Here is a 55196-nt window from a genome sequence, read left to right as displayed (position 1 = left end):
GCTGGCCGAGGCGGCAGCCTTTGACGCCGATCTGGCGAAGCGGACGGCGCGCGCGGCGGCGGAAGAGGCCACGGCCGTGGGTCTGGCGTGGAATTTCGCGCCCATGGTCGACATCTCGCGCGATGCCCGCTGGGGCCGGGGGGTCGAGGGCGCGGGCGAAGATGTGCTGCTGGGGTGCACCCTGGCGGTCGCCCGGGTCGAAGGGTTCCAGGGCGAAGCGGGTCTGTCCGACGCCGGGGCCATGCTGGCCACGCCCAAGCATCTGGCGGGCTACGGCGCCGGGGCCGGGGGGCTGGACTACAACAGCGTGGACGTGTCCGAGCGGACCCTGCGCGAAATCCACTTCCCGGCGTTCCAGGCCGCGTTTGACGCGGGCGCCCTGTCGACCATGGCGGCTTTCAATGATGTCGCGGGCGTTCCGGCCCATGCCAATCCCTGGCTGATGAAGGATGTGCTGCGCGGCGAGTGGGGGTTCGAGGGGTTTGTCGTCTCGGACTACACCGGGGACTTTGAGCTGATCGCCCACGGCCTGGCCGAGGATGAGCGGGACGCGGCGCGGCTGGCCTTTCTGGGCGGGGTCGACATGAGCATGAGCAGCAATCTTTATGCGCTGCATCTGCCCGATCTGGTGCGGTCGGGCGCGATCGCCGAGGCCGATGTTGATGTGTCGGTGCGGCGGGTGCTGGAGCTGAAGGCGGCGCTGGGCCTGTTCGAGGACCCTTATGGCCGGCTGGCCCCGGAGCGGGTCGAGGCGAATGATCAGCCCCGCCACCGGGAGCTGGCGCGTGAGGCCGGCCGGAAGTCGATTGTGCTGCTGAAGAATGAGGGTGGGGTGCTGCCGCTCAGGCGGTCGGACCGGATCGCCCTGATCGGGCCGTTCGCCGAGGGGCGCGAGCATCTGAACGGGCCGTGGGTGCTGTTCGGCGATCCGGCCTATGCCGTGCCGGTCGACGAGGGCTTCCGCGCGGCGATGGACGATCCGGCGCGGCTGACGGTGGTGCGGGGCTGCGAGGCCGAAGGTCCGTTGCAGGGCGGGATCGAGGCGGCGGTCAAGGCGGCCCACGCGGCCGACGTCGTGGTCATGGTGGTCGGCGAGGGCGAGCGCATGTCGGGCGAGGCCCAGTCGCGCGTCGATGTCTGTATCCCGGAGCCGCAGCGGGACCTGATCGCGGCCGTGATGGCGGTCGGCAAGCCGGTGGTGCTGGTGCTGAAGTGCGGCCGGGCGCTGGTTCTGGACGAGACCGCGAAGGCGGCGCGGGGTCTGGTCGTGGGCTGGTTCCTGGGGGTCGAGACCGGCCATGCCCTGGCCGATGTGCTGTTCGGCGATCATGAGCCGACCGGACGCCTGCCGATCAGCTTTCCCCACCACACGGGCCAATCGCCGTTCCACTATGACCGCAAGGTCACGGGGCGCCCGCCGCTGTCGCTGGAGCCCAGAGAGGAGTTCAAGGCCCGCTATCGGGAGACGCTGAACACGGCCGCCTGGCCGTTCGGGCACGGCCTGACCTATGGCGATCCGGTCTATGAAGGGCTGGACGTGGGCGAAGGCCAGCTAGCCTGGCAGGGCGAGCTGGAGGTGTCGGCCACGATCACCAACCGGGGCGACCGCGTCGCCGAGGAACTGGCCCAGCTGTACATCCACGACCGCGCAGCCAGCGTGACCCGGCCGATCCGCCAGCTGAAGGGATTCCAGCGCGTGCGGCTGAAGCCCGGCCAGAGTGCCCGCGTGCGGTTCACCCTGACGCGGCGCGATCTGATGTTTGTGGGACGTGACCATCTGTGGACGGTCGAGCCGGGACGGTTCACGGTCTGGATCGGCCCGAATGCCGAGAGCGGACTGGAAGGCACGTTCGAGCTGCTGGCGCCCGCGTCAGCCTGATCCAAGCGGACCGGCGACGGCGTCATAGAGGGGCGTCGCCATGCCCGAGGCGTCGAACAGCAGCGGGCTGTCCCGGCCATCGTCGCGATCATCCCGCCTGAGCCAGCTGTCGGTGTCGCGCGCGCCCCAGACGGTGAAGGCATATTGCTGGGCCGGGGGCAGGGCTGTGAAGGCCTCGGCCAGTTCGGTAACGCGGGCGGTCTGCTGGGCCTGACGGTCGGCGGGGCTGCGAAGGTCCACGCGGCGGTCGGAACGAAGCGAGGCATCCAGCTCCGACACATGGATCGGCAGGCCAAACTCGGCCGCGTCGCGCATGAAGGTGGTGATCTGGCCCTCGGCGATTTCGATATCGAGGTGCGACTGGCTGCCGATGCCGCCCAGCGGGGTGCCGGCCTTCAGCAGTTTCTCGACCAGGTTCAGGAAGGTCGCGCCCTTTCGCGGCAGGTTTTCCAGATTGTAGTCGTTGAGGAACAGCAGGGCTTCGGGATCCGCCTCGTGGGCGACGTCAAAGGCGCGGCGGATGTGGTCGATCTCGCCCAGTCTCTCTGACCAGTGGTGGGAGCGCAGACCATTGCCGTCCTCGGCCACGGCCTCATTGACCACATCCCAGCCGACGGCGCGGCCCCGGTAGCGCGCGGTGACCTCGCGGATGTAGCGGTCATAGTCTGCGGCGAAGGTCTTGCGATCCAGCCCGGCGAAGGGCTCAGCGCCTTGCGAATACCAGACGAGGGCATGGCCGTGCAGGCGCAGGCCGTTGTCCGTGGCAAAGTCCGCACACCGGTCGGCGAGGGTGAAGTCGAGGCTGCGGTCGGGCCGCAGGATCGCCTCCATCTTCATTTCCCACTCGGGCGTGAACTGGGAGAAGTGGGTCAGGACCACCCGGCGCCAGCCCGCGTCGTCGAACTGGCCCGACATGCCGCACACCCCGACGGGGACGGTCGTCAGATCCTTGAGCGGGCGCACCGGGCCAAGGGGTGGAGTCGAGGGGGCGCTGCCACAGGCGGAAAGCGCCAGCGGCGAGGCCAGCAGATGCCGGCGGGTCAGTCGAAAATCAGGCACGCCGCCTGAGGCCAAGCGCGTCAAAGGCTGCGGATTCGCGGCGTTCGGCGGCGGCGAGGCGTTCCAGCCGGGACAGCTCGGCCACGTGTTCGAACTTCTTGAGTTCCTCGAAGGCGCCGGTCAGGGCGTCGCGGGCGCCCTCTTCCTCGGCCTCGAGTTCGCCGAGATCGGCCTCGACGGTCGATTTGCGGTGCTTCCAGCCGTTCAGATAGGCCTGAAGCAGCATGCCAGCTTCGGCGTCGGCCCGGGCGCGTTCGCGCTCGATCTCGACCTCGGCGTCCAGAACCGCCAGTCGCATCTCGGCCGAGGCCCGGCGCGAGCCGATTTCGGCCAGACGTTTCTGCAGGGTCTCGACCTCATAGGTCGAAATGCGGATCAGGGACCGGGCCCAGGTGGTCATGGCTTCACTCCACTCGCTCTGCGAGACCTTGGTTCAGAATGCTTTCCAGATGACTAAAGGCGGTCGCCATGTCGCAGACGTCTTCGGGGGTTTGCGACAGGAAGCCTTCCAGTGCCGGGTTCAGGGCGATGGCGCGGTCGGTGATCGGATCGGCGCCGGCGCGATAGGCGCCGATCTTGATCAGTTCTTCCATATTGGCATAGGCGCTGAGGCACTGGCGGGCGCGCTTGTTCAGCTCCCGCTCGGGCAGAGTCTGGCAGCCCGGCAGGGTCCGGCTGACGGATTTCAGCACATCGATGGCGGGGAAGCGGCCGCGCTCGGCGATCTTGCGGTCCATGACGATGTGGCCGTCGAGGATCCCGCGTACGGCATCGGCGATCGGCTCATCATGATCACCGCCATCGACCAACACGGTGAACAGGGCGGTGATGGCCCCGGTCGGACGCCCGTCGGATCGCATCGGGCCCGGTCCGGCACGTTCCAGCAGCTTGGGCAGTTCGGAAAAGACGGTGGGCGTATAGCCCTTGGTGGTCGGAGGCTCCCCGGCGGCGAGGCCGATCTCGCGCTGGGCCATGGCAAAGCGGGTCACCGAGTCCATCAGGCACAGGACCTGCTGGCCCTGATCGCGGAGGTATTCGGCGCAGGCCAGGGTCATATAGGCGGCCTGACGGCGGGTCAGGGCGGGTTCGTCCGAGGTGGCGACCACGACGATGGCGCGGGCCAGACCCTCGGGCCCCAGGGTTTCCTCGATGAACTCGCGGACCTCGCGGCCCCGTTCGCCGATCAGGCCGACGACGACCGCGTCGCACTCGGCGCGGCGGGCCAGCATCGACAGAAGCACCGACTTGCCGACGCCGGAGCCGGCGAAAATGCCCATCCGCTGGCCGCGACAGGTGGTGGCAAAGACGTCGAGCGCCCGTACGCCGGTGTCGAGGCGCTCTCCCACCCGGCCGCGGGTGTGGGCCGGCGGCGGGGCGGCGCGCAGGGGATAGGCCCGGGGGCCCGAGGGCAGGGGGCCCTTGCCGTCGATGGGTTCTCCGAAGGCATTGACGATGCGGCCCAGCCAGGCGGCGGTGGGGCGCACCACGCTGGCCGACTCGACGATGCGGATATCGGCGCCGGGGGCCACGCCCTCGACCGGGCCGAAGGGCATCAGCAGGGCCTTGGCCTCTCGAAATCCGACCACTTCGGCGGGCAGGGGCGGGCGACCGTGGCGGTCGATCTCGGCCCGGGCCCCGACGGCCAGACGCGACAGTCCGCCACGTGACTCGATCAGCAGGCCACTCACCCCCGCGACCTTCCCGGTAACGACAAGGGGATCGACGGCTTGAACGGCGGCGACGAGAGAATGCAAGGAAAGCCCCGGAAACTGCCTCTCAGGGATCGGTTAACGTGGTTAACAGCCGCTTAAACGACGCGCGAATGGTTCGTCGAACACTGTGCCATGAGTCGCGGAAATGCCGAGCGAACGCCTTTCTGCAGGCCTGACCCTTGCGCGGGCGCGGATCGACCTGATGTTCAGAGGCTGACAGCCACCCGGAGACCTCCCCCATGACCGGTACCACGCCTGCCTCGCCCGACCTGTCCCGCCATGCCCGCGCGGGCCGGGGCAAGATCTATGGTTCGATCCTCGAGACCATCGGCAACACGCCGCTGGTGGAGTTGCCGCGCCTGTCGGCCGAGCTGAAGCCCAAGGCCCGGGTGCTGGCCAAGCTGGAGTTCTTCAACCCGCTGAGTTCGGTCAAGGACCGGATCGGTCTGGCGATGATTGAGGGCCTGGAGCAGGCCGGCAAGTTGACGCCCGGCGCAGTGTTGATCGAGCCGACCAGCGGCAATACCGGCATTGCCCTGGCGTTTGTGGCGGCGGCCAAGGGTTATCGGCTGATGTTGGTCATGCCCGAGAGCATGTCGATGGAGCGGCGCAAGATGCTGGCCCTGCTGGGGGCCGAGCTGGTGCTGACCCCCGCCGACAAGGGTATGAAGGGCGCGATCGCCAAGGCGCAGGAGCTGCTGGAGAGCACACCGGGGGCGGTGTCCCCGGGGCAGTTCGACAATCCGGCCAATCCCGAAATCCACCGCGTCTCGACCGCCGAGGAGATCTGGGCCGACACGGCGGGCGCGGTCGATATGGTCATTGCCGGCGTCGGCACGGGAGGCACCATCACCGGCGTCGGCCAGGTTCTGAAGGCGAAGAAGCCCTCGGTGCGAATGGTGGCCGTCGAGCCCACCGACTCGCCGGTCCTGTCGGGCGGCGAACCGGGACCGCACAAGATCCAGGGGATCGGGGCGGGATTCATCCCCTCGATCGTCGACCGCGATGTGATCGATGCGGTCGAGCGGGTGTCAAACGACGAGGCGTTCGAGATGGCGCGCCGAGCGGCCCGGCTGGAGGGGCTGACCGGGGGTATCAGCTCGGGCGCCGCCCTGATCGCCGCCTTCCGTCAGGCGGCGCTGGACGAGAATGCGGGCAAGACCATCGTCACAATCATCCCCAGCTTTGCCGAACGCTATCTGTCGACGGCCCTGTTTGAGGGGCTGTAGGAAGACAGTGTCGTAGGTCTTCCTCGAATGTGCTATCTTCCCAGGTGACCTGAGGAAGATGACATGGCGCTGAATATCAAGAATCCGGACGTTGATCGGCTGGCGCGCCGGGCCGCAGAACTGCGCGAAACCGGCGTCACCGAGGCCGTGCGTGCGGCTCTCGAACGCGATGTGAGCGAGCTGGAGAAGGCCCGGGAAGCCCGGGAGGCTGAACTCCGGAGCGAAGTGGCACGGATCCAGCAGCGGTTCGCTGCTCTGCCGATGAAAGATACGCGCTCGACAAAGGAAATTCGGGACGCACTGTGGCATGACGTCCTTGATAGTCATTGACACTTCCGTCGTCGTGGCGGTGATCAAGGCCGAGCCGGAGGCCCAGCGCCTTGTCGAGATAATGGCGGCTAACCCTTGCCGAATGTCGGCCTTTTCGGTGTTTGAGGCCGAGTCCGTGATCGGGAAGCTTGGAGGTCCGTTGGCCGTGCCCGATGTTCGCAAGCTTCTCGGGGCGTTCAGAGTTGAAATCGTCCCGTTCGATGATCGACTGGCCGTGCTGGCGACCGAGGCCCGCCTCCGCTTCGGTAAGGGAGTACACCCCGCCCGGTTGAACCTTGGTGATTGCGCGGCCTATGCATTGGCCGCGTCCCTGGAGGTGCCTTTGCTCTACAAGGGTGACGACTTTGCCCTGACGGATATTGTCTCGGCCAATTGAGCGATTGCTCAGAGCGTTGATTGGGGAGGACGAGCCATGGCGGATGTGGATGCGGCGACGGCGACGATGATCGCCAATCTGGAGGCCAATACGGGCAAGTCGCTGGACCAGTGGATTGCGCTGGCACGGGCCAGTGGTCAGGCCAAACATGGTCAGCTGGTTGCGTGGCTGAAGGCCGAGCAGGGCCTGACGCACGGCTATGCCAATCTGGTGGCACACAAGACCTTTGCCTCGGACGCCGGGTCGAGCGGTGACGACGATCTGATGGCGACCATGTTCGCCGGGCCAAAGGCGGCGATGAAGCCGGCCTATGACAAGGCGGCGACCTTTGTTCAGGGGCTGGACAGCGTCGAGTTTGCGCCGAAGAAGGGCTATGTCAGCCTGAGGCGGTCGAAACAGTTTGCCCTGCTGCAGCCCTCGACCAAGGATCGGCTGGATGTCGGGCTGGTGCTGAAGGGGGTTGAACCGGCCGGTCGGCTGGAAGCCGCCGGATCGTGGAATGCGATGGTGACGCATCGGGTGCGCGTGTCTTCGGTCGATGAGGTTGATGCCGAGCTGGAGGGCTGGCTGCGTCAGGCCTGGGCTGCGGCATAGGGCGAGATCGCTCTTGACCGGCGGTTAACCGAACGGGGCGAGGATCGCCGCGACATGTCCCAGCCTCTTTCCAGTCCGCCAGACGATGCGCCCGAGGCCGGTCCGGCGTCGACGTGGAAGGCGCGGCATGCGTTGCTGCGGCGGCTGGCCGATGTGGTGTCGCTGCCGACCAGTCGCATCAATGCCTTTGAGCGGTCGGTCGTCGGTGACCTGCTGGTCGAGATGGCGCGGCTGGCCACGCCCGAGGACCGGCTGAAGATGGCCCACCGGCTGGCGCCCCTGGCGGAGCTGCCCAATGGTCTGATGCGGCTGATGCTGCGGGATGATCCGGCCATTGCCGGCGTGCTGATCGAGGGGTGTGCGGGTCTGACGGATGCCGACCTGCTGTCGTGCGTCCGGGACACGGGTCATGATCATCACCGCTGTATTGCCGCCCGGCGGGGCGTGTCGGAAGTGGTGTCGGAGGCCCTGATCGAGGCCGGGCACCCCGACGTGGTCGACACCCTTTTGCGCAACACCACGGCCCGGCTGTCGCAGACCGGGATCGAGACGGCGGTGGCGCTGAGCCGGGCGCAGCCGCGCCTGTGCGAGCATCTGTTGCGGCGCCCGGAGCTTAGGCCGTCGGGGGCCTATGTGATGTTCTGGTGGTCGAACGAGCAGGACCGCCGGACCATTCTGCAAAGGTTCGCCGTGTCACGCGAAGTCATGCAGGAGGTGTCGGAAGACATCTTTGCCATGGCCGCCGACGAGGGCTGGCAGGACCCGGTGTCACGAAAGGCGCTGCAGTTCATCGAGCGGCGCCAGCGCAATCGCGGGGCGATCGACAAGAGCCCCTATGACAGTCTGGAACACGCCATCACCGAGATCGAGCGGCAGGGCATGGGCCGCGACTCCGTGGCCGAGATTGCCTATCTGTCGGGGATCAAGCCGCTGACCGGGGCCAAGATCCTGGGCGATCCGGGCGGAGAGCCGGTGGCCATTCTGTGCAAGGCGACCGGGCTGGACCGCGAGTATCTGACGGCGCTGTGGCGGTCGATGAAGCGGCCGGAGACCCTGCCCGATGGTAGCGTCCATCCGACCTGGGAGCGGGTGCAGGTGACGTTCGAGATGCTGGCCGTCGACCGGGCCCAGACGGTGCTGCGCTACTGGAACTGGTCGCTGACCTCGGCCATGACGCCGGCGCTGCTGAAGGCGATCCGCGAGGGTGACACAGACGAGCTGGATGAATACTCCATCCCCGAGCGGGCGGCGATGATGGCGTTGGCACAAGATTTCGGGCGTTAAAGTCGCCGCGATTGCATCAAGTCGGCTCTATACTTGCGTGGCCAATGCAGAAAATCCGCGTCCTGAATTGCGTCAAGGGGGCGTTTGTTCTATCAGCCCGGCATCAGGGGCGATTCCTCCAAGATGTTTCGCCTCGCCCTGGAAACGTCTGGACGACCTATGGAAGAAAAAGCCGAGCTGCTTGAAATGACGGCGGACATCATCTCCGCCTATGTCAGCAACAACATCCTGCCGCCCGAGGCCGTTCCTGCGCTGATCGGTTCGATCCACTCGACCCTGTCGCAACTGTCGGGTGACGGCATCGAGCCGGAGCCGGAAGTCAAGGATCCGGCGGTGCCGATCCGCAAGTCGATCACGCCGGACTATCTGATCTGTCTGGAAGACGGTCGCAAGTTCAAGTCGCTGAAGCGTCACCTGCGCACCAAATACGACATGAGCCCCGAGGAATACCGGGCCAAATGGGGTCTGGCCAAGGACTATCCGATGGTCGCCCCGAACTATGCCAAGGCCCGTTCGGAACTGGCCAAGCAGATGGGCCTGGGCCAGGGCGGCCGCAAGCCGGCCCGCACGACGGCCCGCGCCAAGAAGTAAGACGGCGAAGGCCTGAAAGAACAGACCCGCTGGAGCGATCCGGCGGGTCTTTTTTGTGACCTCAGGCGGCCTTGGCTTCGCGGCGCATGCGCCAGAAACGCAGGGTGCGCTGGGCCGCGTCGGGGGTCAGTTCCTGATACATGCGGCCATAGGTATGGGCCTTGGCCATGGCGTCGCCGTCGTCGTTCAGGAGCACCACGGCGTAGGTCAGGAACAGGGCGCGATCCAGACCGGCGGAACGGCAGACCACGGCCAGGGCATCCAGGTCCTTGCGCTCGATGATCTGGCGGGCGGTGTGAAAGTCGATGTCGGCCAGTCGGGCCAGAGCGATGAGGAAGCAGGTACGACCGTCCGAGCGCAGGAAGCGCGCCAGCATCTGGGGAGTCAGCTGGCCAGCCGCATGCAGTTCCTCGACATAGGCGAGGCTCTCGGAATAGTCGGCGGGCAGGGCGCCGTCCTGGGTCGCAAGCCGGGTGCGGCCGGCCTCAAGCGCGCTTTCCAGAAGGGCCGGGTCCATCTGGGCGTTGCGCTCAAGGATGGTGTGGCGCAGCCGGGCCTCGACGATGAAATACATCTCGTTGAGCAGATCGGGCGGCAGGCTCTTGCGCTCGACGGTCGCGGCATGGAGGGCGGGATTGGTGCGGGCGCGCTCTACGGCCTTTTCGCTGGCCTGACGCGACAGGCGGGCGCCTTCGTTGGACAACAGGCTGTGCAGGGTTTCGTCGTCGCCGTGATCGACGATGGCGTCGGAAACGGCCTCGGACACATCCTCGCGGCTTGAGACAGCGCGCAGGTGGTCCTGACCCTGGGTGCGGGCGACCTCGATCAGGTCAGCATCGGTCAGCACCGGCGAGGCCGACAGGACGGGCGTGGCCACCTCGGCCTCGTCATTCGCCAGGCGGCGGATCAGGGTGCGGGGGGCGGCAGGACTGTCGGCGAACCGCCGGGCCAGTTCGGCGCGGACCGCCGTTTCCATCTCGGCGGACAGTTCGGCCAGGACGGCGCCGTACAGGTCGGTCTCTTTGTCGCTGTGGGTCTCGGTGCCGAAGAAGACTTCGGTCAGTTCACGCAGCAGGGCCCGGCGCTTCTCGCTGGACGGTTCCTGCGCCATGGCGATCAGGTCAGGCAGACGCGATTCCACGACAGCGTCAGGGGCTGGCTGGGTCATTGGCGGGAGGCCGCGCTGCTGGTCGACTCGCCGGTCGTGCGGCGCACGGTGCCGTCCGGATTGCGGACCAGCTGGGGCGGTCCGGGCGGTTCGGCCATATTGGGCGAGGTCGGCGTCTGGTCCATCTGGACCGGCAGGGCGTCCAGATAGACCTGTTCCGGCAGGACGGCGCGGTCGGGCTGACGGCCGTTCTGGCGGTGGACGGAGTAGTAGCGGGCGCCCTGGGGGGAGGGTTCGGTGCGGGCCTGAGCCGGGGCCGGGGCGCGGGTCTGGGCCTGGGTGGGGGCAGGTTGGGGCTGGGTCGGCTGAGGCTGCGTCGCCTGCGGCTGCCTTGACGGGGGCTGCGGCTGGCCGACGGACCAGATCAGGGCATCGGAGCGCGGGGCATTGGGATCATCCGCCCATTCTGCCGGACGGGCGGGTGCGGGCGCAGGCGCGGAATAGGCCACCGGCGCTGGTGCCGGTGCAGGCTGGGGTGCAGGCTGGGCGCGGGCGGGCGGAGGCTCGGGCATCTGCCGGACGGGCGTCGGTGCCTCGACGGGCGCGGCGACGGTCCGAGCAGGGGCAGGCGCAGGCTGGGAACGGGACTGGACCGGCGGGGGCGCGAAGAAGGCATCGGCCGGGGTCAGGCCGGGGCGACCGTCGGCGTCCACGCTGCGGCCGGGCAGAAGCGGCGTGGCCGGACGCAGTTGCGGGACGGCAGCCATCGACTGGCTGCCCGCATGGGGGATGACGGGGGCGGCGGGACGGAGAGCCGGGACGTCGCCACGGGCGCTGGGGGTGGCGCGGGCCATGGCCACCGGCTCGGGGCGACCGTTCCAGTCCAGATAGCGAAGGGCAGGCGCGTCCTGGGCCACGGCGGGCATGGCCACCACAGTCAGGCCCAGGGCCGCAGCTGCGCCGAGCAGCCGGCCGGGTCGGGACAGCGATGTGGACGGGTCGGGTCGCATTCCACCTCCGGCAAATGGGGGATCGGACCAAAGGTTAAGGCGTCCAGACTTAACCCGTCGCTAACAGCCGGGCGCAAACAGCCTTAATCGGCGGGTCTGTTCAGGAAGCGGGGGCCGGAGTGACGGCGGGCGACAGATAGTCGGTGGTGAAGGCCTGCTGCCAGTCGAGACCCGCTGGGAAGACACCCGCCTCTGACGCGCTTTCGTAGAAGGTGCGCCAGCGGTCGGCCGACATGCTGCCGATGGATACCGACGGGGCGTCGCCGGTGACGAGGGCCGCATCGAGCAAGGCGTCGCGGGCCTGTTCCAGCTGCTCGGTCGTCATGGCGCGGTTGGCGCGCCGGATCAGGGTGTGAGCGGGGTCTGGGTCACCCTCGATATAGGCCGCCCAGCCCTCAACCGAGGCGGCGATGAAGGCTCGCAGCGCCTCATCGTTGTCGCGGGCAAAGGCCGTGGGGGCCAGCACGAGGGCGCCGTAGGAGGCAAAGCCATCCTCGAACAGCAGCCGGCTGGTCGGGACTGCGCCGCCCGCTTCGGGGATCAGGACAGGCTCGCGCGTCACATGGCCGAGCATGAGGGCGTTCGGGTCGCGGATGAAGGCTTCGAGGTCATGGTCGGCCAGTTGGTCGTCGGTGAATCCGCTCAGGGTCCGGAACCACGGCCAGAGGGTGTCGCGATCGGCTTCGGCGACCTGAACCGGCGCCGGTGCGGGCGGCACAGGCGGGGCAGCAGCGGGGCCGGCCTCCGCATGGCGGATCAGGGCGCGCGGGGACTTCTGGAAGAAGACGGCGACGGCCTTGACCGGGGCCTCCTCCTCGACCAGTCGCAGGGCCGTGAAGCTGTCGGCGACGAGGCCCAGCTCGGCCTTGCCCGAGGCCAGGGCACGCGGCACATCCTGACCGAAACCGGGCCGCACCAGTTGCACATTCAGGCCGCGCGCTTCGTAGAGGCCGGTGGCCAGGGCCTGATAGAAGCCGCCCAGTTCGGCACCGGCGGGGTCGCCGACCGCGAGGCGCAGACGGACGCGGCCGTTCTCGTCAATGGCCGGTTCGGACGAGCCGCAGGCGGCGACCGTCGCCGACAGACCCAGCGCCGCAGCACCGGTCAGCAGGATTCGACGATCCAGAGTGGCGAAGCGGACGGGCGGGCGGCGCATGGCCAAGGTTTAGGGCCTGACTTCCGCGAAGGAAAGGGCGGTTTCGGGCGGGAATGGCGGCGCTGCCCCCTCCACCGCTACGCGGTCCCCCTCCCCCGATGGGGGAGGAATATGGAGCCGGAATTGAGCGAGGGCGCGGAACGCCCGGTCGAACCGTTGCGTTTCGCGCCCTCGCCAAGTCCGGGTTGGACTTGGCCATTGAGTTCTGGACCCTGGCCTGGGCGTCAGCGGAGCGAACCCCGGTGACGGTCGGCTGTATCCCTCGACTCTGGTCCGGTCGCGTCCCGCAGGTCTGGCCTGCGCCGTCTTCCGATCCCGATCCGGTTCCCCGAGGTATGAGCCGAAACCCTGCCTCGAAGCCTTGATCCGGTCCGGGGTCCGTTACGATCCGGAGATCGCCCGTTACCCTGGATCCGAGAGCCGGACCGGTTCGCCTTGAGCCCCGGGTCTCCCCGGTTTTCCGCGCTGCCGTGTCCCTCGGCCCGTTGACGTTCCGACGAAATCCGCTATTCGGCAAGCGCCGGAAATGCCCACCCTGTGGGGATTTGAGCCCCGTCCGGTGGACAAGTTTGGGACAGTCTGTGGGTGGTTTCAAATACCCTCGGAAAATCCGTGAATTGATCTGTCCACAGATTCTGGATCAGCCTTCGAGTGCGGCCTTCTTTTCTTCCAGCTCCAGCCATTCCGCTTCGATGGCCTCGAGTTGGGCGCGGGCGCGGGCGGCGTTGGTCATGGCGCGGTCGAAGGCCTTGGGGTCGCGGGTGTAGAGGTCGGGATCGGACAGGGTGGCGTCGTGGCGGGCGATGTCGGCGGGCAGGGTTTCCATCAGGCCCTCGATCTCCTTGAGCCGGTGGGCGTCCTTGAACGATAGCTTGACCGCCTTTTTTGGAGCGGCGGCGGCGGTGACGCTGGCAGGAGCCGGGGCCGCAGAGCGGCGTTCCGCCTCGGCGTCCTGGGGCCGCTGGTGGGTGCCGGGCTTGAGGAAGCCGGGGTTCTGGCGGATGAAATCGGTCCAGCCACCGGGGGTCTCGACGATGTCGCCGCGACCGTTCATGGCGATGGTCGAGGTGGCGAGGCGATCGACGAAATCGCGGTCGTGGCTGACGAGGATCAGCGTTCCGTCATAGGTCTCGAGCAGCTCTTCCAGCTTGTCGAGGGTGTCCATGTCGAGGTCGTTGGTTGGCTCGTCGAGAACCAGCATGTTGGCAGGCTTGGCAAGCGCGCGGGCCAGCAGCAGGCGGTTGCGCTCGCCTCCCGACAGGGTCGAGATCGGCTGGCGCAGCTGGCCCTCCTGGAACAGGAAGTCCTTGGCATAGGCGGCGACGTGTTTGGACACGCCGCGCACCAAAATGGAATCGCCGCCGCCGGGGGTCAGGGCGTCCCACAGGGTCATGTCGGACTTGAGCCCTTCACGCGACTGGTCGAGGTAGACGGGGTCCAGATTGGCACCGAGGCGGACGGTGCCGGTGTCGGGGGCCAGTTCGCCCAGCATGATCTTGACCAGGGTGGTCTTGCCCGCGCCATTGGGGCCGACGATGGCCAGCCGGTCGCCGCGGACGATGCGGGTGGTGAAGGGCTTGATGACGGTACGCTCGCCGAAGCCCTTGGAGATGCCCTTGAGGTCGGCGACCAGCTTGCCGGACATGGCGCCCGAGTCGACGCCGAGGTGCAGGTCGCGCGGCACGTCCTTGAGCCGTTCGGCGCGTTCGGCGCGCAGGGCCTCGAGGGATCGGGCGCGGCCCTCGTTGCGGGTGCGGCGGGCGGTGATGGAGCTGTAGAAGGTGGCGGTCTCGCGCTCGATGGTCTTTGACAGGCGGCGCAGGGACTCGGCCTCTTCCTCGGTGACCTTGGTGGCCCATTCGTCGAAGGCGTTGAAGCTCTTGTTCAGGCTGCGGACGCGTCGTCCTTCCAGCCAGTGACAGGTCTGGGTGACGCGATTGAGGAAGGCGCGGTCGTGGCTGACGACCAGTATGGCGCAGCGGGCCGAGATCAGCTCTTCTTCCAGCAGCTCGATGGCGAGGATGTCGAGGTGGTTGGTCGGCTCGTCGAGGAGCATCAGGTCGGGCTCTTCGGCGAAGGCCTTGGCGAGCGCGGCACGGCGGATTTCGCCACCGGAAAGGTTCACGGCGGGCTTTGACGGATCAAGGCCGAAGGTGGCGAGCCAGGACTCGGCGGTCCACGGCTCGGCCTCACCCGAGGTGGCATAGTCCAGCAGGGTGTCGCCGGTGATGACCGGTTCCTGGGGCACATTGGCAAAGCGGATGCCGGACTGGATGGCGCGCTCGCCCGAGTCCGGTTCGACCTGGCCCATGATGATTTTCATCAGGGTGGATTTGCCGGCACCGTTCCGCCCCACGAGGCAGGCGCGGGTGCGCGGCTCGATCGCGATGTCGACACCCTCGAACAGGGGACGGGGGCCGTCCTGAAGGCGGACATCCTTGAGGGCAACAAGAGGAGGGCGCGCGGCCATGGTGCGTTCAGCGATCAACAGAGGTAAGGGGAGGGGTGCATGTAAAGCCTGACCCCTCCCCGTCCAAGCCCTTCTGGGAAACGAAGACCCTGGAACAGATGTCGCCCGAGGAGTGGGAGGCGCTGTGCGACGGGTGCGGGCTGTGCTGTCTGGTGCGGTTCGAGGATGAGGATACGGGCGAGGTTGTGCCGACCAAGGTGCACTGCAAGCTGTTCGATCCGACGACCTGTGCCTGTTCCAACTATTTGGAGCGCGAGCGGCATGTGCCGGACTGTATCAAGCTGACGCCGGGAAACGTGTCGCAGCTGGGCTGGATGCCCGGGTCGTGCGCCTATCGCCGGCTGGCGGAGGGGCGGGGGCTGGCGGAGTGGCATCCGCTGGTCTCGGGGGACCCCGAAACGGTCCATACGGCCGGGGTTTCGATCCGCGGCCAGACGATTTCGGAACTGGCACTGCACGAGCCGGAAGATGCCCTGGCCTATGAGGCGCCGGAATGGATGGTCGAGCGCGGGACCGGGACTCGGAGACGGCGCTAACCAAAATTTCGCTATTCTGTCCGACCCTTGCGGCATGGGAGAGAAACGCCGCAAGAGCGCCTCGATGATGACGGACGGTTCGGGGCTGGAGGGCCCGCTGGACCGCCTGACCGCACTGGCGTGCACCCTGTTCGACATGCCGCATGCGATGATTTCCGTCATCCACGGCGATCAGACCCTGTTCCGTGCCAATGTGGGCCTGAACCAGAACGCCATGGCGCGCGACCAGAGTGCTTCGGCCATACTGGTCGGGATGGGGCCGGGCGCGGTGCTGGTGGTGCGCGATTCCCACCTGCATCCGACGCTGAAGAACCACCCGATGGTGACGGGCCAGCCGGGCATCCGCTTCTTTGCCGGGACGACCATCAGCGACAGCCGGGGCAAGGCCATCGGCGCGGTGGGGGTGATGGATGTGAAGCCGCATCCGGACTTCGACGAAAGTCGGGTCGAGGGCCTGGCCCAGATTGGGCGGCTGGCCGCAGAATTCCTCGAACAGGCCGACCTGACCCGAAGGCAGACCGAGCGGCTGGAGCTGCTGAGGCTGGCTGAGGAAATGGCCGGGGTGGGACAATGGCGGCTGGATGCCGAGACGATGGCCGTGACCTGGTCGGACGAGGTCTATCGCATCCACGGGGTCGAGCGGGGCGCGTTCGATCCCAGCTATGACGATGCCGTGGGGTTCTATCATCCGGACGACCGGGCGCCGTTGATGAAGGCGATCGCACGCGGGCTTGAGACGGGCGAGGGCTACAAGCACCGGATGCGACTGATCCGCCGGGACGGGGCCGAGCGCCTGGTGCTGACCCATGCGGATACGGAGCGCGGGCCGGACGGCAAGGTCACCGCCATGTTCGGCGTATTCCAGGACGTGACCGAGCAGGAACGAATTCACGATGCGGTCGCCGCCAGCGAGCGGGCGTTCCGCAATCTGGCAGAGCAGACCAGTGACATCATCGCGGTCTTCGCGCTGGACGGTACGTTCCGCTATGTGTCGCCCGCGATCACGCGTCTGACAGGCTGGGAACCGGATGAGCTGATCGGGCGCAAGACCTGGGACGTGATCCACCCGGATGACCATCCGCAGGTGAAGCAGGCCTATGCGGATTTCTTTGCTGCTGGCCCCGGCGGGCCGTCACCGCAGTTGCGCTACCGTGGGCTGCACAAGGACGGCAGCTATCGATGGCTGGATGCCCAGCCCAGCATCCTCTGGGACGAAAACGGCCGACCGATCGAAATCCAGGACAATGCGCGTGACGCCACGGCGACCAAGCAGCTGGAAGATGACCTGATGGCGGAGCGGGACCGGGCGGAGGCTGCTGCCCGGACGAAAACCGAATTCCTGGCCAATATGAGCCATGAGCTGAGAACACCGCTGACCAGCGTGATAGGCTTTGCCGGCCTGCTGAAGGAGTCAAAAGACCTGGGCCCGGACGAGCGCCGCTACGTCGACCGGATCGCCACCTCGTCCGATGCCCTGCTGGGCGTGATCAACGACATTCTGGATTACTCCAAGCTGGAGGCCGAGGCGGTCGGGCTGGACCCGCTGGCCTTTGATCCGCGCGGCATGATTGCGGGCGCTGTCGGGATCGTGGAGAGCCAGTGCGAGGCCAAGGGGCTGACGCTGGTACAGACGACGGATGAGTCCGTGCCGGCTGGCCTGATGGGGGATGAGGGCCGACTGCGGCAGGTGACGCTGAACCTGCTGTCCAATGCCGTGAAATTCACGGGCCAGGGCGGGGTGACGGTGGCGGCGACCTATGAGGATGGCCGGTTGCGGGTCGCCGTATCGGATACGGGCATCGGCATCAGCGAGGAGAAGGCCGCAACCCTGTTCCGGCGGTTCGTGCAGGCCGATGCCTCGACCACGCGGACCTTCGGCGGGACGGGGCTGGGCCTGGCCATTTCGCGTCGGCTGATCGAGATGATGGGTGGCACGATCGGCGTGGACAGTGAGCCGGGGATCGGCTCGACCTTCTGGTTCGAGGTGCCGTTGGTGCCGGCGGACCCCGGGCAGGTCGCCGGTGGCCACGACGCAGAGACAGCGGTCGACGGGACGCTGCGGATCCTGATGGCGGATGACGCTCCGGCCAACCGGGAGCTGGTCTCGGCCATTCTGGGCGGGATGGGGCTGTCGATCGACGGGGTCGAGAACGGCGCCGAGGCGGTGGAGGCCGTGCGCAGCGGGACCTACGATCTGGTGCTGATGGATGTGCATATGCCGGTCATGGATGGCCTGACCGCGACCCGTGAAATCCGGGCCATGGCCGGGGAAGCGGGCCGGGTGCCCATCATTGCCCTGACCGCCAATGTGCAGCCCGAACAGGTGCGAACGTGCCATGAGGTGGGTATGGACGCCCATGTCGGCAAGCCGATCCAGGTGGCGGAACTGATGGCCACGATCAGTCGTGTGCTGGGCGCAAGCGAGGCCTGTGAGGACCTGGCAGCGGCAGGCTGAGACGCCCGGATGTGCGCCCTCGGCGTGTGAAATCGCGTCAAAACAAGATGATAGATATTTGTCGGACCGACTTGCGCGCCTGAGGACGCTGGTCGGCTAGAGTTCATCCATGGCCGGGAACAGGGATGACGGGGCGGAGCGCTGGAGCCGGAAGCAGTTTGAACTGCTGGCCGCCCAGACCGATCGCGTGATGGAAATACTGCCACAGGTCGAGCTGGATCCCGCCGATGTGGCGGGGCTGGATCGTTTTGCGCGGCTGGTGACGAACGTGGCGCGCGCCAGCAAGGCGGTGGTGGCGCTGGCGAGCCCGCCTGCCCGGTCCCGGAACCCGGTCGAGGACGCGGAAGAGGGCGACGCAAACGGTGACATCGAAGACCCCGCCGAGGAGGCCCTACTTCGGGCCGAACTGCAGTCCCGTCTCGATCACCTCAGGGCCGTTCGAGGTCCAGCAGCAGTGGCTGGCGAGCCTGACGGCGAGCGAGGTGAGGGAGGCGATCAGGGCTTCCCCCCGGGCACACAGGCATCAGCTGCCGTCAAACAGGGACTGGGCGACGTGGGTGCTGCTGGGCGGGCGGGGGTCGGGCAAGACCTTTGCCGGGGCGCTCTGGCTGAGCGAACGAGCGCGGACGGACGGACAGGTTCTGGCGCTGGTGGGACCGGCGCTGCACGATGTGCGCGAGGTGATGATCGAGGGGCCGTCGGGCCTGAAGGCGATGGGCGAGGCCGGATACAGGCCGGTCTGGGAAGCGAGCCGCAGGCGGTTGCGGTGGCCCAATGACTCGGTGGCCTATGCCTATTCAGCCGAGGACCCGGATGCGCTGCGCGGGCCGCAGTTTCACGCGGCCTGGGTCGACGAGTTCTGTGCCTGGCGCAATCCCGAGCGGACGCTGAGTACACTGCGGTTTGCGCTGAGACGGGGAGCCGATCCGCGACTGGTTGTGACGACGACACCGCGTCCGATGGTGGCGCTGCGACGGTTGCTGGCCGAGCCCGGTGTCGAGGTCAGCCGGGCGGGGACAGAGGTTAACGCGGACAATCTGGCCCCGGGATTTCTGGGCCACCTGAGACGCCTCTATGCCGGGACACGGCTGGAGGCGCAGGAGCTGGAGGGGCAGATCGTCGAGACCGACGGGGCCCTGTTCCGCGCCGAGGATCTGGCGCGGGCCCGAGGCGCGCGTCCGGTCGAACTGGACCGGGTGGTGGTGGCGGTGGACCCGCCCGCGACGGCCCACGGCGATGCCTGCGGGATTGTGGTTGCGGGGCGCCGGGATCACACAGCCTATGTGCTGGCCGATGAGACGGTGCGCGGCCTGTCGCCCGCGGCTTGGGCCCGGGTGGTCGCGTCGATCGTCGAGCGTGAAGGGGCCGAGGCGGTGATCGCCGAGGTCAATCAGGGCGGGGATATGGTGCGGACCCTGCTGGTTCAGGCGGGCTGTGCCTGTCCGGTGCGGTCGGTCCATGCCACGCGCTCGAAGCGGGCGCGGGCCGAGCCGGTCGCGGCGCTGTATGAGCAGGGACGGGTGGTGCACTGCGCCGCCCTGCCCGCGCTGGAAGAAGACATGATGGCGCTGGGAAGCGGCGAAGGCGGGCCAAGCCCCGACCGCGCCGACGCCCTGGTGTGGGCCATCACCCATCTGATGCTGGAGCCGCGGGGCGAACCGCGCCTGCGGTCCCTCTGAGGCGGGCCGCTCCGGGCGTCGTCAACTGACAACGAGAACGAAGGAGATCGCCATGGACTGGTCCCGCTGGCGCCTGCGCCGGGGCACGACATCTGTGCCCGAAATCAAGGATAGTCGGGCCGGGGCGCTGATCGCCCTGACCGGAGGTGGCCGGCCGCGCTGGACGCCACGCGACTATGCTGAGCTGGCGCGGGAGGGGTTCGGCAAGAACCCGGTCGCCTATCGCGCTACCCGCATGATCGCCGAGGCGGCGGCGTCGGTGCCGCTGAGGGTGTTCGACAAGGACACGCTGTGCCGCGACCACGGACTGGCGCAGCTGCTGGCGCGGCCCAATCCTGAGCAGTCGGGGGCGGAGTTTCTGGAGGGGTTGTATGGCGCGCTGCAGACGGCGGGCAATGCCTATGTTGAAGCGGCGGGCGACGGCGATGGCGGCCTGCCGGAGGAGCTGTGGTCGCTGCGCCCCGACCGGGTGAAGGTGGTTCCGGGGCGGCACGGCTGGCCCGAGGCCTATGACTATGGCCTCGCGGGGCGGTCGGTGCGGATCGGGCGGGAGGCGGACGGCTGGATGCCGGTGATGCATCTGAAGCTGTTTCACCCGATCGACGACCACTATGGCTTTTCGCCGCTTGAGGCGGCGGCCTTTGCCATCGATGTGCACAATGCCTCGGGCGCCTGGAACAAGGCGCTGCTGGACAATGCGGCAAGGCCGAGCGGGGCGCTGGTCTATGCGTCGCGGGACGGCGAACGGCTGACCACGGAACAGTTCGAGCGGCTGAAAGCCGAGCTGGGCGAGGCGCATGCGGGGCCTGCCAATGCCGGGCGGCCGCTGTTGCTGGAAGGCGGGCTGGACTGGAAGCCCATGAGCCTGACGCCCGCCGAGATGGACTTTATCGCCGGCAAGCACGCCGCAGCGCGCGAGATCGCGCTGGCGTTCGGGATTCCGCCGCAGCTGCTGGGGATTCCGGGGGATGCGACCTATGCCAACTATCGCGAGGCCAATGTCGCCTTCTGGCGGCAGACGGTGGTGCCGCTGGTGCGCAAGGCCGCCGGAGCCTTGACGGCCTGGCTGTCGCCGCGCCTGCCCGGATGCCGGATCGAGGCCGATCTGGAGGCGGTGCCGGCCTTGTCACCCGAGCGCGACGCGTTGTGGGCCCGGCTGAATGCCGCGACCTTCCTGACCGAAGACGAGCGGCGGCAGATGGCGGGGGTGGGGAAGTGAAGTGGCGAGTGGCGAGTGGTGAGTGGCGAGGCGAGAGTGCGAATCCTGCCCCCTGCTCGTCACATGTCACTCGTCACTCGCCACTTTTGGGAGAACGGCATTAACGGCATGAACGACATTAAACGCATACCCGTCGCCCTGATCGCGGCGCTCATGGTGCAGACGGTCAGCGGACTGATCTGGGCCGGAGGGGCAGCGGCACGGATCGCGACGCTGGAGGCCCGCGTGGGCGAGCAGAGGCTGGTCGCCGAACGGCTGGCTCGGCTGGAGGAGCAGAGCCTGGCGACGCGCCGGGCGGTGGAGCGGATTGAGAGGGTTTTAGTGGCGAGTGGCGAGTGGCGTGTGACGAGCGCGTCCGGCGAGGAGCAGGCCGATGGCTTATGACGCCCGGGCGGTGGATGACGACCCGACATTGCCCTCGCCACTCGCCACGCGTCACTCGTCGCTTCTGATCACCGGCTATGCCTCGCTGTGGGGTGTGGCGGATCTGGCGGGGGATGTGGTGATGCGGGGCGCGTTTGCGCCCAGTGTGGCGCGGCGTGGGTCGGCCGGGGTGCGGATGCTGTACCAGCACGGCGAGCGCACGCCGGTCGGGGTGTGGACCCGGATCGAGGAGGACGACCGCGGCCTGAGGGTCGAGGGTGAGATCCTGGACATCACGCCCGAGGGACGGATGGCCGCGGCGCTGGTGCGGGCCGGGGCACTGGACGGCCTGTCGATCGGCTTTCGTGCGATCCGGGCCAGGCGCGACGGGCGGCTGAGGGTGCTGGCCGAAGTGGACCTTTGGGAGGTGTCTCTGGTGACCTTCCCGATGCTTCCGGGGGCCCGGTTTCATTAGGTGCCGGGGCGATTTCACCGCCTGCTCAGGTTTCGCTCAGGACGCTCAGGGGGCGCGGGCGCAGGAACAGGGCTCAACTTCGGCCCAGGGAGAGCGCGGCATGAGCGGTGAGACGGTGAAAGCGGTGGACGGCCAGACGGCCGTGATGCGGACGGTGATGTGGGGCGGGGCCGTGGCCCTGTTGCTGGCACCGGCGGTGGCCATGCAGTTCACGAGCGAAGTGCAGTGGAGCCTGTTTGATTTCGCCCTGATGGCGGTGCTGCTGGCCATCGCGTGCGGGGTCGGAGAGTTGGTGCTGCGCGCCTCGGACAGTCTGACGTACAGGCTGGGGGCGGCGGTGGCGATCGGCACGACCTTTGTGCTGGGCGTCGGTAATCTGGCCGTGGGCCTGATCGGGTCGGAGGACAATCCGGCCAATGACCGGGTCTGGGCCGTGCTGGCGGTCGGGGTGGTCGGTGCCCTGATCGCCCGGTTCAAGCCGCGCGGGTTGAGCCTGGTGATGGTGGCGCTGGCCGCCGGTCAGGTCGGTCTGGCCCTCTATGCGGATGCGACGGCGCAGGATTTGCCGCTGAGGATCACGGTGGTGTTTGTCACCGGCTGGCTGGTCGCGGCGGCCCTGTTCGACCGGGCCGCGCGCGAGGGCCGGGCCTAGGGAAGATACTCTGCCGGGATGGGCGAGGCTTCGGTTTCGCCGGTCCAGTAGATGCTGAGGATCCACCAGCGTTCGCCGTCGTGCATCAGCTGGAAGCTGTTGATCCCGCGCGCGAAGGGCTCGGGGTCGGCGACCGTGCGACGGCTGTCATAGGTCGAAAAGACGTGCGCCATGGAGCCGAACCGGTCGGTGCGGCTGGCGATCTCGCGCTCGTGGAACCCGCCGCGCTCCAGCTGGGGACCGGCCAGGGTGATGTATTCCTCGGGCGTCCAGACTCGCACGACCATGTCGCCGGCGGGGTTGAGACCGGTCGGTACCAGACGGGCGGTCGGGTGGAACAGGGAACGGAAGCGGTCCCAGTCGCGGGCCACGCCGGCGTCGCCGGAGATGACCTCATAGACGGCCGCGATAATGGCCTCGGGCGTCTCCACATCGGCGGGGTCGGCGGCAGGCGCCGTGGCGGTCGCCGGGGCCGGGTCCTGGGCCTGAACCGCAAGCGGTGACGCCAGCGCCAGGACGAGCGCGGCGGCGAGTGTGGATGCACGCATGGGAATTCCCTCCGTCAGGGGGGTGAGACTGCCGCACCGGGCGGCGGATGGGAAGGCGTATTCCGGACTGCCGGACGCCATCAAGGAGACACCATGAAAGAGACCAAGACCGTGTCGGGCTCGCCCGAGACGCGCGCCGCCATGCATGAAGTTATGGCCGCGTTTGAAGCCTTCAAGGGCGCCAATGATGCGCGGCTGGCGGAGCTGGAGAAGAAGGCCTCGGCCGATACGCTGCTGGAAGAGAAGGTCGCGCGCATCGATGCGGCGGTCGGCTCCGCCCAGGCGCGGCTGGACCGGGCGCTGAGCGAGACGAGGCGGCCGCAACTGGGTGATGGGGTTGCCCCCTCCGGCGGCTTTGCCGCCACCTCCCCCATGAAGGGGGAGGAGACGAAATCGGCGTTCGCGGCCTATATGTCGGGCGGGTCGACGGTGGGGCTGGAGCTGAAGGCAGGGCTGTCGTCGGGGCCGAGCTCGGGCGGCTATGTGGTGCCGCCGGAGACGGAACGGGCGATCGAGCGGCGGCTGATGGCGGGCTCGCCCATGCGCGAGATTGCGACGGTGCGGACGGTCGGCTCGGGCGTGTTCAGAAAGCCCGTTTCGACCGCCGGGGTCGAGGCCGGCTGGGTGGCGGAAACGGCGGCCCGGCCCGAGACCGATCCGGCGACCCTGGCGCTGCTGGAGTTTCCGTCGGCGGATCTGTACGCCTGCCCCGCCGCGACCCAGAGCCTGCTGGATGATGCGCTGATCGATCTGGACGAATGGCTGGCCGCCGAGGTCGAGGATGCCTTTTCCGCCCAGGAGACCGAGGCCTTCGTCAATGGCGATGGCACGAACAAGCCGCGCGGCTTTCTGGACTATGATCTGGTCGAGGACGGCGGTCAGGAATGGGGCGAGATCGGCTATGTCGCCAGCGGGGCCGCCGGAGCGTTTCCCGTATCGAACCCGACCGACCGGCTGATCGATCTGATCTATGCGCCGAAGGCGCTGTACCGGCCGAATGCGCGCTTTGTCATGAACCGCCGGACGGTGGGGACGGTGCGCAAGTTCAAGGACGGGGACGGCAACTATATCTGGCAGCCGGCGCAGCGGCCGGGGGATACGGCCAGCCTGCTGGGCTATCCGGTGACCGAGATCGAGACCATGCCGGACATCGGCGCGGATGCCGCAGCGATCGCGTTCGGGGACTTTCAGCGCGGCTATCTGATCGTCGACCGGGCGGGGGTGCGGGTGCTGCGCGACCCGTATTCCGCCAAGCCCTATGTGCTGTTCTACACGACCAAGCGCGTGGGCGGGGGCGTGCAGAATTTCGACGCCATCAAGGTGATGAAGTTCTCCGCATCCTAGACGCGGAGTGACGTGTGGCGAGTGACGAGTGGCGAGAGCCGCTCGTCGCTGGCCGGACGGGTGAGACGCGAGCTGTCGGGAGTGAGCAGGCGAACTCGCCACTCGTCACTCGACACTCGCCACTTTCAAGCGAAGCGAGAATTCAATGACCGCACCGGTGACCTTGGCCGAGGCGAAGGCCTTTCTGCGCGTCGGGCATGACGGCGAGGATGGTCTGATCCAGACCCTGATCGAGGCCGCGCAGGCGCGGGTCGAGGGTGAGGTGGATCAGGCGCTGGACGCCGACAGTCCCGCGCCGCTGAGGCTGGCCGTGATGATGCTGACCCTGATCGCGTATGAGCGGGGGCTGGCGGAGATGACGGCGCAGGCCGTCGAGGCGTGGATCGCGCCCTATCGAATGGTGCGGCTTTGAGCGCGGCCGCGCGGCGGGTGCTGGCGGCCCTGTATGCGGTGACCGTGACCGAGACGCCCTATGGCGGGCAGGCGCGGACCTATGAACTGCTGGGCCAGATCTGGCTGAACCCCGGCAAGGTCGGGGGGCGACGCCGGAGCGGTCCGGACGGCCAGCAGCGGATCGAGACGTGGCGGGTGACGACGGGGCTGGACCCGCGTCTGAATGCGGGGCGGGTGCTGGAGTTCGAGGGGGTGCGTTGGCGCATCCTGGCGGTGGCGACCGGCCCGGCGGAAACCGACCTTGAGCTGGAGCGGCTGGCATGAGCCATGAGCTGGCCCTGCAGAAGGGCATCCTCGCACGGCTGAAGGCGGATGCGACGCTGGACGCGCTGATAGGCGGGCGGGTCTGGGATGCGGCGCCGCCGGACCCGGTCTATCCGCATGTGAAGCTGGGACGCAGCCAGAGCCGACCGATGGCAGGGGGCGGCGGAGCGGTGGAACATCAGCTGACGCTGATCGTCGCCTCGAGGTTCTGCGGGACGGAGGAGGCGCGGGCGGTGGCGGCGGCGGTGCGCCTCAGCCTGAGCGGCGCGGTGATCGAGACCGACGGGGTGCGCAGCCTGAAGCTGGAGGTGCCGCTGAGCGATGTTTTTGCCGCCGATGACCGACTGACGACCTGGGCCGTGATCCGCGTGCGCGCGGTGACCCAGGACATCTGACAACCCCAAGACCATCGAGGAGAGTCCCATGGCGGCCCAGAGCGGCAAGGACCTGTTGCTGAAGATCGAGACGGACCCCGATACCTTTCTGACGGTGGCGGGCTTGCGGGCGCGGACGGTGTCGCTGAATGCGCGCGCCGTCGATGTGACCGATGCGGACAGCGCCGGGCGCTGGCGCGAACTGCTGGCCGGGGCGGGGGTGCGCACAGCGGCCATCGCCGGCCAGGGCATCTTCCGCGATGCGGCGTCGGATGCGCGAATCCGCGAGGCCTTCTTTGCCCAGAGCACGGACCGCTGGCAGGTGATCGTGCCCGACTTCGGCCGGCTGGAAGGACGGTTCGTGGTCTCGGCGCTGGAATATGCCGGCGAGCACGACGGCGAGGCGAGCTTTGCGCTGAGCCTGGCAAGCGCCGGTGAACTGACCTTCGAGGCGATCTGATGCGGATGGCCAATGGGGCGCGGGGCGAGGTGCTGGTCGAGCTGGACGGGTCGTCGCGTCGGCTGTGCCTGACGCTGGGGGCGCTGGCCGAGATCGAGACCGCGCTGGAGGTGTCGGGGGTCGAGGGTCTGGTCGAGCGGCTGCGACGGCCGACGGCGCGGGACCTGATGGCGGTGCTGGCGGCGCTGTTGAATGGGGGCGGGGAGCGTGAGCTGGCCGGGCGGCTGGAGCAGGCCGCGATTTCTCCGCGCGTTGCAGCCGAAGCTGTGGCGCAGGCCTTTGCCGCTGTGGGTGGAGGCGAGGGATGACGGAGGCCTGGGCGAGCCGGCTGAGGCTGGCGGTCCGGCTGGGCCTGACGCCCGACGCCTTCTGGACCCTGTCGATCGCGGAATGGCAGGCGCTGACGCGGATGCCGGGGCAGGCGTCGCCGCTGAGCCGCGCGGAGTTCGACCGGCTGAGCCGGGACTGGCCTGACGAGGGAGCAAGAGCATGACGGACACATTTGGCCCGTCGAGGCTGGAGACCGTGCCGCTGGAGGCCGCCGAGGCGACGGCCGCGCTGGAGAGCCTGAAAGAACCGGCCGAGCGTGCGGCGCGGTCGATCGAGCAGGCCTTTGACCGGGCGGGTGAGAGTCTGGCTGCGTCGCTGACGCGGGCGGCGGCGGACGGAGAGATTACGCTTGCGGAACTGGCACGGGCGGTGCTGGCGGCGGCCAACTCGGCGGTCGGCACCTTGATGAGCGGCGGTGGCGGCGGGCTGGGCGAGGCGCTGGCCAATGCGGTCGGCGGGCTGTTCTCGGGGACACGGGCGGAGGGCGGACCGGTGATGCCGGGCGGGGCCTATCTGGTCGGCGAACGCGGGCCCGAAGTGTTCCGTCCCTCGCAGGCGGGCATCGTCGGCGGGGTCGAGGGGCCCGGCTTGGTGCTGAACCTGAAGGTTGAGGGCGGGACGCCGGGCCTGCTGCGCTCCGAGACGCAGATTGCCCAGGCCTTGGCCCGGGCCGTGGCGCTGGGCGCGCGCCGGTACTAAGGGGGGATGCGATGAGTTTTCATGAGGTGAGCCTGCCTGCACGTCCCCGCCTTCGCGGGGATGACAAAATCTCCGGAGCGACAACCCGATGAGCTTTCATGAGGTGAGCTTGCCGGTGCGGCTCGCGTTCGGGTCGACGGGCGGGGTGGAGCGGCGGACGGAGGTGGTGACGCTGGCGTCCGGCCATGAGCGGCGGTCAACCCCCTGGGCCAGCGGTCGGCGGCGGTATCTGATCGGGGCGGGGCTGAGGTCGCTGGATGACATGGCGGCGCTGACGGCCTTTTTCGAAGCGCGACAGGGGCGGCTGTACGGATTCCGGTTCCGGGACTTTGCCGACTTCAAATCCTGTGTGCCCGGAGCGGAGCCCGGCCCGGGTGATCAGGCTATCGGCACAGGGGATGGGGTCACCACGCAGTTCCCGCTGATGAAGGCCTATGGCGGGACGCTGAGACGGATCGCCAAGCCGGTCGAGGGATCGGTCAGGATTGCTGTGGACGGCATCGAAGCGCCGGAGGGTTGGAGCGTCGATGTCACGACCGGTGTCGTGACATTTGCGAGTGCGCCGGATGACGGGGCGGAGATCACTGCCGGCTTCAGGTTCGACACGCCGGTGCGATTCGATGCCGACCGGCTGGAGATCACGCTGGAGAGCTTTGGCAGCGGGCGAATGGTGGCCATGCCGCTGATCGAGATCCGGGTCTGAGCCATGCGCGACATTCCCGAAGAGATGGCGGCCCGGATCGAGTCCGGGGCGGCGACGCTTTGCCATGCCTGGCGGGTGACGCGGGCGGACGGGGTCGCGCTGGGCTTTACCGATCATGACCAGGTGCTGGCGGTGGACGGCACCCCCTGTTCCCCGATCGAGGGGTTTGAGGCCGGCGCGCGCGAGGGCGAAGCCGGGTTCGAACCCGGCAGCCTGACGCTGGCGGGCCATCTGGGCGAGGGCGACGATGCCCTGACCGAGGCGGCCATCGGAGCGGGTCTGTTTGATCGGGCGCGGGTCGAGCTGTGGCGCGTCGACTGGATGCGGCCGGACCTGAAGGTGCGGCTGTGGGTCGGGCGGATCCGCGCCCTGAAGCGCGAAGGCGGCCGGTTGACGGTCGAACTGGAGGGACCGCTGGCGGCGCTGGATCGGCAGATCGGGCGGACCTATGGCCGACTGTGCGAGGCGCGGCTGGGCGACGGCCGGTGCGGGGTGGACCTGGAGGCGCATCCCGGTGCGCGTTGCGACAAGCGCTGGGAAACCTGCGTCGGGACGTTTGGAAACGGGGTCAATTTCCGGGGCTTTCCCGACACTCCGGGCGATGACTTTATTGCTGCGCACCCTGTCGATGGAGGCCGGCATGACGGCCGGAGCCGCCGGTGAGGGCGGCAGCACTGGAGGCCGCCAGAGGCTGGGTCGGGACGCCCTACCGCCACCAGGCCAGCTTCAGGGGCGAGGGGGCGGACTGTCTGGGACTGATCCGGGGCGTCTGGCGTGAGGTGATCGGGCCGGAGCCCGAGGTCCTGCCGCCCTATTCGCCGGACTGGGCCGAGGCGGGCGGGGCCGAGACGCTGCTCATGGCGGCGCGGCGCTGGCTGATCGAGATCGATGTGGATGCGGCACAGCCGGGCGATGTCCTGCTGTTCCGCATGCGGGCCGATGTGCCGGTCAAACACTGCGGAATCCTGAGCGCGGTCGGTCCGCCCGAGCCGCGACTGATCCACGCCTATTGGGGCCGGTCGGTGATCGAGAGCTGGATGGGCGACTGGTGGCTGAAGAAGCGGGCGGTGGCCTTCACCTGGCCCGAGCGCATATTCTGAAAACGTGAGGAGACAGCATGGCGCAGGCCGTACTGGGAGGACTGGGCCAGGCTCTGGGCGGGGGCGTCGGGCAGGCCATCGGCCGGGCGCTGGGCGGCATGCTGGACCAGCGGCTGGTGGCCAGTCTGGGGCCGGCGCGACAGGTGGGCCCGAGGCTGGAAGCGATCCGCCTGCAGTCGACCGCCGAGGGGGCGCCGATGGCGCTGGTGCTGGGGCGGGCACGCGTGACGGGTCAGGTGATCTGGGCGGCGCGGTTTCTGGAACAGCGGCATGAGCAGGGCGGCGGCAAGGGTGGGCCGCGCACGGAGTCCTATGCCTATTCGTTGAGCTTTGCCGTCGCGGTCTGTGAGGGGCCGATCGACGGGATCGGGCGCATCTGGGCCGACGGGCAACCACTGGACCGGGCCGGTGCGACGCTGCGTATCCATCGGGGGACCGAGGACCAGATGCCCGATCCGCTGATCGAGGCGGTCGAGGGGGCGGGCGCGGCCCCCGCCTATCGCGGGACGGCCTATGTGGTGTTCGAGGACCTGCCGCTGGCGGCGTTCGGCAATCGCGTGCCGCAGCTGGCGTTCGAGGTGTTTCGGCGACCGACGGGCGGGGCGGCGGCGCTGGAGGACCGGCTGGAGGGGGTATGCCTGATCCCCGGAGCGGGGGAATTCGTGCTGGCCACCGAGCCTGTGGTGCGACGTGCGGGCCTGACCCGGACCGAGGTGGAGAATGTGGCCTCGGCCGAGGGGCGGCCGGACCTGATCGTCTCGCTGGACCAGCTGACGGCGGCCTGTCCGAACCTGAAGCGGGTCAGCCTGGTGATCGGCTGGTTCGGGACGGACCTGAGGGCCGGGCACTGCAGGATCCGACCGGGGGTGGAGCGGCGCGACAAGCCGACGGTGCCGATGGACTGGTCGGTGGCAGGTCTGGACCGTGCGAGCGCGCATCTGGTGAGCGAGGTTGGCGGGGCTCCGGCCTATGGCGGGACGCCTTCGGACGACGCCGTGCGGCAGGCGGTAGCGGAGCTGAAGGCGCGGGGGCTGGAGGTAACGCTGTATCCGTTCGTCTTCATGGACATACCGCCGGGCAATGGCCTGAGCGATCCTTTTGGCGGGGTGGAGCAGGCGGCCTATCCCTGGCGCGGGCGGATCGTGGCGGATGAACCGGCGACGGCGGGGGCCGATGTCGCGGCGGTGTTTGGTACAGCGGACGGCTGGGGCCTGCGGCGCCTGGCGCGCCACTATGCGGCGCTGGCGGCAGAGACGGGGGCCGATGGCCTGCTGATCGGCTCGGAGATGCGCGGGCTGACGACCAGTCGGGACGCGGGCGGCGGCTATCCGGCGGTCGCGGCCTTTCGCGATCTGCTGGCCGAATGCCGGGCGATCGTCGGACCGGGGGTCGCCCTGTCCTATGCGGCGGACTGGTCCGAATATTCCGGGCATCGGCCGGACGATGGCTCCGGCGATGTGATGTTTCACCTCGATCCGCTGTGGGCCGATCTGGCGCTCGATTATGTCGGCATCGACTGGTACCCGCCGCTGGGGGACTGGCGCGCGGGCGACGGCGGGCTGGACGCGGCGAGCTATGAGGGGCCGGATGACCCGGCCTATCTGGCGATGCAGATGGCCGGTGGGGAGCATTTCGACTGGTTCTATGCCGATGAGGCGGACCGGGCGGGACAGGTGCGGACGCCGATTGCCGATCTGGCCCACGGCGAGGACTGGGTGTTCCGGGCCAAGGATCTGAAGGGCTGGTGGAGCCATGCGCACCATGATCGGCCCGGCGGGGCGAGGTCGACCAGCCCGACCGCCTGGGTGCCGGGCATGAAGCCGATCCGGCTGACCGAGTTCGGCTGTGCGGCGGTCGACCGAGGCGGCAATGCCCCCAATCTGTTTCAGGATCCGAAGAGCGCCGAGAGCGCGCTGCCGCCCGGGTCCAGCGGCGCGCGGGATGACCGGATGCAGCGCCGGGCGCTGGAGGCCGTGCTGAACCATCTGGACGACAGCGCGGCCAATCCGGTGTCGGGTGTCTATGGCGGGCGGATGGTGGAGGGGGCCGATGCCTGGTGCTGGGACGCGCGGCCGTGGCCGGCGTTTCCGGGGCGACCGGAGCTGTGGGCCGATGCTCCGGCATGGGACACCGGTCACTGGCTGAACGGACGGCTTCTGGGCGAGACCGAAGGCCTGCTGGCCGATCTGGCGGGACGGATCGGGCCGGAGGAGGAGCCGGTGATCGGGCCTGTGCGGGACCGGATCGAGGGCTATGTGGTCGACCGTCCGATGAGCGTGCGGGAGGCACTGGGCCCGCTGGTCGCTGGACTCGGCCTGGTGGTCAGCGAAGCGGGTGGTCAGCTGACGCTGAGGGCCGACGACGATGGCCCGGTGGTGACGATCGATCCGCAGGGTCTGGCCTTGCCGGACGAAGGGGGTGCCGAAGTCCGCGATCACACGGTGGACGAGAACCCCGATCGGGTACGGGTGCGGTATCTGAACCTGGCAGATGACTATCAGACCGGATCGGTGACGCTGAGCCGGGACCAAGGAGGCGATGCGGTCGCGGGGCTGGACGTCGATTTGCCCGCCGTCTGTGACGAGGCACAGGCGCGGCGGTTCGCGGCACGGGTGGCGGCGGGGCTGGAGGGGGTGGAGCGCCGGACGCTGACGCTGGGCCCGCTGCAGGCGCTGATGCTTGAGCCGGGAGATCGAGTGCAGATGGTCGACGAGGACGATCTGTGGCGCGTGGAGCGCATCGCCGTGGACGAGGCGGCGCGGGCGGTGCTGGTGCCGGTCCCGGTGACGGAGATCGAGGACGGGACGCCGGTCTGGCGGCTGCCGGATCGCTTGGGGCCGGCGGGGGCGCCGTGGATGCGGATTCTGGAACTGCCGCCGCTGGTCGGGCGGTCGGAGGGCGGCGTCGTGGCGGCGGTCGCAGTTGATCCCTGGTCGCGGCATGCGGTGACGGCGGGGCCGGACGCCCTGAGCCAGACCCTGCGCGGGGTGGCGCGTGGCCCGGCGAGTGTGGGCTCACTGACCGAACCTCTGACCTCCGGCGTCTGTGGACGTTGGGACGAGATGGCCGCCCTGACGGTGCAGATCGAAGGGCGGTCGCCCGAAAGCCGTGAGGCGCTGGCGGTGCTGGCCGGGGCCAATGCGGTGGCGGTCGAGACCGGGGCCGGATGGGAAGTGATCCAGTACCGAACGGCGGAACTGGTCGGCGGGGACGTCTGGCGGCTGAGCGGGCTGTTGCGCGGGCAGGGCGGCGGCGAGCCCGAGGCGGAGGCCGACGCGGCAACCGGGGCAGCCGTCGTGTTTCTGGATGACAGTCTGGTCGAGCTGGGACCGATGCGGGAGGAATACGGCCTGCCGCTGCTGTGGCGGGCCGGAGCCGGGGGTGCGGTGCCGTCGGGCCCGTTCGTAAGCGAGCTGACCCATGTCCTGACGGGGCGGGCAGAGCGGCCCTGGCGGCCGGTGCATCTGACGGTGCGGTCGACGGACGCCGGTCTGGCCTTGGGCTGGATCGCGCGGACGCGTGTCGGCGGTGACAGCTGGGAGGGGGAACCGGAGCCGGTTGATCCCCTGCGGTTCCGGGTGCGGATTCTGGACGGTGACGCCGAGCGGCGCGCGGTCGAGGTCGCAGGCACAGAGTGGCTGTATTCCGAAGCGGATCGGGTGGCCGACTTCCCGGGCGGGTGCGAGGGGGCGCGCTTTGCCGTGTCGCAGGTGTCAATCCACGGCCTCTGGGGGCCGGAAGCGGTTACGGCCCTTTGCGAAGGCGGTGGCATGCCCTAACTGATGGCCTTGAGCTATCAGGAGCGATGATCAACCGTGGCAGGCGACCCCTATCAGGAACTGGGTGTGTCCCGGGGCGCGAGCGCGGATGAAATCAAGAAGGCCTTTCGCAAGCTGGCCAAGGATTTTCACCCCGACAAGAACCCGGGCGACGCGGCGGCCGAGGACCGGTTCAAGCGGATCACAGCAGCCTTTGACCTGCTGGGCGATGCCGAGAAGCGCGCCAAGTTCGACCGGGGCGAGATCGATGCTGACGGTCGTGAGCAGTACCGGGGGTTCCGGGGCGGCGCGGGCGGCACTCCCGGTGGCGGGTTTGGCGGTGGTGGCGCCCGCACGACCTTCGACGACATCGATCTGGAAGACATCTTTGGCGGCATGTTCGGCGGTGGAGGCGCACGGCCCCGGGGCGGAGCTGCCCGTGGGCCCGCGCGGGGCCAGGACGTCCGGGCCAGTCTGGAGATCAGTCTGGAGGACTCCATCCAGGGCTCGACCCGGCGTATCCAGTTCTCGGACGGACGGACGCTGGATGTGACGATCCCCAAGGGCGCCGACGACGGTCAGATGATCCGGCTGAAGGGGCAGGGCGTGCCCTCGCCGCGCGGTGGTCCGGCCGGAGACGCCCTGATCGAGTTGAAGATCGCGTCGCATGCGCTTTACCAGCGCGATGGCGCGGACCTGACCATGGATCTGGCCGTGCCGCTGTCGGATGCGGTGCTGGGCGGCAAGGTGGCCGTGCGGACACCGGACGGCGTGGTCAATCTGACGGTGCCGAAGGGATCGAACTCGGGCCAGATGATGCGGCTGAAGGGCAAGGGCGCCTTTGCCGGCGGCCGGCGCGGCGACCTGAAGGTGCGGCTGATGATCCAGTTGCCGGGCGAGGATGTGCCGGAGCTGACCAGGGCGGCCGAGGCACTGCGAAAGCGTGCCCTGTGACCGGCGTGGAACGGCCTAAGGTGAAGCCGCAACGGCCGTGGTTTTCGGCGGGGCCGACGGCCAAGCGCCCGGGGTGGGCGATCGAGGCCCTGCCGACTGATCTGCTGGGCCGGGGCATCCGGGCGCCCGAGGTGGTGGCGCGCTTTGCCGAGGGGCTGACGCTGACGCGAACGGTGCTGGAGGTGCCGGACGACTGGTCGCTGGTCTATGTGCCCGGCTCGGACACGGGGGCGGTGGAAGCGGCGCTGTGGAACCTGCTGGGCGAGCGACCGGTACAGGTCATGGCTTTCGAGAATTTCGGCAAGGTCTGGGCCACCGATGTGCGCGATCATCTGGGTCTGGAGCCCGAGATCCTGGAAGCGCCGTGGGGCCGGTTCCCGGATGTAAGCCGCGTCGATCCGAAGGCCGATCTGGTCTTTCCGTGGAATGGCACGACCTCGGGCGTTTGCGCGCCCGGTGCGGACTGGATCGCGACGGACCGGGAGGGGCTGGTGATCTGTGACGCGACCTCGGCGGCCTTTGCCATGGCCCTGCCGTGGGAACGGCTGGATGTGGTGACCTTCAGCTTCCAGAAGGCGCTGGGCGGTGAGGCGGGGCTGGGGGTGGCGGCTCTGTCGCCCCGGGCCATTGCGCGGCTGGACGGATTTGTACCGCCCCGCCCGGTGCCCAAGGTTTTGAGGCTACGGAACGACAAGGGATTCGACCGGGCGCTGGCGACCGGATCGATGATCAACACCTTTTCCGTCCTGACGATCGAGGACTGGATCGACGCCCTTGCGTGGGCCGGGCGCGTGGGCGGGCTGAAGACCCTTATTGCTCGGACCGAGGCCAATGCGGCGGTGCTGGACGCCTGGGTGGATCGGACGGACTGGATCGACTGGCTGGCCGAGGAACCGGGGACGCGCTCGACCACCTCGGTCTGTCTGAAGATCGTTGACCCCCGCGTCGTGACGATGGACGAAGAGCGCCGTCGCGACCTGGTGATGCGGATGAAGGCGCTGCTGGAAGCTGAGGGGGCCGCCTTTGATGTGGAGGGGCACCGCAATGCGCCGGCGGGCCTGCGCGTCTGGTGCGGGTGTACGGTGGACACGGCCGACATCGAAGCTCTGACCCCTTGGCTGGACTGGGCGTTTGCGACGGCAATCGCTGAATAATCGCCGGACTTGAGGCGACACCGGACGATTCCCCGGCTATAGGCTCGGCCCGCGTTGGAAGCGGAGAGTGACCCTTGGCGAATGTGACGGTGGTCGGAGCCCAGTGGGGCGACGAGGGCAAAGGCAAGATCGTCGACTGGCTGTCGAACCGGGCCGACTGGGTCGTGCGGTTTCAGGGTGGTCACAATGCCGGTCACACCCTGGTCGTCGGTGATGTCACCTACAAGCTGAGCCTGCTGCCGTCGGGCGTGGTGCAGGGCAAGCCGTCCGTGATCGGCAATGGCGTGGTGATCGACCCGTGGGCGCTGCGCGACGAGATTGCGCGGATCGAGGCCCAGGGCGTCAAGATCACCGCCGAGCTGCTGACCATTGCCGAGACCGCCTGTCTGATCCTGCCGCTGCACCGGGATCTGGATCAGGCGCGCGAGGCCCAGGCGGGCACCACCAAGATCGGTACGACCGGGCGCGGCATCGGTCCGGCCTATGAGGATAAGGTCGGGCGGCGGGCGATCCGCGTCGGCGACCTGACCGATCCCGATGCGCTGGATGCCAAGATCGACCGCCTGCTGGCGCACCACAATGCGCTGCGGAAGGGTCTGGGCCTGCCGGAAGTGGATGTGCCGGCATTGAAGGCCGATCTGCTGGCCATCGCCCCCGAGGTCCTGAAATATGCGGGCCAGCCCGTGTGGCGGCTGCTGGATCAGGCCCACCGCGACGGAAAGCGGATCCTGTTCGAGGGCGCGCAGGGGTCGCTGCTGGACGTGGACCACGGCACCTATCCCTATGTGACCAGCTCGAACACGGTTGCGGGCCAGGCGGCGGCGGGCTCGGGTCTCGGGCCGCGCTCGGTCGGCTATGTGCTCGGCATCGTGAAGGCCTATACGACCCGCGTCGGCGAAGGGCCGTTCCCGACGGAACTGTTCGACGAGGATGGCCGTCGGATCGCAGATCGCGGCCGGGAGTTCGGTACGGTGACAGGTCGCCCGCGGCGCTGTGGCTGGTTCGATGCGGTGCTGGTGCGTCAGTCGATCGCTATCAACGGCATGCACGGGATCGCCCTGACCAAGCTGGATGTGCTGGACGGCTTTGAGACACTGAACATCTGCACGGGCTATCGGGTCGGTGGCGAGACGCTGGACTATCTGCCCGCCGGACTGAAGGCCCAGGCTGAGGTCGAGCCGATCTATGAGGCGGTCGAGGGCTGGTCGGAAAGCACCCAGGGCGCGCGCTCGTGGAAGGACCTGCCGGCGGCGGCGATCAAATATGTGCGGCGGATCGAGGAGATGATCGGGGCGCCCGTGGCCCTTCTGTCGACCAGCCCGGAGCGGGACGACACCATCCTGATGCAGGACCCCTTCCACGGCTGAAGGCAAGTCCCGCATTTCAATGGGACTTTAACGCGTTCCGGCTAGGTATGGGGGGTTCGTTTCGCGAGGTCCCTGCGTGCTGATTCCCGACAGACGATTTCTGGCGCGTCTTGAGCCTACTGTCGGCCGGGTGCTGATCATTGACCCCAATGCCCATGCTGCACGTCTGATCACCGATCTGATGAAGAGTCTGGGCGCGCGCGAGGTGGTGGTCGAGGCCACGGAGGCGCGCGGGCTTCAGGTGGCCGGGGCACTGGATCCGGGTCTGATCTTCACCGAGCGGTCAGGACCTCAGCTGGATGGTGAGAGCTTCACGCGAACCCTGCGTCGGTCGCACATGGCCTGTCGGCGGGTGCCGGTGATCATGGTGACGTCCGAGGCGACGGCCACGACCATCAAGGGCGCGCGCGACGTGGGCGTTCATGAGTTTCTGCGCAAACCCTTCACCAGTGCCGATTTGATCAAGCGGGTCGAGAATGTGGCGTTGAAGCCCCGGGACTGGGTCGAAGGTGTCAGCTATGTCGGTCCGGACCGTCGGCGTTTCAACTCGGGCGAATATACCGGACCGAGCAAGCGCAAGAGCGACCGGCCCATGGGCGCGGAGGCGGAAGCCATCGCCATCCGCGACCAGGCCATGAAGATTCTGGCGGCGGCGCTGGATCAGTTCGACAACGATCCGCCCCAGGCGGTGCGCTCCATCCGACAGCAGGCCGAGACGCTCAAGGCGCTGGCGCTCAAGGTCGCCGACAGTCGACTGGTCGTGGCCGTCGGCGCGCTGGAGGTCACCCTGGCGCAAGGTGGAACCACCAAGGCGAGCGTCGCCGCACCAATCGGCCAACTCCTCGCCCTGCCGAAGCCGGTCGAGGGTCTGAAGAAGGCCGGATAGGCGCGGCGGTGATGCCGATCAGGCGTCGACCAGATTGCGCTCGGTCGCTGCGGCCTGCATGGCCTTCTGCAGCTTTTCGAAGGCGCGAACCTCGATCTGGCGCACCCGTTCGCGGCTGACGCCATACTGGCCGGCCAACTCTTCGAGCGTGACCGGATCGTCCTTGAGACGGCGCTCGGTCAGGATGTGCTTTTCGCGGTCGGTCAGCTCTTCCATGGCTTCCTGCAGCAGGCCGACGCGGATGCCGCGCTCCTCGCTTTCGGCCAGCTGGGTTTCCTGACTGACGGCGGTGTCATCGGCCAGCCAGTCCTGCCACTCGCTTTCGCCATCCGCGCGGAGCGGCGCATTGAGTGAGGCGTCGCCACCGAGGCGGCGGTTCATGTTGGTGACCTCCTCTTCCGATACGCCCAGCTTGGTGGCGATGGCGGAGAGGTGTTCGGGGTGCAGGTCGCCATCCTCAAAGGCCGAGATCTGGCTCTTGGCCTTGCGCAGGTTGAAGAACAGCTTCTTCTGCGCGGCGGTGGTGCCCATTTTGACGAGCGACCAGCTGCGCAGGATGTATTCCTGGATCGAGGCACGGATCCACCACATGGCGTAGGTCGCCAGGCGGAAGCCCTTGTCCGGATCGAATTTCTTGACCGCCTGCATCAGGCCGACATTGCCCTCGGAGATCACTTCGCCGATCGGCAGGCCGTAGCCGCGATAGCCCATGGCGATCTTGGCCACGAGGCGCAGGTGGGAGGTGACGAGCTTGTGGGCGGCTTCGGTGTCCTGGTGTTCGCCCCAGCGCTTGGCCAGCATGAACTCTTCGTCCTTGCTGAGCATGGGGAATTTCCGGATTTCCGAAAGGTAGCGCGACAGTCCCTGTTCAGGCGACATGATCGCGAGGCTTGGCTTGGCAGTCATATGGTCCCTCCGACCTCTGAAACGAGCGGGTCCTGCGGAGACGGCCACGAGATTGTGCACCGACGCCTCACCCCTCAACAGCCGACGTGGGGATCGGTTGCCCCCTTGCCTAGGGGCGCATTGTCACAGCCGCGACGGGCCGTGGCGCCGAAGCCACGATCAACTGGGCGGAGTATAATCGCGGGTCCGTTGCTTTTCAAGACTTAGGCGAGGCCGAGGGCTTTACGATAGTCGGGATGGACGACGTCGGCCTGGTCCGGATGCTTCTGGAAGAAGTGGCCGAAGAAGGTACAGACCGGCAGGATCACGAGACCGCGTTCACGGGCGTCGTCCGTGACGTGCCGGGCCATGCGACTGGCGATGCCGCGTCCCTCCAGCGCCGTCGGCACCAGGGTCTCGGTGATCATCAGGTTCGGGCCGGTCAGGTTATAGGCGACGGTGGCGGTCAGGCCGTCCACGTCGAGTTCGTAGCGATGGGTGTTGGTATTGTTGCGAATTTCCGGGTCGGTCATGGGCACTCCTGTTCTCAGAGGGTTTCAAGCCGTGCCTGAAGAGCCGTCATGTCTTCGGGCGGGGATGTCTCGAACCGCAAGGGCTCATGGGTGATCGGATGGGTGAAGCCGAGGATGGCGGCGTGCAGGGCCTGACGGGTCAGGCCGGCGGCCGCGATGGCATCGCGGACCGCGCCGGCCGGGGGGCCAGACCCGTAGACGGGGTCGCCGAGCAGCGGGGCGCCCTTTGAGGCCATATGGACCCGGATCTGGTGGGTGCGGCCTGTATGAAGGGTGCAGGCGACACGCGCGGCGAGGGGTGCTCCTCCAGCTTTCGCAGGCAGGCCGAAGGTGCCTTCAACGACATAGTCGGTGATGGCCTCACGGCCGCCAGTCTTCAGGACCGCCATCTTCTTGCGGTCGTGGGTCGAGCGACCGAGGCGGCTCTCGATCCGGCCGCGCTCGGGGGTCAGCGTGCCCCGGGTCAGGGCGATATAGGTGCGCTCGATGTCGTGCGCGGCGAACAGGCCGGTCAGGCCCTGATGAGCCCGGTCGTGCTTGGCCGCGACCATGACGCCTGACGTCCCTTTGTCGAGGCGGTGTACGATACCCGGGCGGGCCACGCCGCCGATGCCCGACAGGCTGTCGCCGCAGTGATGCAGCAGGGCGTTCACCAGGGTGCCGGTCTCACTGCCCGGCGCGGGGTGGGTGGCCATGCCCGCGGGCTTGTCGACCACGATCAGGTGCGCATCCTCGAACAGGACGGTAAGGGCCAGATCTTCAGGTTCTGGATCGGCGGCGGCGGGCGCCGGTACGAGGATACGGTACATCCCCGGCTCTGCCGATCTGGAACCGGACGAGAGGATGTGGCCGTCGAGGGTGACGGCGCCCGCCGCGATCAGGGCCTGAAGCCGGGCGCGCGAGACGTCGGGCAGGGCCTCGCTGAGGGCCTTGTCCAGCCGGGGATGGCGGGCGTCCAGCTGAACCTCGAGCACGGTCGCCCCGTCGAGGTCTTCATCAAGGTCAGGAGCGGGCACGGGCATGGACCGGGCGACCTTAGCATGCGCCGTGGCGTGCGGTAGTCGGTGCCGAATTTGCCGGGAAGCTTGACCTTCGGCATGGTGGCGGCTGTCTGATCGGGAGGCCTACATGAACCGCATTATTCTGGCGTGCGCTGGCGGGGCCGCGCTGCTGTCGTTGGGCAGCTGCGCGACCATGAGCGAGGACCAGTGTCTGGCCGGGGACTGGGGGCAGCAGGGGTATAGTGACGGCTATGCCGGCCTGTCGGAGAGCCGGCTGGAAGCGCATGCCGAGGCCTGCGCCAAATATGGGGTCGTGCCGGATTCGGCCGCCTATTTCTCGGCGCGCGAGGACGGTCTTCGGGGCTATTGCGTGCCCGAGCGCGGCTTTGCCGAGGCGGTCCGGGGCAACAGCTATGCCGGGGTCTGCCGGGGCCCGATGGAAGGTGCTTTCCTGGCCGCCTTCAGCGACGGGCAAGAGATCTATCAGGCCGAGCAGGCGGTCAGCGAGGCGCGCAGCCGGATCGACAGCCTGGGCGCCCGGGCCGCCGACCTCGACGATAAGATCGCCTATTTCGAGGGGCAGGCCCGCGACCGGGACCTGACCGAAGAAGCCCGCGATGCGGCGCGGGCCCGGGTCCGCGAGCTCCGCCGCGAGCGCGAGGACACGATCCGCGAGTGGCGCCGGGCCCAGGACGAACTGGACGATGCCGAGCGCCGCGCCCGCGACGTGCGCTACTATTTCCAGAGCCGCTACAGCTGGTGATCAGGCGGCGCGGGCCGAGGCCCCGATCTGGGGGTTGAGCTCGCCCGAGGCATAGCGTTTGGCCATCTGGGCCGTCGACAACGGCTTGATCTTTGAGGCCTGACCCTCGCAGCCGAACTGCTGATAGCGCTCGATGCACAGCTTGCGCATGGCTTCCTTGGCGGGCTTCAGATAGGCGCGCGGATCGAACTCGCCCGGCTTTTCGGCCAGCACCTTGCGGATGGCGCCGGTGATGGCCATCCGATTGTCGGTGTCGATGTTGATCTTGCGGACGCCGTGTTTGATGCCGCGCTGGATCTCCTCGACCGGCACGCCCCAGGTCTGGGGCATCTGGCCGCCGTACTGGTTGATGATGTCCTGCAGGTCCTGCGGCACCGAGGATGAGCCGTGCATGACCAGATGGGTGTCGGGCAGGCGGCGGTGGATTTCCTCGATGACGTTCATGGCCAGCACGGCACCGTCGGGCTTGCGACTGAATTTGTAGGCGCCGTGGCTGGTGCCCATGGCGATGGCCAGGGCATCGACCCTGGTCTCGCGGACGAAATCCACGGCCTGATCGGGGTCGGTCAGCAGGGCCGAGTGGTCGAGCTTGCCCTCGAAGCCGTGGCCGTCCTCGGCCTCGCCCATGCCGGTTTCGAGGCTGCCCAACACACCCAGTTCGCCCTCGACCGAGACGCCGCAGCTGTGGGCCATTTCGGTAACGCGGCGGGTGACGTCGACATTGTATTCGTAGCTGGCCGGGGTCTTGGCGTCCTCTTCCAGCGAGCCGTCCATCATCACCGAGGTAAAGCCGTATTGGATCGCGGTGGCGCAGGTCGCCGGGCCATTGCCGTGGTCCTGGTGCATGCAGACCGGGATGTGCGGATACAGCTCGGCCAGGCCGTCGATCAGCTTGGCCAGGATGATGTCATTGGCGTAGCTGCGCGCGCCCCGGCTGGCCTGGATGATGACGGGGGCGTTGACCGCCTCGGCCGCCTCCATGATCGCCAGACCCTGTTCCATATTGTTGATGTTGTAGGCGGGCAGGCCGTAGCCTTCCTCAGCCGCGTGGTCGAGCAGTTGTCGCAGCGTGATGCGCGCCATGGGGTAGCCTCCTGAGCCTTGTTCTTTTGACGTGGATGTAACGCGGGACAGCGTCGAAGTCACGCCGTGTTACAAAGGAATCAGGACGGGTCGCGCGGGCCTTCGCCCCGGGCCACGGCGGCGAAGGTTTCGGCCATCATGTTGGTGTAGCGCCAGGTCCGGCGGGTCTCAAGGTCGGTGCCGACGATGTCGGCGACTCGCCAGCCTGCATCAGTCATGACCAGTTCGAAGCGGGTCTCGCGCGGCTGGCGGGTGTTCTGGAAGCGGACGAGAACTTCGGCCCCCCAGGGCGTCGCGCGGGTCTGATATCGGGCATCGGTCACATGGATGTAGTTGCTGCCCACAGAGGGCTCCATGCCGACGCCGATGTCATCGGTCGCGGCGTCAAGCCGAAGCGAGGCCTCGGCCAGGGCCGGGGTCATCCAGGCCAGCCGGGCCTGGCGAGGGCCCCCGGTGCCCTCCCAGTCGGGCGCCTCGAACAGGGCCCGGATCAGGTCTTCTGCTCCGGCGATCCCGGTGGGCGCAGCCGCAGTCTGCGTCCGGGCCGGCCAGAAGTCCGGGACGGCAGCGCACCCCGCAAGGGCGAGGCAAAGGGCACTGGCGACAAGGGGTCTGGTTGAGCGGCTCATTCGAAATCCCTTGCATCCACTTCGGCCTGATCCAGAAGTTCCGTGACGGTCCATGAGCTTTCGCCCCGCGACCGGATCTGGCGGACGCGCCAGCCAACATCGGTCTCGACCAGCTCGAAGGTCAGATCGACAGGCGTCTCGAAATTGGTGAACCGGACCCGCACCTCGACGCCGTAGTCCGTCTCGCGCGAGGCGTAGTCAAAATTGGCGAGGTCGAAGTCCTGACCGTCGATCAGGGGATCGAACCCGACGACGGCGCCTGCGCCGCCGTACGCGCTGGCGGCCTCATTGACCTGATCGATCCGGCGCGACAGGGCCGGGGTCAGCCAGGCCGACCGCTCGGTGCGGGATCCGAACAGGCTGAGCTCATCGTCGTAGACGCGGCGGATGACGGCCTCCGCGGCGGTGATGCGTTCCGCGCGTTCGCGGGCTTCTTGCTCCTGAAGGGCCTTTTCGGCAGCAGCGGCTTCTTCCTGCATGCGCGCCTCCATGGCCACCCGCGCAGCCTCGGCGTCCTCCCCGGTCGGGCCGTCAGTCGGGGCGGTCTGCTCAGGGACGACGCCGGGCCGGTGGTCCCGGCCGAACACCCCGGCCGTTGCTGAGGCCAACCCCTCTGTGGCCGGGCTCAGCGGACCCCGGCTCAGGAGCGTGTCGGTGCCGAGAGCATAGGCGAGCATGCCCGCCAGCCCCAGGCTGAGCACACTCTTGATCCCGGCCATCAGCCAGCCGCTGCGGGCGGTGAACAGATTGATCCCCACGACGAGGGCGATGCCGCCGAAGATGACGATCAGGCCCAGCTCAAGATCCCCGTTTCCGCCCCGACGCAGGGTGTCGCTTAGCGCGATAAACAGGGTGGCGAGCCCCAGAATCCCAAGCCCCCACAGCGCCAGGGTGATCCGGTTGCGCTGTGACGCCGGGTGCGAGGACGGGGCCGCAGGCGCGGGCATGGCCTCGGGCGGGACGGGTCGCGTGCGGCCGGCGGCCCGGTCCATCTCTTGCTGAAGGCGCCAGGCGGCGAGGCCCGCGAAACTGCGCGCCCGCTGACCATCCGGCCGCAGGTTGGCAAAGAAGTCGTCCCAGCCGTCGCTCGGCGCATCGACCAGGCCGCTCCGGGACAGCAGGGTTTCGATGCCATCCCAGGTGGCTTCGCCCAGGCTGATCTCCTGCCCGGTGCCGCGACTGGCCTGTTCGGCGGAGGCGGCGAGCGCCGACACCAGACCGGCGCTGACCCGGCTGGGAACCGAGAAGACCAGAGACTGGCCGTCGATCATTTCGATGCGGATAAAGGCGGCCTTGACGTCCTGGGTCGAGCGCGTGCCGAAGGCGGCATCAAGGACCCACGAAGCGAGGCCATGAACCACCGCCCGTCCGAACGCCCCCTTGCGTAGCTGCTCCGGCGTCAGGGCGTCGACCGAGATGGACCGGATGTGGCCGTAGGGGATGGCGAAGTCCATCACCCGCGCCAGACCATCGGGTCGATAGGCATTGATGAATTGGCCGATCACCAGCGCCCGGAAGGCATCGAGATGCTCGGTGTTGTGGAAGTGGCGCATCAGCAGGAAGCGATCCTGCCCCACAGCTAGCAGATACTTGCCCTCCAGCTTGCCCGCAGCGGCCGGACCATTGAGCAGCTGGCCGACGGGAATGGTGCGGCCGTTGAAGCCGGGCAGACGCGCCTCGACCTCTTCGCGCAGGCCCCGGCGGGTGTTCCAGCGAAACACCCAGCCCGCTCCCCAGACAACGACGGCCACCCCGGCCGTCAGCAGCAGGATGCCGCGAATGGACTGGCGGTCGTCGTCGCCGACGATCAGGTCTATGGCGCCCATCGCGATGAACATCAGCAGGAAAAAGGCGACAAAGGCCCCGGCCAGCAGGCCTGCCGAGATCAGGCAGCCCTGACCTTTTGACACCGGCCTGACCCGCGTGGCCGCTCCGGTGATGAAGACGTCATCCCTACCGGTGGTCTCGTCGCTCATGCCCGCACTCCCTCGTCCTTATGGCCAAGGTAGCGTCAAGAGCGGTCCCGGAACAAGGAATTGCGCCGTTTATCGGGTTTCGTCAGGCGCGCAGGGCCTCGACGCCGGGCAGGGGCTTACCCTCCATCCATTCGAGGAAGGCACCGCCGGCGGTCGAGACAAAGGTCATCTGTTCGACCACACCGGCGTGGTTCAGGGCCGAGACGGTGTCGCCGCCGCCGGCCACGGCGGTGATGGCACCGCTGGTCGCCAGCTGACCCGCGGCCTGGGCCGCCTTGACGGTCGCGGCATCGAAGGGCGGCACCTCGAACACGCCCAGCGGGCCGTTCCAGATCAGGGTGCGCGACAGGGCCATGGCCTTGACCAGTTTTTCGACGGTCAGCGGGCCGGCATCCAGAATCTTCTCGTCGGCGCCGATCTCTTCGCGGGCCAGGACGGTGCGGGTCTCGGCCCCGGGCTTGACCTCGGTGGCCACGACCACATCGATCGGCAGCAGCAGTTCGCAGCCCTTGGCCTCGGCCTCGGCGATGATTTCGCGCGCCGTCTCGGCCATGTCGCGCTCGGCCAGCGAGCCGCCGATGTCGATCCCTTGCGCGAACAGGAAGGTGTTGGCCATGCCGCCGCCGATGGCCAGCCGGTCCAGTCGTCCGACCAGATTCTTGAGCAGGTCCAGCTTGGTCGAGACCTTGGCCCCGCCCACGATGCCGAGCACCGGTTTGACCGGATTGCCCAGCGCCGCATCCAGCGCCTCAAGCTCGCGCTTCATCGCCTCACCGGCATAGGCGGGCAGCAGCCGCGCCAGCCCCTCGGTCGAGGCATGCGCCCGGTGCGCGGCGGAAAAGGCGTCGTTGACGTAAAGGTCTCCCAGCGCGGCGAGTTGGGCGGCAAAGGCCGGATCGTTCTTTTCCTCGCCCGCATGGAAGCGGACATTCTCCAGCAGGATCACCCCGCCGGCGTCCAGATCGGCGATGGCGGTCTTTGCGGCTTCGCCCACGCAGTCGTCGGCAAAGCGCACGGGCGCGCCCAGCAGCCGCTCCAGATCATCGACGACGGGCTGAAGGCTCATCTCGGGCACCCGCTGGCCCTTCGGCCTGTCGAAATGGGCCAGCAGCGCGACCTTGGCCCCGGCATCGCGCAGCCGCTGGATGGTCGGCAGGGCCGAGCGCAGCCGGGTGTCATCGCTGACCTTGCCGTCCTCCATCGGGACGTTGAAGTCCACGCGCACGAGGGCGGTCTTGCCGGCGAGGTCGGAAGCGTCGTCGAGGGTGCGGAAGGTCATGGTTGAAAGTCTCTCCAGACGTCGGCGCCTTCGCCGGTCACTGTGAAACGCGTTACTTCGCCGGGAGGCTGAAGCCGCTCTAATAGAACCGCCGCGCCGGCAACGGCGACGGCGACAACAACGAGGCCAAGACCGGCCCTGCCCCCGAGCCTTCGGGCAATCGCGAGGACGGCTGCTAGCCATAGCAGGCAGAAGACGGCCACCCCAGCGATGACGTCCCAGCCCATCACGAGCGTCCGGGGTTGCAGCACCATCCAGACCGACGTTCCAACCACGGCGAGGGCGGGCCCTGCCAGTATGCCTGCAAGGCAGACGATGGCTGCGGCGCCCCAGATCCAGACGGGGAGGCGCCGCGACGCCATCAGATCAGCTTGCTCATCACCAGCGCCGTGTCGGCCATGCGCGTGGCGAAGCCCCATTCGTTGTCGTACCAGCTGAGCACGCGGACCAGCTTGCCTTCGATGACCTGGGTCTGGGGGAGGGCGGCGGTCGAGCTGGCGGCGATGTGGTTCAGGTCCATGGACACGACCGGGTCGGTGGTGGTGGCCAGAACGCCCTTCATCGGGCCGTCGGCGGCAGCCTTCAGCGCGGCGTTGACCTCGTCGACCGAGGTGTCGCGGCCGGGGACAATCTTGAGGTCGACGACCGAGACGTTCGGGGTCGGGACGCGGATCGACGAGCCGTCCAGCTTGCCCTTCAGCTCCGGCAGGACCAGGCCGACGGCCTTGGCCGCACCGGTCGAGGTCGGGATCATCGACAGACCAGCGGCGCGGGCGCGGTACAGGTCCTTGTGCATCGTATCCAGCGTCGGTTGATCGCCGGTATAGGCGTGGATGGTCGTCATATAGCCGCGCTCGATGCCGACCAGGTCGTGCAGCACCTTGGCGATGGGGGCCAGGCAGTTGGTCGTGCAGCTGGCGTTCGAGACTACGACGTCCTCGGCCGTCAGGGTGTCGTGGTTGACCCCATAGACGATGGTCTTGTCGGCATTGTCGGCGGGGGCCGAGACCAGCACGCGCTTGGCGCCCGCGGTCAGGTGGGCCGAGGCCTTGTCCTTGGAGGCAAAGATGCCGGTGCACTCAAAGGCGATGTCGACGCCCAGATCCTTGTGCGGCAGGTTGGCGGGGTCGCGCTCGGCCGTGACCTTGATGCGGCCGAGGCCCACGTCGATCCAATCGTCGCCATGCTCGACCGTGCCGGGGAAGCGCCCGTGGACTGAGTCATATTTCAGCAGATGGGCGTTGGTGGCCACCGGCCCCAGATCGTTGATCGCCACCACCTCGATATCGCGGCGTCCATGCTCGACGATCGAGCGCAGGACGAGGCGGCCGATACGGCCAAATCCATTGATGGCGACGCGGACGGTCATGGGCGGGGCTCCTGAAGCGATGTTATGATTGGCGCTTCAATGGAACCGGGCGCGTTCCGGATCAACCCCCGCCGTGTAACAAGGCGTGATGGATTGTGTCGCTCAGCCGCTGCGGGGCAGAGTCAGGGTTGCCTCCAGCCCGCCGCCGGGACGGTTGGACAGGGCGACATCACCGCCATGGGCGCGGGCGATCTGGCGCGCCACGGCCAGACCCAGGCCGACGCCGCCGGTGGCGCGGTTGCGGGACCCCTCCAGCCGGACGAAAGGCTGAAACACCTCCTCCATCCGATCGGAGGCAATGCCGGGGCCGGTGTCGCGGATATGGACCGAAACCCGGTCGGGCGTCTGCGCGAGGCTGACCGCGGCCTGGCCGCCATAGTGCACGGCATTGGCGATCAGATTGGTCAGGGCCCGGCGGAGGCTGGTCGGGTGTCCCGGGATCGTGACCGGAGGCGCGGACCCCAGCGTCGCCGCATGCCCGGTCTCGGCAAAGCCTCGCACACAGTCGGCCACCAGCGCCGTCAGATCGACGGGCTCGGGCGCGGTCTGGCGGGTCTCGCCGCGCACATAGGCCATGGCCTGGGCGATCAGGGCGTCCATCTCCTCGACATCGGCCGCTAGCCGGTCGCGCAGGGCTTCGGGGGCCTGTTCGGCCCGGAACCGCAGGCGGGTCAGGGGGGTGCGAAGGTCATGAGCGATGGCCGCCACCGTCTGGGTGCGGTTGGCTATGTGGGCCCGCAGCGAGGCCTGCATGTCGTTGAAGGCGCCGATCGCCCGGCGCAGTTCGCTGGGGCCGGAGACGGGCAGTGGATCGGCCTCGGGATTGGCCCCCAGCCGCTGGGCGGCGTCGGCGAACAGGCGGATCGGACGGGTCAGCCGCCGCGCCATCAACCACACGACAGGCGCGACCAGAAGCAGGCTGATGAACAGGGCCAGCAGCAGGCGCGCCTGCCAGGGCGACAGCCAGTCGCGCGGCGGCTCGACCGTGGCCCAACGCCCGTTCTCGAGCCGGAGCGAGGCGGCGAAGGGGGCAAAGGTCAGCTGGTCGGCGACGACGAAGACCTGCCGGGTGTCGCGGTCGACCGTGATCGTCGCCGAGCCGCTGGCGGGCGCGGTGGTTGGCCCGGAATCAGCCCGCTCGATCGTGTGCTTTTCCGTCCATGTGATGCTGGGGGCGTTGATCGCGACATCGGAGCCGGACGGCGACCGGGTGAAGACATAGCTGGCGGGCGACCCTTCGCTCATGCCCGGGATCGGACGGTCGGTGGGTTGAAAGACCCGGACCCGCACATCGCCGGGTTCGACCTCCAGCACGCGGGCGAGGGCGAGAGACAGGGCCAGTGCCATGGGGTCCCCGACGGTGTTCCCGTCGGCCACCGGCTGATCGGTGATGCGCCGGGTCAGGGGTCGGTCATCGGCCGTTCGGGCCGGCTCCCCGTTCAGGGCGGCCGAGGCGGCGGCGAGGTCAAAGCCGGAGGGCCGGGGCTCGGGCATCAGCAGGATGGCGGCGGCCGTCAGCGCTTGCGACAGGCCCATCGCCAGCGCCACCAGCAGCGCCACCTGCACCAGAATGGAGGGCGAGGTCAGCCGCTTCATGCCGGCCGCTCCATCCGCCGCTCGACCGTGGCGTCGAACATATAGCCTTCGCCGCGCAGGGTCTGGATCGGGTCGCGGCCGTCAGCATCGGCCAGCTTCTTGCGCAGGCGGCTGATCTGCACGTCCATGGCCCGGTCGAAGACCTCAGTGTCCGAGCCACGCGCGCGTTCCAGCAGTTGATCGCGGCTCAGCACCCGGCGCGGGGACTCGGCAAAGGCCTTGAGCAGGGCGAACTCTCCGGCCGACAGGACGGTGACGATGCCATCCGGCCGCGTCAGCTCGCGCCGCAACAGGTTGAGCGTGCGTCCGTCAAAGACCAGCACAGGCTCGGACTGGGGCGCGCTGACACCGCCCGGCCCCGCCCGCCGGCGCAGCACCGCCCGGATACGCGCCAGCAGTTCGCGCGGATTACACGGCTTGGGCAGATAGTCATCGGCGCCCAGCTCCAGTCCGACGATCCGGTCGGTCTCCTCGCCCATCGCGCTCAGCATCACCACCGGTGGACCGCCGCGGGCGATCAGACGCCGACAGGCCGACAAACCGTCCTCGCCCGGCATCATCAGGTCCAGCACTATCAGATCGGGCGGTCGGTGCTCCAGCTGCCGGTCCATCTCGGCCGCCGAGGCTGCGCCCTTCGCCTCAAACCCATGCTGTCCCAGATAGTCGACCAGCACCTCGCGCAGGCCCGGGTCGTCATCGACGACCAGAATGCGGGGGGTGGGGATTGGCGCGGGGATCATCGGCCCATTGTGACGCGGGGCGGTGCCGCCGTCATTTCACCGATGAAACAATTCTGTCCGCGCCTGAAATACGCACGCAAGCCGGGTGTGGTCCAAGGGGGCCATCATTCACCGGAGGAACGTCCCATGCTGGTTTCCCTGTCGCTCGCCCTCGCCATGACCACCACCCCCGGTTTGCAGGACCCGGCCCGTCCGCCTGCACCGCCCGTCGTCCGCACGGAAAGCCGCGTGGTGTTTGTGGCCGCCGACCCGGACGGCGAGAACGGCCTGGATCAGGATGGCGACGGGTTTGTCTCGCGAGCCGAGTTTGCCCGCCCGATGGACGAGGCCTTTGCCGGCATGGATGCGAACGGGGACGGCCGCCTGTCACCGGAAGAACTGCATCATCGCACCGGGGCACCGGGCGTGGACCATGATGTGCGCGTGATCACCATGGGAGGGCCAGAGATGAGCTGGAGCTCGGCCCCCGAAGGCTCGGGCCCGCACCGTATCGAGGTCCGGCGCGTCGGCGGTGAGGACGTCGAGGTCGAGGCCCACAGCTTTGTCTTTGTTAGCGAGGACGGCGGAGTGACCACAGAGGGTGAAGGCCCGGTCCGGGTCATGGTACGGCGCGGCGATGGGTCCGCCATGACGGGCGAGCACCGTGTGGAATGGATCCGCGAAGGCGAGGGCGCCGAGATGGACGCCGACGGCGACGGTCGCGTTACCGAGGCCGAGTTTCTCGCGCCCATGCGCGAGATCTTCCGCCAGATGGACGCGGACGGCTCCGGTGTTCTGGAAGAGGGCGAGCGCGGCGGTAACGGTGCTCGCGTTGTGACCCGGACGGTAGAAGTCCGCGAAGAAAACTAGGGGCGCAGATGTCGGGTCAGACCCGGACCGGTCTGACCCGCCCGGCGGCCTCGCGGGCGCGCTCACGGGCCTGATCGGTGTCGGTGCCGCGCGCGGTGGCCACGCCCATCCGTCTGCGCTCGAAGGCCTCTGGCTTGCCGAACAGGCGCAGGTCGGCGGTCGGCACTGACAGGGCCTCGGCCACACCCTCGAAGGCAATCCCCCTGGCGTCCATGCCGCCATAGATGACGGCGCTGGCGGCCGGTTCGCGCAGGGTCACATCGACCGGCAGGCCCAGGATGGCGCGGGCGTGCAGGGCAAACTCGCTCATGACCTGGCTGGCGAGCGTCACCAGACCGGTGTCGTGCGGGCGGGGGGAAACCTCGGAGAACCAGACCTGATCGCCCTTGACGAACAGCTCGACCCCGAACACGCCCAGACCGCCCAGCGCTTCGGTGACCTTGCCGGCGATGTCCTGCGCCGAGGCCTGCGCGGCCGCGCTCATCGCCTGCGGCTGCCAGCTCTCGACATAGTCGCCCTTGACCTGACGGTGGCCGATCGGCGCGCAGAAGTCGGTGACGATCTGGCCGTCGCGGATCGAGCGCACGGTCAGCAGGGTGATCTCATAGTCAAAGTCGATGCGGCCCTCGACGATCACTCGCGCCGTATCGACCCGCCCGCCCGACTGGGCATAGGCCCAGGCATTGGCCGCATCCTCAATGGCGTCGATCATCGACTGGCCCTTGCCCGATGACGACATGACTGGCTTGATGAACACCGGCAGGCCGATGGTGTGCGCGGCCTCGGCCAGTTCGGCGGCCGAGCCGGCAAAGGCATAGGGGCTGGTCGGCAGGCCCAGCTCTTCCGCGGCCAGCCGGCGGATGCCCTCGCGGTTCATGGTCAGCTGCGTCGCCCGCGCAGTCGGGATGACGGTGGCAAGGCCGGCCGCCTCAATGTCGGCCAGCACCTCGGTGGCGATGGCCTCGATCTCGGGCACGATGATGTGCGGCGCCTCGGCCAGGATGACGCCGTTCAGCACCTGCGGATCGGTCATCGGAATGACGTGGCTGCGGTGGGCGACCTGCATGGCCGGGGCGTTGGCATAGCGATCGACCGCGATCACCTCGACGCCGAGGCGCTGCAGCTCGATGGCGACCTCCTTGCCCAGCTCGCCCGCGCCCAGCAGCATGACGCGGACGGCGCTGTCGGAGAGGGGGGTGCCGAGGCGGACCGTCACAGGCGCGCCTTGACCTCGGCGACCACGGCCTCGGCGGTGATGCCGAACTTTTCGTAGAGCACTTCGGCCGGGGCGGAGGCGCCGAAGCTCGACATGCCAACGAAACCGCCGTCCTCGCCGATGAAGCGGTCCCAGCCCTGGCGGATACCGGCCTCGATGGCGACGCGGACGGTGCCCTTGGCGATGACCTTGGTCTGGTACGCCTTGGTTTGTTGGTTGAAGAGCTCGAACGACGGTACCGAGACCACGCGGGTCGGCACACCGTCGGCCTCGAGCATGTCGGCGGCCTTCAGGGCCAAGGCGACTTCGGTGCCGGTGGCGAACAGGGTGGCCCTGGCCTTGGCGGATGCCGCCTTCAGCTCATAGGCGCCCTTCGCCGACAGGTTTTCAGAAGCGGCCTCGGTCCGCACTGCCGGGGTCTTTTGCCGCGACAGGGCCAGCGCCGAGGGGCCGTCGGCCTTCTCCAGCGCCAGACGCCAGCACTCCATGGCCTCGACCGTGTCAGCCGGGCGGAAGACCTGCAGGTTCGGAATGGCGCGCAGGGCGGCCAGATGCTCGACCGGCTGGTGGGTCGGGCCATCCTCGCCCAGACCGATCGAGTCATGCGTCAGCACATGGACCACGCGGATGCCCATCAGGGCCGCCAGCCGGATCGACGGGCGGCTGTAGTCCGAGAAGACCATGAAGGTGCCGCCGTAGGGGATCAGCCCGCCGTGCAGCGCCATACCGTTCATGGCCGCGGCCATGCCGTGCTCGCGGATGCCCCAGTTGATATAGCGCCCGGCATAGTCGGGGGCGTCGAAGGTCTCTGTACCCGCCACCAGGGTGTTGTTCGACCCGGTCAGGTCGGCCGAGCCGCCCATCAGCTCGGGCACGGCCTCGAACAGGGCGCTGAGCGCCGCACCCGAGGACTGACGCGTGGCCTGGGCGGGTTTGGTCTGGACCGCCTCGGCGATGGCAGCATCCAGGGCCTCAAAGGCGTCGTCCGGCAGACCTCCGGCCATGGCGCGGACGAAATCGTCCTGAAGCTCGGCCTCGGCCAGCCGCGCTTCCCACTCCTCGCGGGCCCTGGCGCCCCGACGCCCGACCTTGCGCCAGGCCTTTTCGACGTGTTCCGGAATATCGAACGGGGCGTGATCCCAGCCCAGGCCCAGCCGTGTGGCCGCGATCTCGGCTTCGCCCAGCGCTGCGCCGTGGGTCTTGTGGCTGCCTTCCATCGTCGCGGCGCCGCGCCCGATCTTGGTCTTGCAGGCGATCAGGGTCGGCTTGTTCTGACGCTCGGCCCATTTCAGCGCGGACTTGATCGCGCCCATGTCGTGGCCGTCGATGGCCTTGACCGCCCAGCCGGCGGCCTTGAAGCGCGCCTTCTGATCGGTGGCATCCGACAGGCTGACGGCGCCGTCGATGGTGATGGCGTTGTCGTCCCACAGCACGGTCAGCTTGTTCAGCCGATAGCGCCCGGCCAGGGTGATGGCCTCCTGCGACACACCCTCCATCAGACAGCCGTCGCCGGCGATCACCCAGGTGCGGTGATCGACCAGATCCTCGCCGAAATGGGCGGCCAGATGGCGCTCGGCCATGGCAAAGCCGACCGCATTGGCCAGGCCCTGACCCAGCGGGCCGGTGGTCGTCTCGACGCCCGGCATGTGGCCATATTCGGGGTGACCGGCGGTCTTCGAACCCCACTGGCGGAAGTTCGACAGCTCCTCGCGGGTCGCGGCCTTGTAGCCGGTCAGGTGCAGCAGGGCATAGATCAGCATCGAGCCATGCCCGGCCGAGAGGATGAACCGGTCGCGGTCGGCCCAGTCTGGGCGGCTGGCGTCGAACTTCAGGTGCTTCGAAAACAGCACCGTGGCGACATCGGCCATGCCCATCGGCATGCCGGGATGGCCGCTGTTGGCCTTTTGCACGGCGTCCATGCTCAGCACCCGGATGGCATCGGCCATCTGCTTGGGGGTAGCCTTCGGCGGGGTGGAATCGGCTTTTGCCACGGGCAACCTCTCGGGACGCGGGGAATAAAAAGGGGGGCGGGGCCGCTTTACCCCGACGCGCGGACGGGTTCTATAGGGATTCCGGAGGAAGTGACACCGATGGCCGACGCCACCACAGCTGCGAAAGCCCGCATCGACAAGGCCCTCGCCCTGCTGGAAAGACGCATGAAGGACCTGAAGGCGCGCCCCGCTTCGGCGCCCCCGATCGGCGACGATGACCTGTTCGCGCCGCGCGCCGACGCCGGGCGTCTGGCCGAGCTGGAAGACGCCGGGCGTGAAGCCCGCGCCGCGCTGGCGGCTTCGGCCAAGGCTATTCGCTCGATCCTTGCGGACGACCAGGACAGCGCGGGGAGCGCCTGATGGCCACCGTCACCGTCGAGATCAATGGTCGCCCCTACGCCGTCGGATGTGCTGACGGACAGGAAGAGCGCGTCAAGCAACTGGCGGCCCAGTTCGCCGGCCATGTCAGCAGCGTCGCCGCCGAGGTGGGACATGTCGGCGAGCTTCGCCTGTTCCTGATGGCCGGGCTTATCCTGGCCGACGAACTGCAGGAGGCCCGTTCGGGCGAGGCACCGGCCCGTCCCGCCGAGGCACCGTCCACCGACGCCGGGGTGGCCGAGGCCCTGAATGCCGTCGCGGCCCGCATCGAAAAGATCGCCCAGACCATCACCTGAGACCCGCCATCGGAATTCGTACCGGCCCGGCGCAATGGCCATTGTCCGGTCACAGGTCGAGGACTATCTTGGTCACTGGCGGGTCTTGCTGCGGCCCTCGTCGAAGGCAACATTCCTCGCGACCTTAATTCACTCAAAGGGATCTGTCCCTGTCCGGGCTCGAGGGCCTGGGCATATGGAGCCCACCTGGCTACCCAGGTCTGAGAGGATTAAAACGCTCTTCACGGTTCTTGTGGCGCCGCCAACCTTTATTCTTGCCCTACCGCTCGGCCCGCGGGGCCTCGCTGCTTGAGGGCGGGCTGCTCGCCCTATCGTTCGCCGCTTGGCGGCTCGCTGTCTGAGGGCCTATGACCGACAAGCGCGCGTTACGATCCGAGATGCGGGCCCGACGCATGGCCCTGGCGAAGGACGGTCTGCAGGCCGCTGCACGCGCCGCTGACCATGCGCACCGCCTGCCACAGGCTACCTGTGTCGCTGTCTATCACCCGATCGGTTCTGAATTGGGCACGGCCCCGCTGGTCGAGGCGCTGGTCGCGCGCGGCGTGGACCTTTGTCTGCCCGTCACCCTGGCGCCGGATGCGCCGATGATCTTTCGGCACTGGGTCCCGGGCGACCCGCTGGAAGCCGATCTGGCCGGCGTCCCTGCCCCCTTTCCGGTGGCCGGGACGGTGGTGCCCGACCTGATCCTCGCCCCCCTGCTGGCCTTTGATGGTCAGGGGCGGAGGCTGGGGCAGGGCGGCGGCCATTACGACCGCACCTTTGCAGCGCTGCCAGACGCAATCCGGATCGGCTTCGCCTACGCCGGACAGCAGGTTGAGGCCCTGCCGTTCGAGCCGCACGACATTCCGCTGCATGGCGTTCTGACCGAGACCGGCTATACCGCCTTCGCATGAGGCGTATTCATTCCCCCCGGCCGGTCGCATGAGGCTGGCATTCTTCGGCGACGTGATCGGCAAGTCCGGTCGCGACGGCCTGTCCGATCATCTGCCGGGCCTGAAGCGCGACCTGAAGCTCGACTTTGTGGTCGTCAATGCCGAGAACGCTGCGGGCGGTTTCGGCATCACCGAGAACACCGCGCGTGAGATTTTCGCCGCCGGCGCAGACGTCCTGACCCTCGGCAACCACTCATGGGACCAGCGCGAGGCCCTGACCTATATCGTGCGGGAACCGCGCCTGATCCGTCCGGCCAACTATCCCCCGTTGATGGATGCACCGGGCCGCGGGGCCGATGTCTTTACCACGTCAGATGGCCGCCGCGTGCTGGTGATCAATGTGCTGGGCCGGGTGCATATGGACCCGATGGACGATCCGTTCTCGGCCGTAGAGCGCGAGCTGGAGGCTGCACCGCTGGGCGTGGTCGCCGACGCCGTGATCGTGGACATGCATTGCGAGGCCACCAGCGAGAAAATGGCCATGGGCCACTTCTGCGACGGGCGCGCCAGCCTGGTGATCGGCACCCACACCCATGTGCCGACCGCTGACGCCCAGATCCTGCCGGGCGGAACGGCGTATCAGACCGACGCAGGCGGCTGCTGCAACTATGATTCCGTGATCGGTAACGACAAGGAAGAGCCCTTGCGCCGCTTTACCACCCGGCTCAGCGGCGGCCGCTACCAGCCGGCCTCGGGCCCCGCGACGGTCTGCGGTGTCTATGTCGAGACCGACGACCGCACGGGTCTGGCGACCCGCGTCGAGCCGATCCGCATCGGTGGCCGCCTCAGCCAGGCTGTGCCGGTGCTCTAGGACCAATCGACATTCAGGGATTCACTTGGGCCTGAATGCGTGATTCATAGGTCTCCGCTTTGACGGAGGTCTGTGATGGGTGTGAAGCGGTACGAACTGGATGAAGCGCAATGGGCTCGGATCGAGCCGCTGCTCCCGGGGAAGGCGTCGGATCCCGGGCGGACCGGGTCCGACAACCGCCTGTTCGTGAACGGCGTGCTGTGGGTGCTGCGTTCCGGCGCTCACTGGCAGGACCTTCCCGAGCGCTACGGCAAGTGGAAGACGGCGCACAAGCGTTTCAGCCGTTGGGCCGCAGCGG

General features: G+C 68.3%; 57 protein-coding genes and 1 other RNA gene (1 of these 58 running past the window's edge). 38 read left to right on the top strand and 20 right to left on the bottom strand.

What is annotated here, in order from left to right:
* Window positions 1–1879 carry the 3' portion of a glycoside hydrolase family 3 N-terminal domain-containing protein gene (locus EG854_RS02080; protein WP_123286083.1) on the top strand. Its footprint begins 392 nt before the window's first position, so the window shows 1879 of its 2271 coding nt (coding positions 393–2271); its start codon lies beyond the left edge, outside the window; the stop codon is at window positions 1877–1879.
* Here EG854_RS02080 and EG854_RS02075 read toward each other — a convergent pair.
* From EG854_RS02075 to fliI, 3 genes are read right to left on the bottom strand one after another with little or no spacing between them, the layout of a single operon-like run.
* Window positions 1871–2938, bottom strand: coding sequence for an endo-1,4-beta-xylanase (locus tag EG854_RS02075; protein WP_123286105.1), 1068 nt, complete (start codon window positions 2936–2938; stop codon window positions 1871–1873). The genes EG854_RS02080 and EG854_RS02075 overlap by 9 nt on opposite strands.
* Window positions 2931–3338: a flagellar export protein FliJ gene (locus EG854_RS02070; RefSeq protein ID WP_123286082.1), complete on the bottom strand. Its 408-nt coding sequence runs from the start codon at window positions 3336–3338 to the stop codon at window positions 2931–2933. Before EG854_RS02070 ends, EG854_RS02075 begins: the two co-directional genes overlap by 8 nt.
* A gap of 4 nt (window positions 3339–3342) precedes the next feature.
* Complete coding sequence (gene fliI, locus EG854_RS02065; RefSeq protein ID WP_123286081.1) at window positions 3343–4692, bottom strand: flagellar protein export ATPase FliI; 1350 nt, start codon at window positions 4690–4692, stop codon at window positions 3343–3345.
* A gap of 197 nt (window positions 4693–4889) precedes the next feature.
* Here fliI and cysK point away from each other — a divergent pair, with 197 nt between their 5' ends.
* The 6 genes from cysK (at window position 4890) to EG854_RS02035 (ending at window position 9054) form a co-directional block, all read left to right on the top strand.
* A complete protein-coding gene (cysK, locus tag EG854_RS02060) occupies window positions 4890–5879 on the top strand; it encodes a cysteine synthase A (RefSeq protein WP_123286080.1) in 990 nt (329 codons plus the stop codon).
* Between the two features lie 63 nt (window positions 5880–5942).
* Window positions 5943–6209, top strand: coding sequence for a type II toxin-antitoxin system VapB family antitoxin (locus tag EG854_RS02055; RefSeq protein WP_123286079.1), 267 nt, complete (start codon window positions 5943–5945; stop codon window positions 6207–6209).
* Window positions 6210–6222: 13 nt separating this feature from the next.
* On the top strand, window positions 6223–6585 hold the full coding sequence (locus tag EG854_RS02050; RefSeq protein WP_206423364.1) for a type II toxin-antitoxin system VapC family toxin: 363 nt from the start codon (window positions 6223–6225) through the stop codon (window positions 6583–6585).
* Between the two features lie 36 nt (window positions 6586–6621).
* Window positions 6622–7179 (top strand): DUF4287 domain-containing protein, encoded by a 558-nt coding sequence (locus EG854_RS02045; protein WP_123286078.1) that lies wholly within the window; start codon window positions 6622–6624, stop codon window positions 7177–7179.
* 54 nt (window positions 7180–7233) lie between these two features.
* A complete protein-coding gene (locus EG854_RS02040; RefSeq protein ID WP_123286077.1) occupies window positions 7234–8463 on the top strand; it encodes a DUF2336 domain-containing protein in 1230 nt (409 codons plus the stop codon).
* 159 nt (window positions 8464–8622) lie between these two features.
* On the top strand, window positions 8623–9054 hold the full coding sequence (locus EG854_RS02035) for a Ros/MucR family transcriptional regulator (RefSeq protein ID WP_123286076.1): 432 nt from the start codon (window positions 8623–8625) through the stop codon (window positions 9052–9054).
* Window positions 9055–9115: 61 nt separating this feature from the next.
* On the opposite strand, the gene EG854_RS02030 is transcribed toward EG854_RS02035, so the two are convergent.
* The 4 genes from EG854_RS02030 to EG854_RS02015 form a co-directional block, all read right to left on the bottom strand.
* Window positions 9116–10222, bottom strand: coding sequence for a DUF2336 domain-containing protein (locus tag EG854_RS02030; protein WP_123286075.1), 1107 nt, complete (start codon window positions 10220–10222; stop codon window positions 9116–9118).
* Complete coding sequence (locus tag EG854_RS02025; RefSeq protein ID WP_123286074.1) at window positions 10219–11172, bottom strand: hypothetical protein; 954 nt, start codon at window positions 11170–11172, stop codon at window positions 10219–10221. Before EG854_RS02025 ends, EG854_RS02030 begins: the two co-directional genes overlap by 4 nt.
* A 100-nt stretch (window positions 11173–11272) precedes the next feature.
* Entirely contained in the window at window positions 11273–12328 is a 1056-nt protein-coding gene (locus tag EG854_RS02020) for an ABC transporter substrate-binding protein (protein ID WP_123286073.1), read from the bottom strand.
* A 640-nt stretch (window positions 12329–12968) separates the two neighbouring features.
* Window positions 12969–14798 (bottom strand): ABC-F family ATP-binding cassette domain-containing protein, encoded by a 1830-nt coding sequence (locus EG854_RS02015; protein ID WP_123286072.1) that lies wholly within the window; start codon window positions 14796–14798, stop codon window positions 12969–12971.
* A gap of 35 nt (window positions 14799–14833) precedes the next feature.
* Here EG854_RS02015 and EG854_RS02010 point away from each other — a divergent pair, with 35 nt between their 5' ends.
* The 7 genes from EG854_RS02010 (at window position 14834) to EG854_RS01980 (ending at window position 22177) form a co-directional block, all read left to right on the top strand.
* Window positions 14834–15334, top strand: coding sequence for a YcgN family cysteine cluster protein (locus EG854_RS02010; protein ID WP_277424041.1), 501 nt, complete (start codon window positions 14834–14836; stop codon window positions 15332–15334).
* Window positions 15335–15398: 64 nt separating this feature from the next.
* A complete protein-coding gene (locus EG854_RS02005) occupies window positions 15399–17789 on the top strand; it encodes a PAS domain-containing protein (RefSeq protein WP_164461772.1) in 2391 nt (796 codons plus the stop codon).
* A gap of 557 nt (window positions 17790–18346) precedes the next feature.
* Window positions 18347–19468 carry a DNA-packaging protein gene (locus EG854_RS02000; RefSeq protein ID WP_123286070.1) on the top strand — a complete coding sequence of 374 codons (1122 nt, stop codon included), beginning with the start codon at window positions 18347–18349 and terminating at the stop codon, window positions 19466–19468.
* 52 nt (window positions 19469–19520) lie between these two features.
* Window positions 19521–20687 carry a phage portal protein gene (locus tag EG854_RS01995; protein WP_123286069.1) on the top strand — a complete coding sequence of 389 codons (1167 nt, stop codon included), beginning with the start codon at window positions 19521–19523 and terminating at the stop codon, window positions 20685–20687.
* 63 nt (window positions 20688–20750) lie between these two features.
* On the top strand, window positions 20751–21071 hold the full coding sequence (locus EG854_RS01990) for a hypothetical protein (protein WP_241153087.1): 321 nt from the start codon (window positions 20751–20753) through the stop codon (window positions 21069–21071).
* Window positions 21061–21525, top strand: a complete 465-nt coding sequence (locus EG854_RS01985; protein WP_123286068.1) for an HK97 family phage prohead protease — start codon at window positions 21061–21063, stop codon at window positions 21523–21525. Before EG854_RS01990 ends, EG854_RS01985 begins: the two co-directional genes overlap by 11 nt.
* 100 nt (window positions 21526–21625) lie before the next feature.
* Window positions 21626–22177, top strand: a complete 552-nt coding sequence (locus EG854_RS01980; protein WP_123286067.1) for a hypothetical protein — start codon at window positions 21626–21628, stop codon at window positions 22175–22177.
* On the opposite strand, the gene EG854_RS01975 is transcribed toward EG854_RS01980, so the two are convergent.
* Entirely contained in the window at window positions 22174–22725 is a 552-nt protein-coding gene (locus EG854_RS01975; RefSeq protein ID WP_123286066.1) for a hypothetical protein, read from the bottom strand. The two genes, EG854_RS01980 and EG854_RS01975, sit on opposite strands and share 4 nt — an antisense overlap.
* Window positions 22726–22818: 93 nt before the next feature.
* Here EG854_RS01975 and EG854_RS01970 point away from each other — a divergent pair, with 93 nt between their 5' ends.
* The 16 genes from EG854_RS01970 to EG854_RS01895 all read left to right on the top strand — a co-directional run bounded on the left by EG854_RS01970 (window position 22819) and on the right by EG854_RS01895 (window position 36571).
* Complete coding sequence (locus EG854_RS01970) at window positions 22819–24069, top strand: phage major capsid protein (protein WP_123286065.1); 1251 nt, start codon at window positions 22819–22821, stop codon at window positions 24067–24069.
* Between the two features lie 145 nt (window positions 24070–24214).
* Complete coding sequence (locus EG854_RS01965; RefSeq protein WP_123286064.1) at window positions 24215–24481, top strand: head-tail connector protein; 267 nt, start codon at window positions 24215–24217, stop codon at window positions 24479–24481.
* Complete coding sequence (locus tag EG854_RS01960) at window positions 24478–24786, top strand: phage head-tail adapter protein (protein WP_164461770.1); 309 nt, start codon at window positions 24478–24480, stop codon at window positions 24784–24786. The genes EG854_RS01965 and EG854_RS01960 overlap by 4 nt, the downstream gene beginning before the upstream one ends.
* On the top strand, window positions 24783–25181 hold the full coding sequence (locus tag EG854_RS01955) for a DUF3168 domain-containing protein (RefSeq protein WP_123286062.1): 399 nt from the start codon (window positions 24783–24785) through the stop codon (window positions 25179–25181). Before EG854_RS01960 ends, EG854_RS01955 begins: the two co-directional genes overlap by 4 nt.
* Window positions 25182–25209: 28 nt before the next feature.
* The gene (locus tag EG854_RS01950; RefSeq protein WP_123286061.1) at window positions 25210–25620 is read left to right on the top strand and encodes a phage major tail protein, TP901-1 family; all 411 of its coding nucleotides are present in this window, start codon (window positions 25210–25212) and stop codon (window positions 25618–25620) included.
* The gene (locus EG854_RS01945) at window positions 25620–25928 is read left to right on the top strand and encodes a GTA-gp10 family protein (RefSeq protein ID WP_123286060.1); all 309 of its coding nucleotides are present in this window, start codon (window positions 25620–25622) and stop codon (window positions 25926–25928) included. Before EG854_RS01950 ends, EG854_RS01945 begins: the two co-directional genes overlap by 1 nt.
* On the top strand, window positions 25925–26113 hold the full coding sequence (locus tag EG854_RS01940; RefSeq protein ID WP_123286059.1) for a phage tail assembly chaperone: 189 nt from the start codon (window positions 25925–25927) through the stop codon (window positions 26111–26113). The genes EG854_RS01945 and EG854_RS01940 overlap by 4 nt, the downstream gene beginning before the upstream one ends.
* The gene (locus EG854_RS01935) at window positions 26110–26649 is read left to right on the top strand and encodes a phage tail tape measure protein (RefSeq protein ID WP_123286058.1); all 540 of its coding nucleotides are present in this window, start codon (window positions 26110–26112) and stop codon (window positions 26647–26649) included. Before EG854_RS01940 ends, EG854_RS01935 begins: the two co-directional genes overlap by 4 nt.
* 88 nt (window positions 26650–26737) lie before the next feature.
* Window positions 26738–27352, top strand: a complete 615-nt coding sequence (locus tag EG854_RS01930) for a DUF2460 domain-containing protein (RefSeq protein WP_123286057.1) — start codon at window positions 26738–26740, stop codon at window positions 27350–27352.
* 3 nt (window positions 27353–27355) lie between these two features.
* Complete coding sequence (locus EG854_RS01925; protein WP_123286056.1) at window positions 27356–28015, top strand: DUF2163 domain-containing protein; 660 nt, start codon at window positions 27356–27358, stop codon at window positions 28013–28015.
* Window positions 28012–28452, top strand: coding sequence for a C40 family peptidase (locus tag EG854_RS01920; RefSeq protein ID WP_123286055.1), 441 nt, complete (start codon window positions 28012–28014; stop codon window positions 28450–28452). Before EG854_RS01925 ends, EG854_RS01920 begins: the two co-directional genes overlap by 4 nt.
* A gap of 17 nt (window positions 28453–28469) precedes the next feature.
* Entirely contained in the window at window positions 28470–32231 is a 3762-nt protein-coding gene (locus EG854_RS01915; protein ID WP_123286054.1) for a baseplate multidomain protein megatron, read from the top strand.
* 36 nt (window positions 32232–32267) lie between these two features.
* Complete coding sequence (locus tag EG854_RS01910) at window positions 32268–33164, top strand: DnaJ C-terminal domain-containing protein (RefSeq protein ID WP_123286053.1); 897 nt, start codon at window positions 32268–32270, stop codon at window positions 33162–33164.
* 5 nt (window positions 33165–33169) lie between these two features.
* Window positions 33170–34318, top strand: coding sequence for a phosphoserine transaminase (locus tag EG854_RS01905; protein WP_123286102.1), 1149 nt, complete (start codon window positions 33170–33172; stop codon window positions 34316–34318).
* Between the two features lie 74 nt (window positions 34319–34392).
* Complete coding sequence (locus tag EG854_RS01900) at window positions 34393–35685, top strand: adenylosuccinate synthase (protein ID WP_123286052.1); 1293 nt, start codon at window positions 34393–34395, stop codon at window positions 35683–35685.
* Between the two features lie 76 nt (window positions 35686–35761).
* Window positions 35762–36571 carry a response regulator gene (locus EG854_RS01895; protein ID WP_123286051.1) on the top strand — a complete coding sequence of 270 codons (810 nt, stop codon included), beginning with the start codon at window positions 35762–35764 and terminating at the stop codon, window positions 36569–36571.
* A gap of 18 nt (window positions 36572–36589) precedes the next feature.
* Here EG854_RS01895 and rpoH read toward each other — a convergent pair whose 3' ends face one another.
* The 3 genes from rpoH to EG854_RS01880 all read right to left on the bottom strand — a co-directional run bounded on the left by rpoH (window position 36590) and on the right by EG854_RS01880 (window position 39011).
* Window positions 36590–37477 (bottom strand): RNA polymerase sigma factor RpoH, encoded by an 888-nt coding sequence (gene rpoH / locus EG854_RS01890; protein ID WP_123286050.1) that lies wholly within the window; start codon window positions 37475–37477, stop codon window positions 36590–36592.
* Window positions 37478–37680: 203 nt separating this feature from the next.
* Window positions 37681–37989 carry a GNAT family N-acetyltransferase gene (locus tag EG854_RS01885; RefSeq protein WP_123286049.1) on the bottom strand — a complete coding sequence of 103 codons (309 nt, stop codon included), beginning with the start codon at window positions 37987–37989 and terminating at the stop codon, window positions 37681–37683.
* 14 nt (window positions 37990–38003) lie between these two features.
* Window positions 38004–39011 (bottom strand): RluA family pseudouridine synthase, encoded by a 1008-nt coding sequence (locus EG854_RS01880; protein ID WP_123286048.1) that lies wholly within the window; start codon window positions 39009–39011, stop codon window positions 38004–38006.
* Between the two features lie 106 nt (window positions 39012–39117).
* Between EG854_RS01880 and EG854_RS01875 the strand changes: the two genes are divergently transcribed.
* Window positions 39118–39753: a DUF2799 domain-containing protein gene (locus EG854_RS01875; RefSeq protein WP_123286047.1), complete on the top strand. Its 636-nt coding sequence runs from the start codon at window positions 39118–39120 to the stop codon at window positions 39751–39753.
* Here the strand turns inward: EG854_RS01875 and fba are convergent, their stop codons facing one another.
* The 7 genes from fba to EG854_RS01835 form a co-directional block, all read right to left on the bottom strand.
* Complete coding sequence (gene fba, locus EG854_RS01870) at window positions 39754–40836, bottom strand: class II fructose-bisphosphate aldolase (protein ID WP_123286046.1); 1083 nt, start codon at window positions 40834–40836, stop codon at window positions 39754–39756.
* A gap of 80 nt (window positions 40837–40916) precedes the next feature.
* A complete protein-coding gene (locus EG854_RS01865; protein ID WP_123286045.1) occupies window positions 40917–41465 on the bottom strand; it encodes a hypothetical protein in 549 nt (182 codons plus the stop codon).
* Entirely contained in the window at window positions 41462–43441 is a 1980-nt protein-coding gene (locus EG854_RS01860; RefSeq protein WP_123286044.1) for a hypothetical protein, read from the bottom strand. The genes EG854_RS01865 and EG854_RS01860 overlap by 4 nt, the downstream gene beginning before the upstream one ends.
* 82 nt (window positions 43442–43523) lie before the next feature.
* Window positions 43524–44720 carry a phosphoglycerate kinase gene (locus EG854_RS01855; protein WP_123286043.1) on the bottom strand — a complete coding sequence of 399 codons (1197 nt, stop codon included), beginning with the start codon at window positions 44718–44720 and terminating at the stop codon, window positions 43524–43526.
* A gap of 361 nt (window positions 44721–45081) precedes the next feature.
* Window positions 45082–46089, bottom strand: a complete 1008-nt coding sequence (gene gap, locus EG854_RS01845) for a type I glyceraldehyde-3-phosphate dehydrogenase (RefSeq protein WP_123286041.1) — start codon at window positions 46087–46089, stop codon at window positions 45082–45084.
* A 102-nt stretch (window positions 46090–46191) separates the two neighbouring features.
* On the bottom strand, window positions 46192–47685 hold the full coding sequence (locus EG854_RS01840; RefSeq protein ID WP_123286040.1) for an ATP-binding protein: 1494 nt from the start codon (window positions 47683–47685) through the stop codon (window positions 46192–46194).
* Window positions 47682–48425 carry a response regulator gene (locus EG854_RS01835; RefSeq protein WP_123286039.1) on the bottom strand — a complete coding sequence of 248 codons (744 nt, stop codon included), beginning with the start codon at window positions 48423–48425 and terminating at the stop codon, window positions 47682–47684. The genes EG854_RS01840 and EG854_RS01835 overlap by 4 nt, the downstream gene beginning before the upstream one ends.
* A gap of 126 nt (window positions 48426–48551) precedes the next feature.
* Between EG854_RS01835 and EG854_RS13055 the strand changes: the two genes are divergently transcribed.
* A complete protein-coding gene (locus tag EG854_RS13055) occupies window positions 48552–49274 on the top strand; it encodes an EF-hand domain-containing protein (protein WP_164461768.1) in 723 nt (240 codons plus the stop codon).
* A 16-nt stretch (window positions 49275–49290) separates the two neighbouring features.
* On the opposite strand, the gene purT is transcribed toward EG854_RS13055, so the two are convergent.
* Window positions 49291–50490, bottom strand: coding sequence for a formate-dependent phosphoribosylglycinamide formyltransferase (gene purT, locus EG854_RS01815; RefSeq protein WP_206423363.1), 1200 nt, complete (start codon window positions 50488–50490; stop codon window positions 49291–49293).
* On the bottom strand, window positions 50487–52436 hold the full coding sequence (gene tkt / locus EG854_RS01810; protein WP_221403347.1) for a transketolase: 1950 nt from the start codon (window positions 52434–52436) through the stop codon (window positions 50487–50489). Before tkt ends, purT begins: the two co-directional genes overlap by 4 nt.
* A gap of 144 nt (window positions 52437–52580) precedes the next feature.
* On the opposite strand from tkt, the gene EG854_RS01805 reads away from it, so the two are divergent.
* The 6 genes from EG854_RS01805 to EG854_RS01785 all read left to right on the top strand — a co-directional run.
* Window positions 52581–52841 (top strand): hypothetical protein, encoded by a 261-nt coding sequence (locus EG854_RS01805; protein WP_123286036.1) that lies wholly within the window; start codon window positions 52581–52583, stop codon window positions 52839–52841.
* A complete protein-coding gene (locus EG854_RS01800; protein ID WP_123286035.1) occupies window positions 52841–53155 on the top strand; it encodes a cell division protein ZapA in 315 nt (104 codons plus the stop codon). The genes EG854_RS01805 and EG854_RS01800 overlap by 1 nt, the downstream gene beginning before the upstream one ends.
* A gap of 82 nt (window positions 53156–53237) precedes the next feature.
* Window positions 53238–53398: non-coding RNA, 6S RNA (gene ssrS / locus EG854_RS13460), on the top strand.
* A 104-nt stretch (window positions 53399–53502) separates the two neighbouring features.
* A complete protein-coding gene (locus EG854_RS01795) occupies window positions 53503–54048 on the top strand; it encodes a 5-formyltetrahydrofolate cyclo-ligase (protein WP_123286034.1) in 546 nt (181 codons plus the stop codon).
* Window positions 54049–54076: 28 nt separating this feature from the next.
* Window positions 54077–54898 (top strand): TIGR00282 family metallophosphoesterase, encoded by an 822-nt coding sequence (locus EG854_RS01790; RefSeq protein ID WP_123286033.1) that lies wholly within the window; start codon window positions 54077–54079, stop codon window positions 54896–54898.
* 81 nt (window positions 54899–54979) lie between these two features.
* On the top strand, window positions 54980–55196 hold a 217-nt coding region (locus tag EG854_RS01785; protein ID WP_164461774.1), incomplete at its 3' end, for a transposase.

It is taken from the genome of Brevundimonas halotolerans (genome assembly GCF_003730275.1).
Lineage (GTDB): Bacteria > Pseudomonadota > Alphaproteobacteria > Caulobacterales > Caulobacteraceae > Brevundimonas > Brevundimonas halotolerans.
Note: the sequence above shows the minus strand (reverse complement) of the source record. Positions and strands in the feature narration are given on the sequence as shown.

Excerpts from the sequence above, each read along its gene's own strand:
- EG854_RS02070 (WP_123286082.1), bottom strand. The coding sequence starts at position 3,338 with ATGACCACCTGGGCCCGGTCCCTGATCCGCATTTCGACCTATGAGGTC.
- cysK (WP_123286080.1), top strand. The coding sequence starts at position 4,890 with ATGACCGGTACCACGCCTGCCTCGCCCGACCTGTCCCGCCATGCCCGC.
- EG854_RS02055 (WP_123286079.1), top strand. The coding sequence starts at position 5,943 with ATGGCGCTGAATATCAAGAATCCGGACGTTGATCGGCTGGCGCGCCGG.
- EG854_RS02045 (WP_123286078.1), top strand. The coding sequence starts at position 6,622 with ATGGCGGATGTGGATGCGGCGACGGCGACGATGATCGCCAATCTGGAG.
- EG854_RS02040 (WP_123286077.1), top strand. The coding sequence starts at position 7,234 with ATGTCCCAGCCTCTTTCCAGTCCGCCAGACGATGCGCCCGAGGCCGGT.
- EG854_RS02035 (WP_123286076.1), top strand. The coding sequence starts at position 8,623 with ATGGAAGAAAAAGCCGAGCTGCTTGAAATGACGGCGGACATCATCTCC.
- EG854_RS02030 (WP_123286075.1), bottom strand. The coding sequence starts at position 10,222 with ATGACCCAGCCAGCCCCTGACGCTGTCGTGGAATCGCGTCTGCCTGAC.
- EG854_RS02025 (WP_123286074.1), bottom strand. The coding sequence starts at position 11,172 with ATGCGACCCGACCCGTCCACATCGCTGTCCCGACCCGGCCGGCTGCTC.
- EG854_RS02020 (WP_123286073.1), bottom strand. The coding sequence starts at position 12,328 with ATGCGCCGCCCGCCCGTCCGCTTCGCCACTCTGGATCGTCGAATCCTG.
- EG854_RS02015 (WP_123286072.1), bottom strand. The coding sequence starts at position 14,798 with ATGGCCGCGCGCCCTCCTCTTGTTGCCCTCAAGGATGTCCGCCTTCAG.
- EG854_RS02005 (WP_164461772.1), top strand. The coding sequence starts at position 15,399 with ATGATGACGGACGGTTCGGGGCTGGAGGGCCCGCTGGACCGCCTGACC.
- EG854_RS01995 (WP_123286069.1), top strand. The coding sequence starts at position 19,521 with ATGGACTGGTCCCGCTGGCGCCTGCGCCGGGGCACGACATCTGTGCCC.
- EG854_RS01990 (WP_241153087.1), top strand. The coding sequence starts at position 20,751 with ATGTCACTCGTCACTCGCCACTTTTGGGAGAACGGCATTAACGGCATG.
- EG854_RS01985 (WP_123286068.1), top strand. The coding sequence starts at position 21,061 with ATGGCTTATGACGCCCGGGCGGTGGATGACGACCCGACATTGCCCTCG.
- EG854_RS01980 (WP_123286067.1), top strand. The coding sequence starts at position 21,626 with ATGAGCGGTGAGACGGTGAAAGCGGTGGACGGCCAGACGGCCGTGATG.
- EG854_RS01975 (WP_123286066.1), bottom strand. The coding sequence starts at position 22,725 with ATGCGTGCATCCACACTCGCCGCCGCGCTCGTCCTGGCGCTGGCGTCA.
- EG854_RS01970 (WP_123286065.1), top strand. The coding sequence starts at position 22,819 with ATGAAAGAGACCAAGACCGTGTCGGGCTCGCCCGAGACGCGCGCCGCC.
- EG854_RS01965 (WP_123286064.1), top strand. The coding sequence starts at position 24,215 with ATGACCGCACCGGTGACCTTGGCCGAGGCGAAGGCCTTTCTGCGCGTC.
- EG854_RS01955 (WP_123286062.1), top strand. The coding sequence starts at position 24,783 with ATGAGCCATGAGCTGGCCCTGCAGAAGGGCATCCTCGCACGGCTGAAG.
- EG854_RS01950 (WP_123286061.1), top strand. The coding sequence starts at position 25,210 with ATGGCGGCCCAGAGCGGCAAGGACCTGTTGCTGAAGATCGAGACGGAC.
- EG854_RS01945 (WP_123286060.1), top strand. The coding sequence starts at position 25,620 with ATGCGGATGGCCAATGGGGCGCGGGGCGAGGTGCTGGTCGAGCTGGAC.
- EG854_RS01940 (WP_123286059.1), top strand. The coding sequence starts at position 25,925 with ATGACGGAGGCCTGGGCGAGCCGGCTGAGGCTGGCGGTCCGGCTGGGC.
- EG854_RS01935 (WP_123286058.1), top strand. The coding sequence starts at position 26,110 with ATGACGGACACATTTGGCCCGTCGAGGCTGGAGACCGTGCCGCTGGAG.
- EG854_RS01930 (WP_123286057.1), top strand. The coding sequence starts at position 26,738 with ATGAGCTTTCATGAGGTGAGCTTGCCGGTGCGGCTCGCGTTCGGGTCG.
- EG854_RS01925 (WP_123286056.1), top strand. The coding sequence starts at position 27,356 with ATGCGCGACATTCCCGAAGAGATGGCGGCCCGGATCGAGTCCGGGGCG.
- EG854_RS01915 (WP_123286054.1), top strand. The coding sequence starts at position 28,470 with ATGGCGCAGGCCGTACTGGGAGGACTGGGCCAGGCTCTGGGCGGGGGC.
- rpoH (WP_123286050.1), bottom strand. The coding sequence starts at position 37,477 with ATGACTGCCAAGCCAAGCCTCGCGATCATGTCGCCTGAACAGGGACTG.
- EG854_RS01885 (WP_123286049.1), bottom strand. The coding sequence starts at position 37,989 with ATGACCGACCCGGAAATTCGCAACAATACCAACACCCATCGCTACGAA.
- EG854_RS01880 (WP_123286048.1), bottom strand. The coding sequence starts at position 39,011 with ATGCCCGTGCCCGCTCCTGACCTTGATGAAGACCTCGACGGGGCGACC.
- EG854_RS01875 (WP_123286047.1), top strand. The coding sequence starts at position 39,118 with ATGAACCGCATTATTCTGGCGTGCGCTGGCGGGGCCGCGCTGCTGTCG.
- fba (WP_123286046.1), bottom strand. The coding sequence starts at position 40,836 with ATGGCGCGCATCACGCTGCGACAACTGCTCGACCACGCGGCTGAGGAA.
- EG854_RS01865 (WP_123286045.1), bottom strand. The coding sequence starts at position 41,465 with ATGAGCCGCTCAACCAGACCCCTTGTCGCCAGTGCCCTTTGCCTCGCC.
- EG854_RS01860 (WP_123286044.1), bottom strand. The coding sequence starts at position 43,441 with ATGAGCGACGAGACCACCGGTAGGGATGACGTCTTCATCACCGGAGCG.
- EG854_RS01855 (WP_123286043.1), bottom strand. The coding sequence starts at position 44,720 with ATGACCTTCCGCACCCTCGACGACGCTTCCGACCTCGCCGGCAAGACC.
- gap (WP_123286041.1), bottom strand. The coding sequence starts at position 46,089 with ATGACCGTCCGCGTCGCCATCAATGGATTTGGCCGTATCGGCCGCCTC.
- EG854_RS01840 (WP_123286040.1), bottom strand. The coding sequence starts at position 47,685 with ATGAAGCGGCTGACCTCGCCCTCCATTCTGGTGCAGGTGGCGCTGCTG.
- EG854_RS01835 (WP_123286039.1), bottom strand. The coding sequence starts at position 48,425 with ATGATCCCCGCGCCAATCCCCACCCCCCGCATTCTGGTCGTCGATGAC.
- EG854_RS13055 (WP_164461768.1), top strand. The coding sequence starts at position 48,552 with ATGCTGGTTTCCCTGTCGCTCGCCCTCGCCATGACCACCACCCCCGGT.
- tkt (WP_221403347.1), bottom strand. The coding sequence starts at position 52,436 with ATGGCCGATGCCATCCGGGTGCTGAGCATGGACGCCGTGCAAAAGGCC.
- EG854_RS01805 (WP_123286036.1), top strand. The coding sequence starts at position 52,581 with ATGGCCGACGCCACCACAGCTGCGAAAGCCCGCATCGACAAGGCCCTC.
- EG854_RS01800 (WP_123286035.1), top strand. The coding sequence starts at position 52,841 with ATGGCCACCGTCACCGTCGAGATCAATGGTCGCCCCTACGCCGTCGGA.
- EG854_RS01795 (WP_123286034.1), top strand. The coding sequence starts at position 53,503 with ATGACCGACAAGCGCGCGTTACGATCCGAGATGCGGGCCCGACGCATG.
- EG854_RS01790 (WP_123286033.1), top strand. The coding sequence starts at position 54,077 with ATGAGGCTGGCATTCTTCGGCGACGTGATCGGCAAGTCCGGTCGCGAC.